General features: G+C 54.3%; 54 protein-coding genes and 1 tRNA gene (1 of these 55 only partly in view). 2 read left to right on the top strand and 53 right to left on the bottom strand.

Annotated elements, in window-relative coordinates; translation table 11 throughout:
• Window positions 1–255: 255 nt before the first annotated feature.
• From JNK54_02430 to JNK54_02365, 14 genes are read right to left on the bottom strand one after another with little or no spacing between them, the layout of a single operon-like run.
• Window positions 256–2,505, bottom strand: a complete 2,250-nt coding sequence (locus JNK54_02430; protein MBL8023125.1) for a Mov34/MPN/PAD-1 family protein — start codon at window positions 2,503–2,505, stop codon at window positions 256–258.
• The gene (locus JNK54_02425; protein ID MBL8023124.1) at window positions 2,502–3,467 is read right to left on the bottom strand and encodes a cysteine synthase family protein; all 966 of its coding nucleotides are present in this window, start codon (window positions 3,465–3,467) and stop codon (window positions 2,502–2,504) included. Before JNK54_02425 ends, JNK54_02430 begins: the two co-directional genes overlap by 4 nt.
• Before the next feature lie 59 nt (window positions 3,468–3,526).
• Complete coding sequence (moeB, locus tag JNK54_02420) at window positions 3,527–4,681, bottom strand: molybdopterin-synthase adenylyltransferase MoeB (protein MBL8023123.1); 1,155 nt, start codon at window positions 4,679–4,681, stop codon at window positions 3,527–3,529.
• Window positions 4,678–5,319 (bottom strand): phosphoglycolate phosphatase, encoded by a 642-nt coding sequence (gph, locus tag JNK54_02415; GenBank protein ID MBL8023122.1) that lies wholly within the window; start codon window positions 5,317–5,319, stop codon window positions 4,678–4,680. Before gph ends, moeB begins: the two co-directional genes overlap by 4 nt.
• Before the next feature lie 4 nt (window positions 5,320–5,323).
• On the bottom strand, window positions 5,324–5,923 hold the full coding sequence (gene folE, locus JNK54_02410; protein ID MBL8023121.1) for a GTP cyclohydrolase I FolE: 600 nt from the start codon (window positions 5,921–5,923) through the stop codon (window positions 5,324–5,326).
• Window positions 5,924–5,941: 18 nt separating this feature from the next.
• Window positions 5,942–6,352, bottom strand: coding sequence for a DUF2203 domain-containing protein (locus tag JNK54_02405; GenBank protein ID MBL8023120.1), 411 nt, complete (start codon window positions 6,350–6,352; stop codon window positions 5,942–5,944).
• A gap of 31 nt (window positions 6,353–6,383) precedes the next feature.
• Window positions 6,384–6,836, bottom strand: a complete 453-nt coding sequence (bcp, locus tag JNK54_02400; protein MBL8023119.1) for a thioredoxin-dependent thiol peroxidase — start codon at window positions 6,834–6,836, stop codon at window positions 6,384–6,386.
• Between the two features lie 3 nt (window positions 6,837–6,839).
• The gene (locus JNK54_02395; GenBank protein MBL8023118.1) at window positions 6,840–7,922 is read right to left on the bottom strand and encodes a hypothetical protein; all 1,083 of its coding nucleotides are present in this window, start codon (window positions 7,920–7,922) and stop codon (window positions 6,840–6,842) included.
• Window positions 7,919–8,332: an EVE domain-containing protein gene (locus tag JNK54_02390; GenBank protein MBL8023117.1), complete on the bottom strand. Its 414-nt coding sequence runs from the start codon at window positions 8,330–8,332 to the stop codon at window positions 7,919–7,921. The genes JNK54_02395 and JNK54_02390 overlap by 4 nt, the downstream gene beginning before the upstream one ends.
• Window positions 8,329–8,799, bottom strand: coding sequence for a molybdenum cofactor biosynthesis protein MoaE (locus tag JNK54_02385; protein MBL8023116.1), 471 nt, complete (start codon window positions 8,797–8,799; stop codon window positions 8,329–8,331). Before JNK54_02385 ends, JNK54_02390 begins: the two co-directional genes overlap by 4 nt.
• Window positions 8,799–9,026, bottom strand: a complete 228-nt coding sequence (locus JNK54_02380) for a MoaD/ThiS family protein (protein ID MBL8023115.1) — start codon at window positions 9,024–9,026, stop codon at window positions 8,799–8,801. Before JNK54_02380 ends, JNK54_02385 begins: the two co-directional genes overlap by 1 nt.
• Window positions 9,023–9,946, bottom strand: a complete 924-nt coding sequence (gene nadA / locus JNK54_02375) for a quinolinate synthase NadA (GenBank protein ID MBL8023114.1) — start codon at window positions 9,944–9,946, stop codon at window positions 9,023–9,025. The genes JNK54_02380 and nadA overlap by 4 nt, the downstream gene beginning before the upstream one ends.
• A gap of 15 nt (window positions 9,947–9,961) precedes the next feature.
• Complete coding sequence (locus JNK54_02370) at window positions 9,962–10,348, bottom strand: hypothetical protein (GenBank protein ID MBL8023113.1); 387 nt, start codon at window positions 10,346–10,348, stop codon at window positions 9,962–9,964.
• 15 nt (window positions 10,349–10,363) lie between these two features.
• Window positions 10,364–10,687, bottom strand: coding sequence for a hypothetical protein (locus JNK54_02365; protein ID MBL8023112.1), 324 nt, complete (start codon window positions 10,685–10,687; stop codon window positions 10,364–10,366).
• Between the two features lie 311 nt (window positions 10,688–10,998).
• Here JNK54_02365 and JNK54_02360 point away from each other — a divergent pair, with 311 nt between their 5' ends.
• Window positions 10,999–11,148 carry a hypothetical protein gene (locus JNK54_02360; protein ID MBL8023111.1) on the top strand — a complete coding sequence of 50 codons (150 nt, stop codon included), beginning with the start codon at window positions 10,999–11,001 and terminating at the stop codon, window positions 11,146–11,148.
• 13 nt (window positions 11,149–11,161) lie between these two features.
• Here the strand turns inward: JNK54_02360 and JNK54_02355 are convergent, their stop codons facing one another.
• From JNK54_02355 to murJ, 26 genes are all read right to left on the bottom strand, one after another.
• A complete protein-coding gene (locus JNK54_02355; protein ID MBL8023110.1) occupies window positions 11,162–11,440 on the bottom strand; it encodes a hypothetical protein in 279 nt (92 codons plus the stop codon).
• Window positions 11,441–13,021, bottom strand: coding sequence for a citramalate synthase (locus JNK54_02350; protein ID MBL8023109.1), 1,581 nt, complete (start codon window positions 13,019–13,021; stop codon window positions 11,441–11,443).
• A gap of 31 nt (window positions 13,022–13,052) precedes the next feature.
• Window positions 13,053–14,288: an aspartate kinase gene (locus JNK54_02345; protein MBL8023108.1), complete on the bottom strand. Its 1,236-nt coding sequence runs from the start codon at window positions 14,286–14,288 to the stop codon at window positions 13,053–13,055.
• Window positions 14,289–14,347: 59 nt separating this feature from the next.
• Window positions 14,348–14,620 carry a DUF2442 domain-containing protein gene (locus JNK54_02340; protein ID MBL8023107.1) on the bottom strand — a complete coding sequence of 91 codons (273 nt, stop codon included), beginning with the start codon at window positions 14,618–14,620 and terminating at the stop codon, window positions 14,348–14,350.
• The gene (locus tag JNK54_02335; GenBank protein ID MBL8023106.1) at window positions 14,601–14,837 is read right to left on the bottom strand and encodes a DUF4160 domain-containing protein; all 237 of its coding nucleotides are present in this window, start codon (window positions 14,835–14,837) and stop codon (window positions 14,601–14,603) included. The genes JNK54_02340 and JNK54_02335 overlap by 20 nt, the downstream gene beginning before the upstream one ends.
• Before the next feature lie 19 nt (window positions 14,838–14,856).
• Complete coding sequence (locus tag JNK54_02330) at window positions 14,857–15,801, bottom strand: homoserine kinase (GenBank protein MBL8023105.1); 945 nt, start codon at window positions 15,799–15,801, stop codon at window positions 14,857–14,859.
• A gap of 16 nt (window positions 15,802–15,817) precedes the next feature.
• Entirely contained in the window at window positions 15,818–17,206 is a 1,389-nt protein-coding gene (gene thiC / locus JNK54_02325) for a phosphomethylpyrimidine synthase ThiC (GenBank protein MBL8023104.1), read from the bottom strand.
• The gene (gene thiE / locus JNK54_02320) at window positions 17,203–17,886 is read right to left on the bottom strand and encodes a thiamine phosphate synthase (GenBank protein MBL8023103.1); all 684 of its coding nucleotides are present in this window, start codon (window positions 17,884–17,886) and stop codon (window positions 17,203–17,205) included. The genes thiC and thiE overlap by 4 nt, the downstream gene beginning before the upstream one ends.
• Window positions 17,886–18,335, bottom strand: a complete 450-nt coding sequence (locus JNK54_02315) for a thiamine-phosphate pyrophosphorylase (GenBank protein ID MBL8023102.1) — start codon at window positions 18,333–18,335, stop codon at window positions 17,886–17,888. The genes thiE and JNK54_02315 overlap by 1 nt, the downstream gene beginning before the upstream one ends.
• Entirely contained in the window at window positions 18,292–18,780 is a 489-nt protein-coding gene (locus tag JNK54_02310) for an adenylyltransferase/cytidyltransferase family protein (GenBank protein MBL8023101.1), read from the bottom strand. The genes JNK54_02315 and JNK54_02310 overlap by 44 nt, the downstream gene beginning before the upstream one ends.
• Before the next feature lie 36 nt (window positions 18,781–18,816).
• Window positions 18,817–19,431 (bottom strand): SIS domain-containing protein, encoded by a 615-nt coding sequence (locus JNK54_02305; GenBank protein MBL8023100.1) that lies wholly within the window; start codon window positions 19,429–19,431, stop codon window positions 18,817–18,819.
• Between the two features lie 4 nt (window positions 19,432–19,435).
• Complete coding sequence (gene accC / locus JNK54_02300; GenBank protein MBL8023099.1) at window positions 19,436–20,812, bottom strand: acetyl-CoA carboxylase biotin carboxylase subunit; 1,377 nt, start codon at window positions 20,810–20,812, stop codon at window positions 19,436–19,438.
• Window positions 20,812–21,252 carry an acetyl-CoA carboxylase biotin carboxyl carrier protein gene (locus JNK54_02295; protein ID MBL8023098.1) on the bottom strand — a complete coding sequence of 147 codons (441 nt, stop codon included), beginning with the start codon at window positions 21,250–21,252 and terminating at the stop codon, window positions 20,812–20,814. The genes accC and JNK54_02295 overlap by 1 nt, the downstream gene beginning before the upstream one ends.
• Window positions 21,249–21,806, bottom strand: a complete 558-nt coding sequence (efp, locus tag JNK54_02290) for an elongation factor P (GenBank protein MBL8023097.1) — start codon at window positions 21,804–21,806, stop codon at window positions 21,249–21,251. Before efp ends, JNK54_02295 begins: the two co-directional genes overlap by 4 nt.
• A gap of 27 nt (window positions 21,807–21,833) precedes the next feature.
• Window positions 21,834–22,901 carry an aminopeptidase P family protein gene (locus JNK54_02285; protein ID MBL8023096.1) on the bottom strand — a complete coding sequence of 356 codons (1,068 nt, stop codon included), beginning with the start codon at window positions 22,899–22,901 and terminating at the stop codon, window positions 21,834–21,836.
• A complete protein-coding gene (aroB, locus tag JNK54_02280; protein ID MBL8023095.1) occupies window positions 22,898–23,989 on the bottom strand; it encodes a 3-dehydroquinate synthase in 1,092 nt (363 codons plus the stop codon). The genes JNK54_02285 and aroB overlap by 4 nt, the downstream gene beginning before the upstream one ends.
• Window positions 23,986–24,477: a shikimate kinase gene (locus JNK54_02275; protein MBL8023094.1), complete on the bottom strand. Its 492-nt coding sequence runs from the start codon at window positions 24,475–24,477 to the stop codon at window positions 23,986–23,988. Before JNK54_02275 ends, aroB begins: the two co-directional genes overlap by 4 nt.
• A gap of 130 nt (window positions 24,478–24,607) precedes the next feature.
• Window positions 24,608–25,771: a chorismate synthase gene (gene aroC, locus JNK54_02270; GenBank protein ID MBL8023093.1), complete on the bottom strand. Its 1,164-nt coding sequence runs from the start codon at window positions 25,769–25,771 to the stop codon at window positions 24,608–24,610.
• Complete coding sequence (aroE, locus tag JNK54_02265; GenBank protein MBL8023092.1) at window positions 25,768–26,679, bottom strand: shikimate dehydrogenase; 912 nt, start codon at window positions 26,677–26,679, stop codon at window positions 25,768–25,770. The genes aroC and aroE overlap by 4 nt, the downstream gene beginning before the upstream one ends.
• Window positions 26,669–28,030 (bottom strand): TldD/PmbA family protein, encoded by a 1,362-nt coding sequence (locus JNK54_02260; GenBank protein MBL8023091.1) that lies wholly within the window; start codon window positions 28,028–28,030, stop codon window positions 26,669–26,671. The genes aroE and JNK54_02260 overlap by 11 nt, the downstream gene beginning before the upstream one ends.
• 5 nt (window positions 28,031–28,035) lie before the next feature.
• A complete protein-coding gene (locus JNK54_02255; GenBank protein MBL8023090.1) occupies window positions 28,036–28,431 on the bottom strand; it encodes a hypothetical protein in 396 nt (131 codons plus the stop codon).
• A 25-nt stretch (window positions 28,432–28,456) separates the two neighbouring features.
• A tRNA-Arg gene (locus JNK54_02250) sits at window positions 28,457–28,530 on the bottom strand.
• 81 nt (window positions 28,531–28,611) lie between these two features.
• On the bottom strand, window positions 28,612–29,496 hold the full coding sequence (gene rfbA / locus JNK54_02245; GenBank protein ID MBL8023089.1) for a glucose-1-phosphate thymidylyltransferase RfbA: 885 nt from the start codon (window positions 29,494–29,496) through the stop codon (window positions 28,612–28,614).
• Window positions 29,493–29,792: an MGMT family protein gene (locus tag JNK54_02240; protein MBL8023088.1), complete on the bottom strand. Its 300-nt coding sequence runs from the start codon at window positions 29,790–29,792 to the stop codon at window positions 29,493–29,495. The genes rfbA and JNK54_02240 overlap by 4 nt, the downstream gene beginning before the upstream one ends.
• Window positions 29,779–31,050: an excinuclease ABC subunit UvrC gene (locus JNK54_02235; GenBank protein MBL8023087.1), complete on the bottom strand. Its 1,272-nt coding sequence runs from the start codon at window positions 31,048–31,050 to the stop codon at window positions 29,779–29,781. Before JNK54_02235 ends, JNK54_02240 begins: the two co-directional genes overlap by 14 nt.
• Before the next feature lie 43 nt (window positions 31,051–31,093).
• The gene (gene murJ, locus JNK54_02230; GenBank protein MBL8023086.1) at window positions 31,094–32,653 is read right to left on the bottom strand and encodes a murein biosynthesis integral membrane protein MurJ; all 1,560 of its coding nucleotides are present in this window, start codon (window positions 32,651–32,653) and stop codon (window positions 31,094–31,096) included.
• A 44-nt stretch (window positions 32,654–32,697) separates the two neighbouring features.
• Between murJ and JNK54_02225 the strand changes: the two genes are divergently transcribed.
• Window positions 32,698–32,985, top strand: a complete 288-nt coding sequence (locus JNK54_02225) for a 30S ribosomal protein S20 (protein MBL8023085.1) — start codon at window positions 32,698–32,700, stop codon at window positions 32,983–32,985.
• On the opposite strand, the gene holA is transcribed toward JNK54_02225, so the two are convergent.
• The 13 genes from holA to JNK54_02160 form a co-directional block, all read right to left on the bottom strand.
• Complete coding sequence (gene holA, locus JNK54_02220; protein ID MBL8023084.1) at window positions 32,972–34,015, bottom strand: DNA polymerase III subunit delta; 1,044 nt, start codon at window positions 34,013–34,015, stop codon at window positions 32,972–32,974. The two genes, JNK54_02225 and holA, sit on opposite strands and share 14 nt — an antisense overlap.
• A 1-nt stretch (window position 34,016) precedes the next feature.
• Window positions 34,017–34,655, bottom strand: a complete 639-nt coding sequence (locus tag JNK54_02215) for an LptE family protein (GenBank protein ID MBL8023083.1) — start codon at window positions 34,653–34,655, stop codon at window positions 34,017–34,019.
• On the bottom strand, window positions 34,652–37,216 hold the full coding sequence (locus JNK54_02210; GenBank protein ID MBL8023082.1) for a leucine--tRNA ligase: 2,565 nt from the start codon (window positions 37,214–37,216) through the stop codon (window positions 34,652–34,654). Before JNK54_02210 ends, JNK54_02215 begins: the two co-directional genes overlap by 4 nt.
• Before the next feature lie 3 nt (window positions 37,217–37,219).
• Entirely contained in the window at window positions 37,220–37,975 is a 756-nt protein-coding gene (locus JNK54_02205) for a TlyA family RNA methyltransferase (GenBank protein MBL8023081.1), read from the bottom strand.
• Between the two features lie 35 nt (window positions 37,976–38,010).
• The gene (locus tag JNK54_02200; protein MBL8023080.1) at window positions 38,011–39,888 is read right to left on the bottom strand and encodes a 1-deoxy-D-xylulose-5-phosphate synthase; all 1,878 of its coding nucleotides are present in this window, start codon (window positions 39,886–39,888) and stop codon (window positions 38,011–38,013) included.
• Between the two features lie 12 nt (window positions 39,889–39,900).
• A complete protein-coding gene (locus JNK54_02195; GenBank protein ID MBL8023079.1) occupies window positions 39,901–40,782 on the bottom strand; it encodes a polyprenyl synthetase family protein in 882 nt (293 codons plus the stop codon).
• Between the two features lie 39 nt (window positions 40,783–40,821).
• Window positions 40,822–41,598 carry a TIGR00282 family metallophosphoesterase gene (locus JNK54_02190; protein MBL8023078.1) on the bottom strand — a complete coding sequence of 259 codons (777 nt, stop codon included), beginning with the start codon at window positions 41,596–41,598 and terminating at the stop codon, window positions 40,822–40,824.
• Between the two features lie 179 nt (window positions 41,599–41,777).
• Window positions 41,778–42,149 (bottom strand): fluoride efflux transporter CrcB, encoded by a 372-nt coding sequence (crcB, locus tag JNK54_02185; GenBank protein MBL8023077.1) that lies wholly within the window; start codon window positions 42,147–42,149, stop codon window positions 41,778–41,780.
• Window positions 42,142–42,852 carry a 5-formyltetrahydrofolate cyclo-ligase gene (locus tag JNK54_02180; GenBank protein MBL8023076.1) on the bottom strand — a complete coding sequence of 237 codons (711 nt, stop codon included), beginning with the start codon at window positions 42,850–42,852 and terminating at the stop codon, window positions 42,142–42,144. Before JNK54_02180 ends, crcB begins: the two co-directional genes overlap by 8 nt.
• A 1-nt stretch (window position 42,853) precedes the next feature.
• Window positions 42,854–44,194: a replication-associated recombination protein A gene (locus tag JNK54_02175; protein ID MBL8023075.1), complete on the bottom strand. Its 1,341-nt coding sequence runs from the start codon at window positions 44,192–44,194 to the stop codon at window positions 42,854–42,856.
• A 157-nt stretch (window positions 44,195–44,351) separates the two neighbouring features.
• Window positions 44,352–44,651 carry a cell division protein ZapA gene (gene zapA / locus JNK54_02170; protein ID MBL8023074.1) on the bottom strand — a complete coding sequence of 100 codons (300 nt, stop codon included), beginning with the start codon at window positions 44,649–44,651 and terminating at the stop codon, window positions 44,352–44,354.
• The gene (zapB, locus tag JNK54_02165) at window positions 44,648–44,884 is read right to left on the bottom strand and encodes a cell division protein ZapB (protein MBL8023073.1); all 237 of its coding nucleotides are present in this window, start codon (window positions 44,882–44,884) and stop codon (window positions 44,648–44,650) included. The genes zapA and zapB overlap by 4 nt, the downstream gene beginning before the upstream one ends.
• Before the next feature lie 81 nt (window positions 44,885–44,965).
• Window positions 44,966–54,838 carry the 3' portion of an AAA family ATPase gene (locus JNK54_02160; GenBank protein MBL8023072.1) on the bottom strand. The gene runs 4,347 nt beyond the window's last position, so only the last 9,873 of its 14,220 coding nucleotides appear in the window; its start codon lies off the right edge, out of view; its stop codon occupies window positions 44,966–44,968.

Below are 54,838 nucleotides of genomic sequence, written 5' to 3'. Positions count from 1 at the left end.
CGTCGATAAAATGGATTGTTCGCACAATCATTTTACCACGAACGGGGGATTCCCTTATTTTTCCCCGGACAGGTGTGTTTTAGCGCGGTTTTTAGGGGCAGGGAGATGGGGCAACACGTATTGGAAAGGTTTTATCAATGACGGAGAACCACGGACCCCGTGGCGTTACAGGGGGTGGGTATTTAAAAAAATCACCTCACCAAACGTGCCCCGTATTCCCGAGATACACGCCCGGCGAATAGAGAGAAAAAGCTGTTAGGCGGCACACTCTCCCACGCCGATGTCGGGTTTGAAATCGGCGTTTTCCCCCCAATCGAAATAGAGGGTAGGATTCTGGTCGTAGGGGGGCAAGGTGGTGAATTCCTGAACCAACTCTTTGATTCGGCCTTTCCCCACCCGCTCCAACCAGGCGTCAAATTTCTCTTCGCCCTGACGATCGGCTTTAAAAGTCCCGATCACTTTTTTAACAGCGTCGGGAACGCGCCGTGCGGGGAGAGCGGCCACCACCTGACCAAACCGGGCTTCCCCCTCTTTCGTGGACCCGCCCGCCAGCATCATGTAATAGGGAACGGGACGATCACCCACCTTTCGATAAGTGCCGTAGAACCCCAAAGTCCCAATATGGTGCTGACCACAACTGTTGGTGCACCCGGAAATCTTGATGTGGATGCCTTCCATGTCGATGTCATCCGAAAGCCCGTTTGTAAAAAGCCCCCCCAATGCCTTGGAGAGTTCGCGGGATTTGGTCACGGCGATCTGGCAGGTGTCCGCGCCGGGACAACGGGTAATATCGGAGAATCGTCCCCCACCCGCGGTGCCGAGCCCCGCCTTTACCAACGCGTTGAACAGCGCCGGAAGGTCCTCATTTCGAACCCAGCACAGCACAAAGTTTTGCTCAATGGTGGTCCGCAAACGGCCCCCATTAAGACGTCGAGAAATGTTGGCCAAAGAGCGCATCTGCTCCACCGTGATGTCCCCTAAAGGGAGAACCACCGTGGCCCAGCTGTAGCCCGCCTGACGCTGGGCAGACACGTTCGTGGCCTTCCACCGGTCAAACCCGGCCACCGGGGTTTCCGTTGAGACGGGTTCCGGGAGGACAGGAGCGACCTCTTCTGTTAAAGGAATCGACCAATCCACGGTTCCGGCTGAAGTGGAAATGACCGCCCGCCGTTCCGCTTCAAACCGTTTCCGAAACTCATCGGGTCCCCATTTTTTTACTAAAAACTTAATGCGCGCGTGAAGTTTATCGGTGCGATCACCAAACCGATCGAAAAGGTGGATCACCGCTTCGATCGTCGGGAGGAGCAGGTCCGCCGGAGTAAAATCTTCCAAACGAATGGCCACCTGGGGTGTGGCGCCCAACCCACCGCCCACATAGGTCCGAAACCCGCGCACCCCATCCCGAATTTCAGCCACAAACCCGATGTCGTGGATGGGCGTCAACGCGTAATCGATCGGTGTGCTTTCAAAAGCAATCTTGAATTTACGGGGAAGGTTTTGACTGAGAGGATTTCTGAGAAAAAACTTAAACGCCGCGTCCGCGTAAGGCGCCACATCGAAAACCTCTTGGGGATGAACACCGGTGTAAGGATTGGCGGTAATATTCCGAACGGTGTTGCCACACCCTTCCCGGGGGGTGAGACCCGCTTCCGCCAACCGTCGCATAATCTTCGGGGTATCTTCCAGGGGAACCATGTGAATTTGGAGATTTTGCCGGGTCGTAAAATGGCCCACCCGGGAGGGGGCGTAGGTCTCCGTCACATCGGCCATGGCCTCCAACTGTTCCGGCGTCATTTTCCCAAACGGGACTTTGATGCGAACCATCTGCTTGTCCACCTGGTTACGAATGCCGTAAATCCCATTGTTCAGGCGGAACCGCCGAAAATCGTCCATGTCCATTTTCCCGGCCTTGAGGGCACGAATATTTTCTTCCGCCTGGCGAATTTCTTTCTCCACATAATCCGGAAGAGGAACAGCGTGATTCTTTTGAGTGGGGGACATCGTTGACTCCTTAAGAATGACAATGGTCTCTTCCGTAAAAGGGACGGTTTCTTCATCCCGGACCCACGAACGGGCCTCAACAAATTTTCCTTTATTCACGGAGAGAATAACGTTGGACCAGCCGGCCAACAACGGTTGAGACGAGTCGGTGGCGCTCGGGCGAGCGGGATGATCGGGGTGCGTGTGCAACACCCCCACCACATCCAACCCCTCCTTCTCGGCATCCAAAACCACCCGGTTAAACGCCGCCGGGTCCATCACAAATTCAAACTCGCCCTGGGTTTCCGCCCGATGGCCCAGCGTGTCCCGAGCCGTTTCCAAGACGTCCGACCAGGCGCTGCCCTTTTCCCGGAGAAGATTGGTCAACGGGACAAACCGTTCCACCCGTCGAACATCTCCCGTATAAAAATTGCCGATCAACACCCCGCACCCCTCGTAGGGGTAACACGCTTCCGCCCAAACCCGCAGAGCCTCGGGGACGTTGACTTTCCACGCCAGGGTCACAGGTCGTGATCCTTCATGTAGTCTTCGAAATTGTCCAAGAGATCACCCCAATAGCGTGTGTGCAAGTAACGTTCCCCCGAATCCGGGAGGACCGTCACCACCACCCCCTCCGTCAGGCCACTGGCCACTTCAAAAACACCATGCAGAGCCGCCCCACAGGAATAGCCCACCAAAATGCCCTCTTCCCGGGCCATGCGGCAACACATTTCGTAGGCGTCCTCTGTAAAAACAGATATCTTTCGATCGTGAACGCGGGGATCGTATATTCCAGGGACAATGGAGGTCTCCATATGCTTCAACCCTTCCAAACCGTGTAGCGGTGTCGCGGGTTCCACCGCAATGATTTCAACACACGGGTTCAATTCTTTCAAGCGGCGCCCTGTCCCCATTAACGTTCCGCTGGTGCCGATACCTCCCACGAAATGAGTCACCCGCCCCTCCGTTTGTTTCCAGATTTCTTCAGCGGTGGTTTTGTAATGGGCTCGCCAATTGTTGGGATTGTTGTATTGATCGGGCATATAGTAACGGTCCGGCGACTCTTTGTACAACCGATGGGATTCCATTTGGGCCCCATCCGTCCCTTCCATAGGATCTGTAAAAGTGACTTTAGCCCCGAACGCTTCAATCAATCGACTTTTTTCCGAAGCGTTCTCAGGCATCACCAACTGAACCCGGATTCCCAGGGACGCCCCGATCATGGCGTAAGCAATCCCCGTATTCCCCGAAGTTGAATCCAAAAGGATTTTATCTTTGGTCAGTTCCCCAGAAGCCAGAGCTTCCATCATCATGTTCTTGGCCGCCCGATCTTTCACCGATCCGCCCGGGTTCAAAAACTCCGCTTTAGCGTAAATTTCCACACCATCGGGAACCCATCGGGACAACCGTTCCAGTTTTAAGAGGGGTGTGTTCCCAATCCGCTCCAAAAGTCCCACACCATGACGAGGGGTCATCGCAACGCTCATAGGTCATTATCTCGAATTATGACTTTTTCGTCAACATTCGAACCCACCCAAACCGAAAATCAATATTTGGGAACCGTGGGATCGATTTCGTCAGACCAGGCAAGAATCCCGCCTTTCACGTTGGTCAGCTTTTTGAAGCCCAACTGCGTTAAGACCTGTATGGCCTTGGCGCTCCGGACGCCGGACCGACAGTGAACCACGATATCCTCCGCTGTATCCAACTCGTTGGCGCGAACAGCCACATCCGCCAAAGGAATGAGGCGGGCCCCGGGAATTTGAGCGATCTCGTATTCGCTGGGTTCCCGAACATCCACAAGCGTAAACTTTTCTTTCCGATCCATACGGCCTTTGAGTTCTTTCACGGTCATTTCCACTGTGCCACCCCTTTTGAGGCCGTCCTCGGTCCCTCTTCCCAACCCACAAAATTGGTCGTAATCCACCAATTCCGTAATGGTCGGATGATCGCCGCACACGGGGCAAGCCGGGTTGCGTCGAATTTTGAGTTCATCGAAAGACATCTCGAGGGCATTAAAAAGCAAAAGCCGACCCACAAGGGACCGCCCTTTCCCGATGATGAGCTTAATGGTCTCCGTCGCCTGAATCAAACCCACCAACCCCGGCAGGATTCCCAACACTCCCCCCTCCGCGCATGACGGCACTTCCCCCGGCGGCGGGGGCTCGGGATAGAGACATCGGTAACAAGGGCTTTCGGGATCCCCTGGCTTGAACACCGTGGCCTGCCCATCAAAACGAAAGATGGAAGCATACACGTTGGGCTTCTTGAGAAACACACAGGCATCGTTGGTCAAATAGCGGGTTTGGAAATTATCCGTCCCGTCCACCACGATGTCATAGTTTTTCATGATATCCAAAGCCACTTCTCGTCGAAAAGGAAGGTTGTAGGTCTTTACGGTCACGTTCGGATTGATGTCACGAATGGTCTCCCGCGCGCTCTCGACTTTTAATTTCCCCACATCGTTGGTCCCGTGAACGACCTGACGGTGCAGGTTCGTGTGATCGACCACATCAAAATCAACCAACCCCAGTGTCCCCACGCCCGCCGCCGAAAGATAGAGCGCGTTGGGCGATCCCAAACCGCCCGATCCAATGAGAAGAACCTTCGCGTCCATCAATTTCTCTTGGCCTTCCACCCCGACTTCGGGCATGATCAAATGGCGTGAATAACGCAACACCTGTTCTTGGTTCAGTTTCATTTTAGGACCTCCCGCAATTGGGTAAAATCACTGATCAGAAAATCCGGGGACAGAGACTGAAGCTCTTCCTCGGTCCGAAATCCATAGCTAACGGCCACCACTCGCACCCCCGCTGAACGCGCCGCCTGAATGTCCATGGGACTGTCCCCCACCATCACGGCGTCTCCCGGGAAGACATCCAAACGTCGTAACGCTTCCCACAAAGGTTCGGGATCAGGCTTACGGCGAGCCAAAGAATCTCCCCCTAAAACCACAGGAAAGTATGTGTTCAATCCCAAGGTTGCAAGCGTTTTTTCGGTATGCACCATGGGTTTATTGGTCACAAGGGCTAACCCCATCCCCGCAAAAAACCGAAGCGTCTCAATAACCCCAGGGTAAAGTCGCGTCGTGTCCGTACAATGGTCCCGGTAATAGGGAAGAAAAATTTCCAACGCGCGCTTCTGGGTCGGCTCATCCATGGGGCCTATCGCCCGCGACAAAAGTTGCCGCACCCCATCCCCCACCATTCGCTCCACCCGTTCAACGGACAAGGGGGCGTGACCCAACTCCGCCAAAGTGAAATTAACGCAATTTGCGATATCGCGCCGGCTGTCAATCAACGTTCCATCCAAATCAAACAGGATCCCTTTCACCGCCATGGGTTTATTTGGGGTGAATCAAAGCTAAAAATTCGTCCCGCGTGCGGCCATCGGTTCGAAAAAGTCCCACCATCGAACTCGTCACGGTAGGGCTGTTCAGACTTTCAGCTCCCCGCATTTCCATACACATATGCCGAGCCTCCATAATTACCCCCACCCCCAGAGGAGCGACCTTGCGCATAAAAATATCGGCGATCTCGTTGGTCAACCGTTCTTGAACCTGTAAACGCCGGGAAAACGCCTTCACGAGCTTAGGGATTTTAGAGAGACCAATAATCTTTCCATTAGGGACATACGCCACGTGACAAACGCCAAAGAACGGAAGCATGTGATGTTCGCACAAGGAATAAAATTTAATGTCACGCACCACCACCATCTCGCTGTACTCTTCATCAAAAAGAGCCCGATTAATCAGTTGATCCACATCCACCCGGTACCCCTCCGTCAGATCTTCCCAAGCCTTGGCCACGCGTTCGGGGGTTCGAATAAGCCCCTGGCGCTGGGGATCTTCCCCCAGCAACACCAACATTTCCTTTGCTAACGTAGCCAGAGAACGGGAAGTGCGGTGAGAAGATGTTGGGGAAATTTCAGGAGAAGAGGTCATGGAAAAATAAATCTGGTCTTAAGAAAACTTTCGGAGAGAAAAAAGGGCAGCGTTCACAGGTTTCCGGCCATCAAATCCTTCAGAAAGGGCGTGCCAAAAAGAAACACGCTCCTCACCAAGCTTCCAACACAAATAAACTTTTCCATCCCCGGGGATCCAGGCCGGAAAGTCAAGAAGTCCCTGGTCAATGTCTTTCACCAAACACCCGAACTCGCGGATTAAATCCAATCGGCGTCCCACCTCGGCCAACAGGAACTCCACCTCCCCGCGCGCTAAGGCCATATCAACGGGCCCTTCCGGAACCCGATCCCGCCAGAGAGCAATTTTAACATCCGAACGACGCTTTAACTCACGCGCTTCCCCCAACCATTCCGTCAATTGGGGCAACGCGGCTTGGGCTTCGTCTAAAGTAAAATATCCATTCGGCATAGGGATATATTACTTAAAAAGGTGCCTTTAGTCAAAGAACAGCCAAAACCTCATCCGGATGAAGGGCCGGTTTGACTTTAGGAAAAACCGCCACAATTTTACCGGTGGGCCCGATCACGTAGGTTACGCGCAAGATGCCCATATATTTCTTTCCGTACATTGATTTTTCCCCCCAGGCGCCATAGGCTTTCAGGATATCCCCATTTTCATCCGCAAGAAGAGGGAAAGGCAGATCATGTTTCTGAGCGAATTTCGTGTGCGACAAAACGGAGTCTTTGCTGACGCCCAAAACCACCGCTCCCTTCTTTTTAAAACCCCCATACCCGTCGCGAAACCCACAGGCCTCCACCGTACACCCCGGGGTCATATCTTTGGGATAAAAAAAGAGAACGACAAAAGATCCTTTGTAATCAGAAAGACGCTGCTTCTTTCCATTTTGGTCCGCCACCGAAAAAGCGGGGGCCCGATCGCCCACTTTTAACATGATTTACTCCTTTAATTTAGTCGAACCAATCGCTCTGTTAACGACCCGAGCGGCTTCATGGGCTTCCAATAAATCGATGAACCCGTCAAAGACAGCGACAGGGCGCTGGGTGCCGCGATCCACGTGAACCCCAAAAGACGGTGCCGGTCCCGAAAAAGAAACCCGAATTCCCGTGACGGAGGATCGACGGAACCGACGAGGATACCCCAAAGGCCCCACGGCCCGCCGACAAACGATTTCCGCTGGGGACAGGATCAATTCTTCCCGGCCAAACCACAGGATAGAAAAACAAACCGCCGCTAATCCGTTCAAGATTCCCCACGTTCCGAGAACCCACACCGGGATCGTTACCCGTGTTGAAATAAAGAGGATCCCCACAATGGATAGAACCCAAATAACGATGGGGTTCGGGCCCGGGAAAACGAACCGCGATTTTAAGCGAAGAATCGTGCGTCCATCCGCCTCAGACACAGAAACCATTCGGCGGGGACCGCTCCCGAATCGAAGTGAAGGAGGCGGCACGGGCAACACATGGGAAGCTGGCCCTTCCACTTTCAATACAGGAATATCAAAAGAAGCCCAATAATCAGAACGAGACGCCCCCTGAACCCTTAATTGCCACAGAACCGTTCCGCTCGGGGACCATCCCGATGGAGGCCCCTCCGTTGGAATTGAAAAATGAAAGGGCCACGTGTCCGGTGCTGAGGGAGCTGGGGATCGGACCTCCGCTGTCCACAGTCTCCATTGCCCCCAAACCGTGGTTTCCAAGCAATCCAAATGAATAACAATTCCCTTAGGATCTCCCCCTGGAATCCCCGTGTGAAGAACACCCACGAGAACTTCTCCTGGACGGGCCGAAGACCAAATATTTATTTTGGCCCGACCGGGGTACCCCATCCGGTGGGAAGCTTTTAGAGCCAAGAAAACCAATACCCCCCCCACGCCCACGAAGAAACCGCTCGTCCCCCAGAAAAACGCCCCTCCGATCATCCCCTCTCGGCTCGCGCGCATCACCGCCACAAAAGCAACGGTCATCCACACCCCAGTAAGAATCAGCGGCCCCCACTTGCCGAAAAAATTCTTCACGAGAACTTTTCCATCCCCGCCAACCCCATTAAAAGCCGATGCTGAACTTCGGTCACAGGGGCCACGGAAAGACGGGGAATTCGCAAAAAATCCATGGAGGACAACACCGGATGGGCCTTTAACAAAGACAAAGGGATATTTTGTTTTAACCAGCGTTCAAAAATCACATCCACGGCCAACCATTCCGGGTCCGCGGGGTCCGGGTAGGCGGGCCCCTGACTCCGCGCCCAACAAACCAAAGATTTTTCAGGAGAGGAATGGTATCCCCAAATAAGATCTCCCGAAGAGATCGACCGCAATCCCTTCCTTGCCAAAGGCCCACGAACCCCATCCCAACGGGAGAGCCCTTCCGCTTCAACACGGGACCAGGGGAACGCGGCCGGTTCGGTGGAAAAGATCCAGAAGTTCACGAAGGGGGATAGGTCAGGACACTATCGGAAATCAGCATGGTCTCCCGATGATGATCGGACCAGCGAGAAACCCCATCAGAAAAGACATCTTTTTTCCATAAGGGCACACGGGATTTCATTTGGTCCAAAACGTAATGACAGGCCGAGAAAGCGTCGGGAATTTCTGGGGAACTGACAACAAGAAACAGGCTGGTTTCTCCCACCGGAACCCGCCCCAAACGGTGTTGCAACAACAAGCGTGTACCGGGCCATTTCTCTTTCACTTCACCCAGGATGCGGCCCACTTCCTTTTCGCCTAAAGCCTCGTAAGATTCAAACTCCAGCGCCGTCACATTTCCTTCTTGGGTTCGGTCCGCGCGCACCACACCCTGAAACGAGACCACGGCCCCCGCCTCCGAAAGACGCGCCCGCTCCTCAATTCCATCCACCGCAATGGGGTCAACCGAAAAAAATGGAACTTCCTCCATTAATGGATCCTCGGGGGAGGCATAAACGCCACCTCGTCCCCATCCGCGAGAGACGTATCCCATTGAGCCCATTCGCGATTGACCGCAACTCGGGCCACGCGATCGTTAAGGAAACTTAAAATTGTGTCCCCCTCCACGACGGATTGGGGCGTCGCGGAGAGAGGAACTTCCATCCGGCGCGCTTTTATACGATCCGCCACCCCCGCAAAAAAAAGAAGCGTGATCATAAACGAATCATTCGCTCGATCGCTCCCCGCGCTTTGGCGGCAATCTCTTCTGGAACCGTGATCCGATGCCTCTTCTTTTGGAGGGACCAAAGAACCTTTTCAAGGGTGATCATTTTCATAAATTCACATTGGGCGGCCCGCGCCACTGGAATAAATACTTTTTCTGGATTATGTTTTTTAAGGGTGTGCAGGATTCCGGTCTCTGTGGCCACGAGAAAAGTGGACCGAGGGGATTCTTTAGCGTGGGTCACCATCCCGCTTGTGGAGGCAATGACATCCGCGTGTTTCAAAGCCGATGATAAACAACCGCATTCGGGATGAACCAAAAGTTCAACCCCCGGATGCGCCTGTTTTTGAGCCTCGATATCTTCCCCGGTAATAGCGTAATGAACATGGCAGGATCCGGGCCACAGGTGGATGGGCCGACCCGTTTTTTCCCGAACGTATTGTCCCAAGAACATATCGGGCAGGAGCAAAATTTCTTTATCCGCGGGGATCGATTCTACGACACGAACCGCGTTAGAAGAGGTACAACAATAATCCGCCTCGGCTTTGACCTCGGCGGTGGTGTTCACATAAGCGACAACAATGGCCCCCGGATGATGCGCTTTCCATCCCCGCACCTGAGCGGCATCAGCCGTGGCCGCTAAGGAACACCCCGCTTCCAGGTCCGGCAACAGAACTGTTTTCGTTGGGGCAAGGACGGCGGCTGTTTCCGCCATAAAATGCACCCCACAAAAAACGATCACATCCGCTTTGGTTCGGGCCGCTTCCTGAGAAAGAGCCAAGGAGTCCCCCACAAAATCGGCGACGTCTTGGACTTCGCCTCTTTGATACGTGTGTGCAAGAATCACCGCGTTGTGAAGACGTGCAAGCCGTTTGATTTCAGCGACAAGATCCGTGGGAGGCGCGGTGGACATGGTTGAAAGGTTTCCTTAAAAGGTAAGAATGGGACCGCCCTGAGCCTGGGCCAGGAACGCGTTTAATCCGATGACGGCATCCACCCGTTCCGCAACGAGCTTCGGACCTAACTTCAATAGACGTACCCACGCGGAACAAGCGTAAACCCGAACCCCCCCCTGTTCACGGAGATCCCTTAAAAAATCAGCGGGAGTTGAATGTTGAAATTGAAAAGAATCTTCGGACAGAACAGCGGGAGGGGTTCCCCAACGGCCATCGACAAACGCTTTCAGAGCCGGGCCCCTCAAAAAAAGAATACACCGATCCCTTCGTGCGCACGCGGACGCCAAAAAAGAGACCCCCTCATACAGACGATCCACGCCTCCCCCATAGAGAACAACCGAAAAGACCCCCATGGTCACCCGTTACACTATGCTCTAACGACGGACAGGACGGGAGGGTTCAGGTTTCTTTTGCGTGGGAGTTGACGGCTCTGGGGCGGGTTTTTCTTTCATCCGGGCTTTCAGAGCGTCCAAACTCTCCCGATTCTGCGCTTGAATTTTGGCGATGCGCCGCGCGGTCCACCATTGGCGCAGACTTGTGTCCGCGACATAAAAGATCCCCAACGCCACCAGGAGACCGGAGAGGCTAATCCCAATAAGGAACCGGCGCCGGTTCGCGATCAAGAGTGAAACGATGACCCCCAAAATCCCAAGGCTCAGAATAGCCAGGCCAAACATGTTGCTCGTTAATATGAACACGTGTCCCTCCCTAATCGAAATGGAACCTCAAATGCACCCAGCGGTCTACTCAATCATAACACATCGTCAATCCAAATAGTCTCATGCCTCGGAACAATGAACTAATCTTAACAGACAAACAATGCGGCGACAAGGTAAAATTTTTCGGACATAAACTCTCGTGAAAATAGTCGCCTAACCCGAAATCTTCAGTTGGATCGCGGGATTCGACGAAAAATCCGGACCTTTTTCCTTCCCAAAAAGTTTGTCCGTAGTCCCCGCGACCGCGCCAGCGGAAGTGTGACGGCGCTAGCCAGGAATGCCAAGGGGGAATGGCCCGCGTGGGAGCGGCCTACGACCTGCACTTTTTTGTTCGTAAAAAAGCCCGTCTTTTCCGTCTCGCATCAACGGCTCTGCCGCCTCAGGTGCCAGGCTCTCTGAGCCTGGCCGGTCCTCGCGTTCAAATGGGGATTCCGGGTTAAGACAGAAAACGAACTACCCAAGGATTTTTTCCCCAAGGAACAAGCCTCGGGTTAAAATTTCGATGATGAACCGTAGGATCGTGAGCAGGATCACTCCCGCCGCCACCCCTCGAATAACGCCTGGACGAATGACGGTTCCCAGTTGAAGAGGCAAATGGCGATGCACCCCTCCGCTGAATTCGAGGAGCAAGAGAGAAACCAACAACCCGCCCGCCAAAACAAAACGGCCCTCTCCCTGGAAGAAAACAAAAACCAGGAAGAGGGCTATCCCCACCGTGAGACGAGAAACCATTTACGCGCGGCGCACCTTCACCCGCTGGCTGTCTTTAAGCAATTTGTATTCGACGGCGTCCCGCAGGGCTTGCCAGGAAGCTTCGATGATGTTCCCCGAAACTCCCACCGTTCCCCATTCTTCCGCTTGGTCACGGGAGTTGGCGAACACCCGAACCTTCGCGGCGGTCCCCGCCGTGGCATCGATGACGCGAACTTTGAAATCCATCAATCGCATGGTCTTCAGCGTGGGATAGAATTTCTCTAAAGCCCTCCGAAGCGCCTGGTCCAAAGCATCGATGGGACCCGACCCTTCCGCCACACGATGCTCCGTTTTGCCATCGACGACCACCTTCAAAGTCGCCTCGGCCACCAGGCCGCCCGCGTCTTTGTCTTCCTCCACGATCACGCGAAATCCCTTTAATTCAAAAAAGGATTTATACGGATGGACCAACCGCATCACAAGCAAATAGAAAGACGCTTCGGCCCCTTCAAAATGATACCCCTGATTCTCGAGAGCTTTCACGCGATGGATAATTTTATCGACGGCCTCCGGATGTTTCTCTAAATCCACTTTAAATTCCCGGGCCTTCAAGATCATATTCGAACGGCCCGCCAATTCAGAGACCAAAACGCGCCGTTTGTTCCCCACGATAGCGGGACTCATGTGTTCATAGGTCCCGGCGTGGCGCGCCATGGCGGCCACGTGAACGCCTCCTTTGTGGGCAAAAGCCGAGTTCCCCACGTAAGGCTGGCTGTCGTGGGGCACCTGATTGGCAATCTCCGTCACATAACGTGAGGTTTCGGTCAGAGTGGACAATTGTTCTTCCGTCAAACACGGGAGATTCAATTTTTTCATCACCCCCGGAATGATGGAGATCAGATTGGCGTTCCCACACCGTTCCCCCATCCCGTTGATCGTCCCTTGCACCAAAATCACCCCCTGACGAACGGCTTCCAGGGAGTTGGCCACAGCCGCATCCGAATCGTTGTGGCAATGGATTCCCAGCTGGGCTTTCGGCATGTGACGCCGAACGTCCAAGACAATCTCAGCGATGTGATGGGGTAGAGCCCCCCCATTCGTGTCACACAGAGTCAGATTGTCGGCGCCCGCCTCCAGCGCCGCTTTCAGGCTGGCGAGGGCATACTCTGCATTGGAATGATATCCATCAAAAAAATGTTCAGCGTCGTAGATGACTTCTTTCCCCTTAGACTTCAAGAAACGAACCGATTCACTGATCATCTTCAAGTTTTCTTGAGGCGTCGCCCGGAGAGCGTGGGTCACATGGAGGTCCCAGGACTTCCCAAAAATGCATGCCACCGGGGTCTTGACTCGAACGATGGCCAACAAGTTGGGATCCGCGTGAGCCGTGCTGTCTTTACGCCGCGTGGATCCAAACGCCGAAAGCCGGGCGTTCTTAAACCGCAAAGAACGGGCGCGGGCAAAAAACTCTTCATCTTTAGGGTTGGACCCCGGCCACCCCCCTTCGATGTAACGGACCCCCAGCCGATCCAAAGACTGGGCGACCTTTACTTTGTCGTCCACCGATAGAGAAACACCTTCCCCCTGCGTTCCATCACGCAGAGTGGTGTCGTAGAGTATAACCCGTCCCGATTCTTTCGGTTTGGCCACGCTAGTTGGCCTTCAGGTGCGGTTTGTCCAAACCAAAAGACTTGTGCGCGATGCGCACCGCTTTGGGCCCATCGTTTTCCCTGACCATGCACGCCACCTTAATCTCCGAAGTTGAAATCATGTCAATGTTCACACCCCCATCCGCCAACGCGCGAAACAAAGTCGCCGCCACACCCGGGTGACTTCTCATTCCCACGCCCACAATGGAGACCTTGGCCATTTTATCGTCCAACACCACTTCTTCCGCCTTAAGCAACCCGGCCACTTCGTTCATGATTTTCATGGCTTTTTTAGTGTCCCCGCGGCCCACAGTGAAAGAGATGTCGTTCCGGTTCGACTCCGGTGCCGATTGGATGATCATGTCCACGTTCACGCCTTCTTCCGCCAAGGGACCAAACACCCGGGCCGCCACACCCGGACGATCCGGGATGTTCCGTAAAGTGATCTTCGCTTGCTTGGGATCGTAAGCGACCCCGGACACCACTACGTTTTCCATGCGCGGCACCTCCGCCGTAATCAACGTTCCTTCTTCCTCAATAAAAGACGATCGAACGTGAATGTCCACGTTGTATTTTTTTCCCACTTCAATGGATCGGGGTTGCATCACCTGGGCCCCCGCCCCGGCCAATTCCAACATTTCCTCAAACGAGATCCTGTCAATTTTCTGTGCCTCAGGAACGATCCGAGGGTCTGTCGTAAAAACACCCTGAACGTCCGTATAGATTTCACAGAGGTCGGCTTTGAGGGCGGCCGCTAAAGCCACCGCCGTTAGATCCGACCCCCCCCGTCCCAACGTGGTGATATCCGCATTCGAGTTCAACCCTTGAAATCCCGCGACAATAACCACACTCTTCTTTTTCAACTCGCTCAAAACCTTTTTGGGTTGAATGCGCGTGATGCGCGCCCGGGAGTGGGTGTCATCCGCAAAAATACCCGCTTGGGGACCAGTCAGGGAAACAGCCCGCACCCCTTTTTCGTTAATGGCCATCGACAGGAGGGCAATGGACACCTGCTCACCTGTTGACAAAAGCATGTCCATTTCCCGACCCGATGGATTCTCTGAAATTTTGTCGGCCATCGCGATTAAATCATCGGTCATATCTCCTGGGGCGGACACCACCACCACGATACGATTTCCCCCTTTCTTCCGGGCGACGATCCGACTGGCCACCACTTTCATGCGGTCGGCGTCCGCCACAGAACTCCCCCCGAATTTCATCACAACCAACTGGCTCATGTGCAAACTCCCATTCTATCGATAACGATTATACGAACTAAATCACCCGAAACGATATGTCAGGCGGCTTTGTGAACACGATTTGCAGGGGCATATAAAAACCCAAAAACGCTCAAATCTTCGTCCAGAGAAGGCCAATGAATTCCATACCCTGAAACTGAAATTTTGCAATCACGAAGTTCCTTCTTGGAAGCCCGACTTAAAGAAGGAAACCACGCCAAAGGGACCTCAACGACGCGCCCATCACTCAAGGAAACACGCAAGGTATCTTTGGGGAATGACACAGACAGAATGGCCGGCCATTCCGACGAATTAAATGTTGAAGTGTTCATTCCATTTCTCCTGTATGAGAGATTTTTTAGCCCCCAATATTTTCATGAGAACTCTCAAATCATGGGAATTTAGCCCTTGACTCCACACCAACTGACACGATGGAATCCAAAATTTCGCTTCCCCACCATGTCCAGAAATATGAATATGGCACGGTTCGAAACTTTCGTTGCTGTAAAAATGAAATCGAAATCCTTTTTCTCGAAAAACGGTCGGCATAAAAACTCCATATTTCTTTCTAAAACAATCGCGCCCCTTGCAATTCTAAACTTAGAACCCGAGAAAGAGAGGGAGAGCCCTTCTCGCGAAAAACCCGTTCCATGGCCCGAGCGACATTCGACGCTTTTTCTTTTGAAGTTAAGGCCAACACCGTCGGACCGGCGCCCGAAAGAGCGGCCCCGTAAGCGCCCCCGGCTCGGGCCCCCGCGATCACGTCCATGAGACCAGGGACCAAAGCGGCCCGATAGGGCTGGTGCAACCGGTCTCCCATGGCTTCGCCCAATAGATCGTAGCGCTTTTCCTTGAGGGCACTCAAGAAGAGCGCCACATGGGCCGCGTTATAAACCGCGTCTTTCCGATCCACCCGCGCGGGAAGAACCCGACGCGCCCGTTCCGTGGGCACTTTCAAATTCGGGGTGCACACCACCGCACGGAGGTCACGGGTGAGGTAGGCGTCTTTCCACGCCACATACTTCACCCCATTGGGAGTGACGATTCCCGCGCACAATCCGCCCACCAAAGCCGGTAAGACGTTGTCCGGATGGCCCTCCAACGCTGTCGCCATCTCAATTAAATCGTCCATTGAAAAAAAACCTTTCATCGCGGTGTTGGCGGCGATCAGGCCTCCCACAATGGCGGCTGATGAGGATCCCAATCCGCCGGCCACGGGGAGCCGAACCGTCAAATGGATTTCCACCGAGGGCATTGATTTTCCCGCCGCCTGAAACAACCGCCCCATGGCGCGGTAGGCCAAGTTGGTCGCGTCCGTGGGAATGTCACTGCCCCCCATTCCCTCCGCCGTAACACGAAGGGGCGAGCGCTGATCGGGGGAACCAAAACGCACCCGAATCTCGTCGTAAAGGCCGACGGCCAAACCCAAGGCATCAAAACCCGGCCCGAGATTGGCGGAAGTCGCGGGAACACGAACCCGCACCGACAGCGGAACCGAGGAGCTCTTTTTCACTCAATACACGAGCCGCTTAGGCCCGAAGGATCTCCGGAACGTCCACGGGCTTTTCCAGCTTCGCCGCCACCACACCGGCCTCCAAATGGGCCGCGTGCTCTTGTACCAACCGATGGACATCCTGCGTGATCCGCATGGAACAAAACTTCGGTCCACACATGGAACAGAATCGGGCGTCTTTAAAACCTTCCTCAGGCAACGTGGAATCGTGCTTCGCCTGAGCGGCCTCCGGATCCAAGGAAAGACGGAACTGATCTTTCCATCGAAATTCAAATCGCGCTTTGGACAGCTCGTCGTCCCGGTCCCGGGCGCCGGGACGCCCCCGAGCGATATCCGAGGCGTGGGCCGCAATTTTGTACGCGATGCAACCCTGGCGAACGTCTTCCGCGTTCGGAAGTGATAAATGCTCCGCCGGGGTCACGTAACAAAGCAAAGACGCCCCTGCCCACCCCATCACCGCCGCCCCAATGGCGGAAGTGATATGGTCGTAGCCCGGCGCGATATCCGTGACGAGAGGCCCAAGTGTGTAGAAAGGCGCCTCGTGACACCATTTCTGTTGAATCTCCGCGTTCATCTTGATCAAATGGAGAGGAACGTGCCCAGGGCCTTCGATCATCACTTGAACGTCATGGGTCCACGCTTTCAGTGTCAGTTCACCCAAAACTTTCAGTTCACCAAACTGGGCCTCATCATTGGCGTCGTGCAAACACCCGGGACGCAACCCATCTCCCAATGAGAACGAGACATCGTATTGCTTGAAAATTTCACACAGTTCCCCAAAATGGGTGTAAAGAAAATTTTCTTTCCCATGGGAGATCATCCACTGGGCCAAAAGCGACCCACCCCGGGACACTATCCCCGTGATGCGGTTTTTGGTTAAAGGGATATGGTCGCGCAACAGCCCAGCGTGAATGGTCATGTAATCCACCCCTTGACGGGCCTGCTTCTCCACCTCATCCAAGAACAATTGAGGAGTAATTTCTTCCACTTTTCCCACCCGGGCCAAAACACCGTAAATCGGCACGGTTCCCACCGGGACTTTGGAATGGGAGATCACCGCTTCGCGGGTGGCGTCCAAGTCTTTCCCCGTGGACAAATCCATCACAGTGTCCGCGTGATACTTAATGGCCATATCCACCTTGTTCAATTCACATTGGATATCGGAAGTCGTCGCTGAATTCCCCAAATTCGCATTAATTTTACAGTTGAAGTTAATGCCAATTCCCATGGGTTCCAAACGGTGTTTCAAGTGGTTCACGTTCGCGGGGATAATGGCCCGCCCGCGCGCCACTTCTTGCCGAACGAATTCGGGTTCCAGCTTTTCTTTTCCAGCGACAAAAATCATTTCAGGGGTGATCTCCCCCGCTTTCGCCCGGTGCATTTGGGATAGGTTTTTTGTGCTCATGAGTTGGGCCTCCTGGACGCCATTGTTTCCTGCCGTTCCTTCTTCGTTTTAAGTATGAGATCTTTAAAATCTTTCGCGGCTCGTTTCACATCGGGAGCTCCGGCGATGGCGCGAACCACCGCCACCCGGTCCGCCCCAGCAGAAATCGCTTGTGTCACATTGGAGAGATTGAGCCCTCCAATGGCCACAAAAGGGATTCGAACCAATTGACGGTATTCCTTGACCAATTCAAGCCCCACGGCAGAATAATCCGGTTTGGTCGGCGTGGCGAACAAGGGTCCGCAACTGATGTAATCCGCTCCATCCCCCACCGCGGCCAAGGCCTGGGCCGTGGAATGAGTGGAACACCCAATGAGTTTCTTGTGTCCCATCATGCCCCGCACCATCCGCACGGGCAAATCCTCCTGCCCCACATGGACCCCATCCACGTCGGCCGCCAGCGCCACGTCCACCCGATCGTTCAAGATAAAAAACGTCCCCGTTCGATCGCAAATGGCCTGGAGATCCTTCGCCAATCGAAACAGCTCCCGAGACGAAAGGGTTTTGTCCCTCAGCTGAACCGCGTCGGCGCCTCCCGCACAAGCCGCCTCGACCATCGCGGCATAACTCTGCCCCGCCCGAGGCGACGAAGTGATGACGTAAAGGTGAACATCGGAAAAATCAAACAATCGTTTTTGCATTAGATCTCCAAATGAGACAACGCCGTTTTTTCATTGACATACATCTGAAACCTGACTTTTTTAAACCGCGCCGAGGCCCCCGGGCTAAAAACCTTTCCGTACTCTTCCAACACACGAACCGCCTCTTGCACGCGCCGGAAATTGGCGGCAACCAAACCGGGCCAGTCCCGGGATTTGCCTTCGGCCATTCGGCGTCCCAAATCCGTGACGCTCTCCCGGCCCCCCACCAGTTGGGGGTAAGCGGTCCGGGTCAAGGTGTCCAAATCGTGTCGTGCTCCGCGCAGGGATCCGAACAACACCCGGTCCTTCCAAACGAACCGTGCGGTGTCCTCCAAAACGCGTAGGCCTTCCCGGGCACGATTCAGGTTGGCGTCCAGAACGCGAAAACGCTCAACCGTCGCCGCCCTATTCTTTCTTGCGGGCAGACGATGAACCATAGCGTTGGACAATCGTTTGGATGATACCCGTTGTGGAACACCCCTTCATGAGGGGAACCCGCACGACCTTCTGAACAAACTCACGCCCCACGATGGACCCGGAAGCCCAATCCCCGCCTTTCACCAAGATGTCGGGACGGAGAAGTCGAATCAGTTGAAGAGGGGTGTCCTCTAAAAACCAGGTCACAAAATCCACGGGGCGGAGAGCGGCCATCAGCGCGGCTCGATCTTTCAGGGGAAGGATGGGCCGAAGGGGCCCCTTTATACGCCGCACAGAAACATCCGCGTTCAACCCCACCACCAACAAATCCCCCTGCCGCTTGGCCCAATCGAGCACCTTTAAGTGCCCCGCGTGAACCAAATCAAAACAACCATTGGTAAAGACAACCGTTTTCCCTCGACGAATGGGCGCCAGGCGTGTCGCTAACGATTTTCCCGAAACGACAGTCCCGTTCATGTGTGAACCTCGGGATAAAAGAGGGGAACAGCGCGATTAATAACCGGTCGCCTTCCCCACGGAGGGATACAGTTCCTCTTCAATGATTCCGCAGAGCGTGTGGAGAAGAGCCAGGTGTCCCTCTTGGATCCGCGAGGTGCGCCGTGAGGGAACGGTTAAACAAACATCCGCCACCGCTTTTAGTTTTCCCCCGCCCTGTCCGGTCCAAGCGATCACCACGGCGCCCGCTTGTTGGGCCACGCGTACGCCTTCCAAAACGTTTTCCGAGTTCCCCGAAGTGGAGATGGCCACCACCACATCCCCCCGATGGATAAAATTCTCCAACTGGCGTGAAAAAACTTCTTTGTACGAATAGTCGTTGGCGATGGCCGTCAAGGTCGAACTGTTGGTGGTGAGAGCCACCGCGGGGAGCCCGGGGCGATTTTTCTCAAACCGACCAGAAAGTTCCGCTGTTAAATGCTGGGCGTCGGCCGCCGATCCCCCATTGCCAAAAGCCACCACCTTCTTCTTTTGGCGAAGAGCCGCCACCAAGACCCGAGCGGCTTTCTCAATCGAAGGAGCTTCGTCCGATAGAAGACGAAGGTTATCGGACGACTCTTTGAGCTGAGCCCGAATTCTGTCCTGAAAGCTTTCCTTCTTAGTCGGAGACACAGGATCAGTGGGCCGGCTGCAGCGCCAAATGTTTTTCGATGAAATCCGTTGTCACATCGCCCTTCATGAAAGCCTCGTGGGCCATCACGTCCCGATGAAACGGGATGGTGGTTTTGACACCATCCACGGTAAATTCGTTGAGGGCCCGAGCCATGCGGCGAATCGTGTGTTCTCGCCCTCCCCCAGGCCCGTAACGCGTCGCCACAATAAGCTTCGCCATCAAACTATCGTAATAGGTGGGGATGGTATACCCCTGAAAGACATGGGTGTCCACACGCACACCGGGCCCCCCCGGAAGAATCAACTGGGTGATTTTCCCTGGAGAGGGCATGAAATTCCGGTCAGGATCTTCCGCGTTGATCCGGCACTCCATGGCGTGGTGTCGGATTTGGATATCGTCCGAGGAAAACGGAATTTTTTCACCCGCCGCGGTTCGGATTTGCTCTTTGATCAAATCGATCCCCGTGACCATTTCCGTGACCGGATGCTCCACCTGAATCCGCGTGTTCATTTCAATAAAAAAGAAGTCATTGGCCTTTTTATCATACAGGAATTCGACTGTCGCCACGGTTTGATACTTCACGGCCTTGGCCGCCAAGCGAGCGGCCTTCCCCATTTTTTTTCGAATACTCTCCGATATGGAGGAGGACGGGGATTCCTCAATGAGCTTTTGATGACGCCGTTGAACCGAACAATCCCGTTCGGGAAAACTCACCACGTTGCCGAAGGCATCTCCCAGAATTTGAACTTCAATGTGCCGGGGCGCGGTCAAATAGCGCTCCAAGTAAACCTCTCCGTTACCGAAAGCGGCCTTGGCCTCGTTCGCCGCGGCGTTGATGGCGTCTTTTAAGAAACTCGCTTCCTGAACCACGCGCATGCCTTTTCCCCCGCCTCCGGCCTTGGCTTTCACTAAAATCGGGTAACCGATTTTTTTGGCGATTTTATGCAAATCCTTATCGTTGACATCAATACATCCCTTCGTTCCTGGGATAATGGGAACACCGTAATCGCCCATGATTTTCCGGGCCTCGGCCTTGTCTCCCATTTTACGAAGGGCATCTTTGGAAGGTCCGATGAAGGTGATGTGACAGCTTTCGCACACTTCAGCGAAATGAGTGTTTTCCGACAAAAAGCCATACCCGGGGTGAATGGCGTCAGCGCCCGTTATTTCGGCGGCCGATATAATAGCGGGGATATTTAAATAACTTTCCCCAGCGGGCCCAGGCCCGATGCAAACGGACTCGTCGGCAAATCGAACATGAAGGGATTCCCGATCGATGTCGGAATGGACAGCCACCGTACGAATCCCCAGCTCCCGGCACGCGCGAACCACACGCACCGCGATCTCCCCTCGATTGGCGATCAAAATTTTCTTAAACATCAGGCCCCCTCGGATTTTTCGATCTCAAAAAGTGGTTGACCGTATTCCACCGAATGCGCGTTTTCCACCAAAACACGAACGATTCGGCCCTTCACGTCGGCCACGACATCTTTCGGGACCTGCATGGCTTCCACCATCCCCAGCCGTTGACCCGGCGACACCTCATCGCCTTCCACCACAAGGGGAGGCCGGCCTTTCGGTGCACGGAAAAAAGTCCCCACCATGGGGGATTTGACGGGATGGACCAACGGCTCCAGAGGGGCAGATTTCTCCAAAGACAAATCGGTCGGTGCGGGAACCACCGGCGCCAACGTCCTCTTAAACGCCAGACGCCGCCCCTCCTTTTCCCATATCACTTCAGACAACCCCGACTCAGCGGCAAATGCGAGCAATTCCTCTAACGTCGGAGGCGCTTCTTCTCCGTTCACGCGGTTTTTCATACGCGGCTCAAATATTCGCTGGTTCGGGTGTCCACCAGGATGGACTCCCCTTCTTTAATAAAAAGAGGGACCATCACTTCCATCTTGTTTTCCAGAGTGGCCGGCTTCACCATGTTGGACACGGAATCACCTTTCACCCCTGGGACAGTGCTTTCCACCTTTAAAGCCACGCTGGTGGGAAGATCCACACCTAAAAATTCTTCTTCAAGGTAAAGAGCCTGCACGTCCATGTTTTCCGTAAGGAATCGATGGGAGTCACCCAATTTTTCTTTCGGCACGGGAACCTGATCGAAGGTTTTGGGATCCATAAATGTAAAATTGTCCCCTTCCGCGTAAAGGTACTGCATGGGTTTCCGTGAGAGGGAGAGTTCCTTAAACCGCTCACCCGACTTAAAGGTGCGCTCAATCGTGGCACCCGTTCGGACGTTCCGAATTTTCACCCGGAGCATAGCACCTCCCTTCCCGGGTTTGTGGTGCTGAAACCAAACGATCTGATAGACGACACCCTCATGTTCAAAAACAGTGCCGTTCCCCATATCCGATGTACTGATCATAGACCGCTCCCCTAGAGAAAGATAGTGTTAAACTTGTGTCAGTATTTCGTGTCCGGTGGGAGAAACACGAAGCGTGTCTTCAATCCGAACCCCAAACCGGCCCGGCAAATAGATCCCCGGTTCAACGGTCAAGAGCATATTGGCCGCAAGAACGTCTGGGCTTTTGGGCCGAATCCAAGGGGGTTCATGAATATCGATACCCACCCCATGGCCCGTGCTGTGAACAAAGGTCCGCCCGTAACCTGCCTTGGAAATAACGCCCCGGGTGGCGGCGTCCACTTCACCTCCGGTGGCCCCCGGCCGCACTTTCGAAATACCTGCGGCCTGAGCCGCCAAAACAACGTCAAAGATCCGTCGGTAACTCGAAGGAATTTTACCGTAAAAGAACGAGCGGGTCAAGTCGGACCGATAGGCCCCCACGCGGCATCCCACGTCGAACAGAACCGGGGTGTTGGCCTTCAAGATCGCGTCTCCCGGGATGTGATGGGGGAGAGACGTATGAACCCCCACCGCGGCAATCAGATCAAACCCGAGCCCGTGAGCGCCCCGCTTAACAAATTGCTGTTCGATGGCCCAGGCCATTTCTTTCTCGGTCATCCCGGGGCGAAGACGGGGTTTGATAAAAGCAACGGACTGAGCGGTAATCTGACAGGCCTTCCGAAGGAGGTTTAGCTCTTCTTCCCCCTTAATGGCCCGGAGTTCTTCTAAGGGATTGGGACAAGGGGCCAAACCTTTCTTCTTCAACACATCCCCCAAACGAAAATTCAGTTGATCCGCGTCAAACCCCAGGGTTTTAAGGCGGTATTTTTTAGCAAGATCCGCCACAGCGAACGAAAGGCGTTTGCCGATCACCAACCGACACCCCGGAGCGTTTTCACGAACTTGCCCCGCCAAAAGGGCGGAGGCGAAAAGCCAAGTGCCCTTCCCCGTCACCAACCCGTAAAATCCCTCCGAATGAAACCCCGTCAGGTAATACAGGTCCGCCACGCTAGAGAAAAAATAGGCGTCAATTTTTTTTCGATCAAAAACTTCCAGCAACCTTTCCCGCCGTTCACGAAACACCGCCGCGGGAAGCGTGCCTTTGGGAATTCTCATAACCCGACCTCCGTTAACGTCTGAAACACATCGTCCCGGGGAACCTGGGCCACCACTTTGGCCCGGCCCATTCCAACAGGGACCACAAAGCGAAATCCACCATCCACGGTTTTCTTGTCTCGTGCCATGGCGGCCAAAATTTTCGACCGGGGCAAACGCCGATGAACGCGGGTCGGAAGGCCCCACCGCGCCACGAGAGATTCCACCCTTGGAATAGCGTTTAAGGGAAACGTGCCCAGACGCTCCCCCAACCGCGCCGCGGCACACAAACCAATGGCCACCGCTTCTCCATGGGTATAGGCCCGGTATCCGGAAACGGACTCAATCGCGTGGCCAAACGTATGTCCCAAGTTTAACGTCGCCCGAACACCGCTCAGTTCCTTCTCATCTTTGGATACCACATCCGCCTTAATGGCCGCCGAACGGGCCACCAAGGATTCCAAAACGCGCATGTTCTTTTTTAAAACAGGGAGATCAATTTTTTCCAAAATCTCAAGGATTTCAGGGTCCGCGATGATCCCGTATTTAATAATTTCGGCGAGACCGGTACGCCACTGCCGGTCGGGCAACGTCGTCAATGTGGTGAGATCCATCCAAACACCTATCGGTTGCCAAAAGGCCCCCACGAGGTTTTTCCCTTGGGGAAGGTCCACCCCCGTTTTCCCACCGATCGAAGCGTCCACCATCGCCAACAGAGTGGTGGGGCACTGAACAAAGGGAATCCCCCGCATATAGGTGGCCGCCACAAACCCAGCCACATCCCCAACCACTCCACCGCCCAGTGCCATCAACACCGATCCCCGATCCAAACGAGCCGCCAGAGCCCTTTGGTAAAGCCGTTGGACCACAGCCAATGTTTTGTGGGATTCGCCATCTGGAATCAGGGCGAGCGTGGGGGTAAAACCGTCCTTACGAAGTCCTCCCAACAGGCGCTCCCCATAAAGTCGCGCGATGGGAGCCGAGCTAACAACCAGGGCGCGCCGTCCGGAAATAAGAGGAGCCAACGCGCGGCCCATATTTTCCAATCGAGCCCCCACCACAATTGCAGGACTCCGGCCCCCGCTCAATGACATTCGAATTCGTTTCACAAGAGCCCCACCTTTAAAGCTCGATCCGCAATTTTGTCCGCAACCTGTTGGTCTGTTAAAAAGTCGGTCTCAATGGTTTCTTGACACCGGGAATAGGAAGCCCGGCGTTCGTTCAAAAGTTCCCGCACACGATCAAGGGGAGTCGCCCCCATCAGAAGGGGACGAGGGACGGAGGCCAAATCCAGTCGACGAACAAGAGTTTCGGGAGACGCCGTCAAAAGGAAAACCCGCCCATTCCTCTCCAGTTCATCCATATTGGATTTTCGAAGAGGCACGCCGCCCCCCGTGGCAATCACCGCCTTGTCCATGAGGGAAACCAAGGAAACCGTTTGGGCCTCCAAATCACGGAAGGCGGGTTCCCCCCCCTTCGCGAAAAGATCGGCAATCGAATGACCCGTTTGTTTTTCAATCAGATCGTCTGTATCAAAAAAAGCCCAGCCCAACCGATGGGCCAGCAACTGGCCCACCACGGATTTGCCTGTTGCCATAAATCCGGTCAAAACAATATTCACGAAAGAGGGCGAACGAATGAAGGGAAAGCAAGAGGAAACACATCCCTCTCCCGCCCGCGGGAGAGGGGGACTCGTCTGAGAAATTGAATTAGCACCCGAGCTTGCATTAGAACCGAAGGACGTGTTCCTTGTACCGGGTGAGGTGATCTTGCATTTCCCGAAGGGAGTCCGACCCGAATTTTTCTTTCATGGCCTGGGCCAAGGCAATAGCCGTTACGGCCTCGCCAATCACAGCGGCGCTGGCCACGGGACAGACATCCGAACGAACAATTTCCGCCGTCATCTCGGCCTTCGTCATGATGTTAACGGAACGAAGGGGTTTGCGGAGAGACGCCAAAGGTTTGACCGCCGCACGAATCACGATGGGTTCCCCGTTCGTCATGCCGCCTTCAATGCCACCGGCGTTGTTGCCTTCACGATAAAAACCGCGGCCTTCCTTGTAAAAGATTTCGTCATGGAGCTCGGACCCTTTGCGACGAGCCATGTCAAAACCACGACCCATTTCAACGCCCTTGTGCGCCTGAATAGAAAGGATGGCCTGGGCCAACCTCCCGTCCAATTTCAGGTCCCATTGGGTGTGATTGCCAAGCCCCACCGGGCATCCGGTAGCCATAACCGTGTAAACGCCCCCCAACGTGTCCCCGTTGGCTTTTGCGTCCTTGATGGCGTCCACCATTTTCTCTTCGGCTTTCTTATCCGGACACCGCACCGACGACTTTTCCGCCCGGGAAAAAGCTTCCTCTGGGGAAAGGTCGGCCGTGTGTGCCACAATTCCACCAATTTCCTCAACCCAAGAATAGACCCGGACACCCAATTCTTCCAAAAGTTTTCGGCACACGGCACTGACAGCGGTTCGCGCCGCGGTTTCCCGGGCGGACGCGCGTTCCAATATGTCCCGAGTGTCCTTTCGGTCAAATTTCAAGCATCCCACCAAATCGGCGTGGCCCGGACGGGGACGGGTGAGGCGAAATTTCTCTTGTTTGTCTTCCGCTTCCACCGACATGATCTTTTCCCAATTCTCCCAATCTTTATTTTCGATCTGAAAGGTAATGGGCGATCCCAGGGTTTCTCCCCATCGAACCCCGGAAAGAAATCGCGACTTGTCCTTCTCAATATATTGGAGGCGTTCCCCACGCCCAAAACTGTACTGCCGACGGGAAAGTTCTTGATTGACATAGGACTCCGTCACCGGAACTCCGGCGGGAATTCCTTCCAAAATGGCCGTCAAGCTGGGGCCGTGTGATTCTCCTGCGGTGGCGTAACGGATCACGGTATCTTCCTTTCGTTTAAGGCGGCGCGCACGGCGGCACCCATAATTTCTCTCAACTGCCGAGAGTCATAGTTTACCTTTTTCAGATCTTCACGAAACCATTGTTCAAAAGCCAAGGCCCCTTGATTGATCAGCATCCCCAACCCGTCCGACGCCAAAGCGCCAACGGAACGGGCCGCCTTTAGGAGGGCCGTCTCCCGATGATAGACCATGTCGTAAACGGAAAGCCCCCCCCGCAGGTCTTCTGGGGGAACAGCACAGGGATCCCCCTCCTTCAATCCCACTGAAGTGGCGTTAATCAGCAAGACCGCTCGCTCAGCCGCCTCGTGAACATCCTGCTGAACCCGGACCTCCACCTTTCTTCCCGAAGTCGATTGAAATTCTCGCGCCAATACCTCCGCCCGATCCAGGGAACGATTGACCAGAATGATCTCCCGTGGAGGCCGAGGAGAGTTCCCAAGCGAAAAGAGCGCCGCCCGAGCGGCTCCCCCGGCCCCCAGGAGGACAACGGACTCCCCTTCCCATCCCATCGATTGCTCCCGCAAATCTTCCAACAAACCTTCCCCATCGGTGTTATAGGCTTCCCATCCCTGGGTCCCTCGGAGCAGCGTATTGGCCGCTCGACAGGCGGCGACATTTCCTTTCAACTCCCGGGCCAAACCCAAAACCCGCTCTTTATGCGGGATCGTCACATTAAACCCTTCCAATCGCCCCCGCTCCAATCCCCGCAGGAAGTTCTCCCAGTCCTCCGGGGAAACCCGGAGAGCTCGGTACGCCGCAGGAATAGTGAAGTGAGTCAGCGCCGCGTTGTGCATCACCGGTGAGAGGGAATAGTCCAGAGGCCAACCCACAACACCGAACCGGCGCGCCGCCTGGGGAGCATCGGAAAAAATCAGGTCAAGATCCACCAACGGACAACCCCTTCACTCGAAATGTGGGCGCGCCGTAGGTCCCTTGCCAGGAAAGATCATCGGCCACGGCGTCCACTCCGGACAAGAGGTCCAACATGTTTCCAGAGAGGGTGACCCCCCGGACCGCCCGGATCCCCATTCCTTTTTCCCAGAGGATCCCCGATGCCCCCACAGAAAAATCCCCGCTCACAGGATCCGCTGTGTGCATGCCGATCACATCCCGCACCACAAAAGCTCGCGGCGTGGACCGATAGAGTTCATCTACGGAACAAGCCCCTGGAGCCAAACAAAAATTGGTCACACCCGGCGAGGGCGGCGTTTCCCGTCCGGAGCGGGAGGCGTTTCCCGTACTCGCCACCTGAGCTCGAACCGCCGTCACTGTATCGTGCAAATACGTCCGGAGAAAGCCACGTTCCAATACCACGGTTCTCTGTTTCGGAACCCCCTCATCGTCCCACACCCCAGCGGCGACGCCACCCCGCAACCGCCCATCATCAATAAAGGTCGTCAGAGGAGACCCCACCCTCTTCCCCAACCGCTTCGTCAGAAAGGATCTCCCCTTCTGGACCGCATCCCCCAAAACCGCCTGGGAAAAAAGTTCAACCACATCCACCCCCACCCGAGGGGTCACGATCACCGGCCACAATCCGGAAGGAATCGGACGAGCCCCAAAAGAAGTCAAAAGTCGTGCGCGGACGTCTTCCACCACACCCCGCGGGTCAAGATCCGCCCACTGTCTTTTTTCGGTTGATCCCCAGGCGGTTTCCGTTTCTTTTCCTGCCGCCCCCAAAACTTCCGCGCTAAAAGAAACAGTACTCCAGGGTTCGGCCACGGAAATCCCTCGGGAATTGACAATGGCATGAATACCCGACGCCTCGTGAAAAGTCAAGCTGAGCGCTTTTTTCAACCGCCGGTCCCCTTTCAAGGCCATGCGTTCCAAGCGCTTCAGAAGGCCGAGCAGATCCTTCTCCCCATAAGGAAAATCAAGAACAGGTTTTTGATCCCGCCCCATGGAAAGAGGAGTTCCCTTTCGAGAAACCGAAGGCAACCTCCGTGTCTTATCGGGAAAGGTGAAGCGAGCCGATTCGCAAGCGAGGTCGAAAAGACTGTGAACACCCAAAGCCGATGTATTGGTCCCACTGGCAAACCCTTGACGACCATTCTTCACCACTCGGACCGAAACCCCCGATCCCACACCCGAAGAAACAGTTTTAGGCCGCCCTTCTGACCAGGACACTTCACGTTCTTTCTCGTGCTCAAAAAACAATTCAGTGGCCCACCCATCCAAGGGAAGCCGCTGAAGGGAACGAAGGGCGTCGCGAAGGAGGGAACGGCGGGAAAAAGACAAAGGAGTTAGGGACGCTTTTTTTGTAAAGAACGAGACTGCCGCAGAAGGAACATGCCGTGGGGATCCTGGGGATTTCCTTTAAGGAACATAAGGGCGATTGCCGCGGCGTCCTCGAAACGGCTTTCGTTGAAAGCCTGATACCCGACCAACAAGGGATCGGGAGCGGGGACAAAACGTCGGCGCGACGCAGACAAGTTGAGGAACCCCGAATAAAGGAAGAGGACAGATCCCAGTAAAGCTAAAAGCCCCCATTTGCGACGATAATGCAACAAATGGGAATCATTGAAAAGGAACATCCTCGCCCACGCGTTGACACGCAAAACTAAAGTTGGACGGTAGAGATAGGCCAAACTAATTCCCAGAAGAAATAGCCCAATAAAGATTTTGCCAACGGATTCCATAAGACGATTCCCTCCCTAAGATATTCGGGCCCGGGCGGACTCGAACCGCCGACCCTCTGCTTAGAAGGCAGATGCTCTATCCACCTGAGCTACGGGCCCACCCGTGGGTGATACAGTTCGTGGATTATATCACTTGGAAAATAAAGTTGTGGCCGTATCGGGCCAAAGCGGCAAAAATCTTTACCCCCGGCCGAGAGAATCGTCCTCCAAAAGCCGCAGGAGATATTGCCCATACTCATTTTTTTTCATGGGTTCGATAAGGAAACGAAGCTGATCGGAAGATATGTACCCCTGGGTATAGGCAATTTCTTCTAGGCAAGCCACCCGCAACCCTTGCCGGTCTTGAATGGTCTCGATAAAATTAGACGCCTGCAACAAGGACTCGTGGGTTCCGGTATCCAACCAGGCAATGCCCCGCCCCAGCTTGACCACATTCAATTCCCCCCATTCCAAATAGGTCCGGTTAATATCGGTAATCTCCAGTTCCCCCCGTGCGGAAGGAACCAGTTTCGACGCCACATCAAGAACACGGTTGTCATAGAAATACAGCCCCGTCACTGCAAAATTCGATTTGGGCGTTTTGGGTTTTTCTTCGATAGTGACGGCTCGACCGTTCGTGTCAAAAGAGATCACTCCATACTCTCCCGGTTTTCGCACTTGGTAGGCAAATACCGTGGCCCCGGTTTTATGCCCAGCGGCCCGGCGGAGATCCGCCACCAACCCATGTCCATAGAAAATATTGTCCCCCAAGACGAGAGCCACACCCTCTTTACCAATGAAGTCCCGGCCAATCGTAAACGCTTGGGCCAATCCCCCCGGGGTAGGTTGCACCGCGTAGGAAAGATGAAGACCAAAGGGTGAACCATCCCCCAGCAGCCGAACAAATCCCTCCTGTTCGTGGGGGGTTGTGATCAAAAGGATATCCCGGATCCCAGCCAACATCAGAACCGAAAGGGGGTAATAGATCATGGGTTTATCGTAAACAGGAACCAATTGTTTGCTGACCCCTCGCGTGAGAGGGTAAAGCCGTGTACCCGATCCACCAGCCAAGATAATCCCTTTCATAAGGCCTTCTCCTTCTGGAGCAATTTTTTTTTCGATTTAATACCGCCAGAACCTGAATACCCCCCCAACGTTCCATCCGAACGAACCACCCGATGGCAGGGGACGGCAGGGGCAAAGGGGTTGGCTCCCAAAGCGCGTCCCACCGCCCGGGCCGCCCCCGGTTTTCCAATACGATCCGCGATCCACCCATACGAACGAGTTTGCCCTGCAGGAATTTCAGCGCAGGCACGCCAGACCGATTGAAAAAAGGGGGGGTACCGTGACAACTGATCTAAAATACGTTTAGGAAGACGCACTGGGAACTCCTTTAGAAAACACCGCTTTTTCTCGACGTGAACGATGAAACATAATGGCAAACCTATGGGCCTCATCCCGTAGACGCTGAAGCAACTGCAACGCCGGAGCGTCTTTGGGAAGACGCACGGGATCTTTTCGCCCAGGTTGAAACACTTCTTCATCCCGCTTGGCCAGGGATGCCATAGGGACCCGCCTGTCCGTCACAGCCGTGAGAGCCCGCCCGGCCGCGGACAGTTGCCCGGGCCCCCCATCAATCAATATCAAATCTGGCCAAGGGAGTCCTTCCTCTTTCACACGGCGATAGCGACGCCCCACCACCTCGGCCATGGAAGCGAAATCATCCACCCCAGGAACAGTTTTAATGATAAACCTTCGGTAGGCTTTTTTGTTGGGCCGGCCCCGATCGAAAACGACGAGGGAGGCCACGGTCTCCGCCCCTTGGATGTGGGAAATATCGAAACACTCCATCCGGAGGGGAGGGCGCGGCAAAGATAACGCCGCCTGCAACTCTTGCAACGCCCGAGTGGACTCGAGACGGCCTTTGACCTCCTCTTCTCTCACCGATCGGAAGGTCACGGGTTCGCGAATGTGATTTAAAGCCTCCAAACTATCCCGCAGTTGGGCGGCACGTTCGAAGGCCAAATTCTCGGCGGCCTCTTTCATTTCATCCCGCCAGACCGATAAAAGCTCGCTGTTCTTTCCTTCAAAAAAAAGGCGGGCCCGTTCCACCGTTCTCCCGTAGTCTTCTTTAGACACGCGCCCCAAACAAGGGGCTGGACACTCCCCCGTGTGCAGATAGAGACAGGATTTGACCTTCTCGTAAGTGTAAACGCTTCCCTCCTTAATTTCAATGTCGCAGGGACGCAGGAGGAAAAGGCGATTTCGCCAAACCCAATCCAGCAGATGCCGTACCGCCCGAACATTGGGGTAGGGCCCAAAATAATCCGCGCCGTCCCTCAGCCGAGAACGGGTCAACCGCAAGCGCGGAAAATCCTCGTTCAAACTTAATTTGACAAACGGATAACTTTTCCCGTCTTTCCACATGACATTGTACAGTGGCAGATGTCGTTTGATAAGCCGCTGTTCCAGAACAAGAGCGTCTCGCTCACCCGCGGCGTTAATATAATCGATGTGCCGCACATCGGCCATCAGCGCACGGATTTTCGGTTCAACATCAAGCCGAAAATAGTTGGCCACCCGCTTCCGAAGATCGATGGCCTTCCCGATATAGAGAATCCCCCCCGAGGAATCCCGCATCAGATAGACCCCGGGCCCATGGGGAATGGTGTCCAGGAGGGTGTTACTCAGGGGAGGGCCTCCCTAAATTGGGACGGCGGATCATCTCGCGCAAATGACCAAACTCCTCCATCCGAAACAACCATGTTAAAAGAAGATAGAATCCCGTCCCCACCAGAACCGCGCCCAAAGCCCGAAAGGGAACAGGCCCCGGCCCCCAGCGCAACAAAGCCCACGCCCCGACGGCCATAACACCGGACGCCACCCCACTGGCCAAAGCGGTTTTCAAAATTCGACGTCCCCCCAAAAGCCCCATGTCACGACGAAGAAGAAACAACAACACCCCCCCATTAACGAAAGAGGCCAACGCCGTCGCAAAGGCCAACCCGGCGGGCCCCCACCGTCGCATCAGTATCAGATTTCCAACCATATTCACTGCTAAACAAATCGAAGCCACTTTAACCGGGGTTTTGGTATTTCTCCGAGCGTAAAAAGCCGTCACCAACACTTTCACAAGCGCGTAGAAGGGCAACCCCAGGGTGTACGCCACGAGAGCGGCCGCGGTCAAATCGGTTTGGCGCGCGGTAAAAAGTCCGTGTTGAAAAAGTGTATAAACCAATGGCTGGGCCAAAACGATTAACCCCACCATGGCCGGGATAACCAAGAAAAGTGTCATGCGGAGAGAAAAATTAAGATTTTCTTTAAAGGCACCCCATTCCGCGCGAGCGGCGCTCATGGACAAATGAGGAAGCGTGGCCGTCGAGATGGAAATTCCAAAAAGTGCCAAGGCGAATTGCATGAGCCGGTTCGAATTGTAAAGAGCCGTCACAGACCCTTCCATTAAAAACGACGCGCAGATGGTATCGACATAAGCGTTCACCTGATCGATCGAGAGACCCCACAAAGCGGGAAGAACCAACAACCCCACCCGCTTCAAATCCGGATGTCCTAAATTCCATCGCCACCGCGGGGCGAGTCCTTCGCTTCGAAGGGCAGGCCACATCAGAGCCAAGTGAAGAAGTCCTCCCACCGAGGTACTGATCGCGAGTCCTTGAATGGGGTTCAAGGCCCATTGTTTGAGACACAACACGTAAACGATGGTTGTGACCGACAGCATGGCTGGCGCGAGAGCGGGGATAAAAAAGTGCCCCAACGCGTTCAAAGCCGCTGACGAGAGAGCCGCCAAACAAACGAAGAATAAGAAAGGAAACATCAGACGGGTTAACGTCACTGTCCGTTCGAAGGTGCCCGGTTCGGCGGACTTAAATCCTCCAGCCGCCAAAGACACGATCCATGGGGACCCCACCATCCCCACCCCCACAATCACCAGCAGCAAAAGACCGAGAGTGGTGAAAAGGGTGTGAAAAAAATCGCGTGCCTCGCGGGGTTCGTGCTTTGCCAAATGCTCAGAAAACACAGGAACAAAAGCGGTCGCCAGTGGGCCCTCCCCCAACATCCGACGGAAAAGGTTGGAAAGGCGGAACGCGGCGTAAAAAGCATCGGTCACATGACCGCCGCCAAAAGCGCTCGCCACCAACGCGTCCCGCACGTAGCCAAGTAACCGCGAAAAAAAAGTGGCCACAGAAACCAGCCCCGCGTGCCGAACGAATTTTGTGGACTTCATTTCGTTATTGACGCGGAAAGCGGAAAAATGTATTTTACCGCACTATGGCAAAGCTTAAGACCGGACGTCACACGTCCTCCCTTAAAGAAGTTCGTAAGGCAAAACGCCGTCGTTGGGCCAACGTCGCCGCCAAAACAGGCGCGCGCGGTTTGTCCAAAGAATTTCGAGCCGCTCTCCAGGCGAAAGATGCCGCCAAGGTGAAGGAACTTCTTCCCAAGGTCATGTCCTCCTGGAAAAAGTTGGGAAACCGCAACACGGTTCACCCAGCCAATGCGTCCCGAAAAATCGCACGCTTTTCGCGCGCGGCGCACAAAGCCCTTAAATCCGCTTAACCGCGGCAACTTCATCCTCCGTTAGGGTCCACACCAAACGCGTTAAATCGGCGTCAGGGGAACCACGTCCCGTTTTCATCGAGACGTCGGCCTCCACCAGCCGGTCCAATGCGTTGAGCAGGTGGCCCCATGTCCAGCGAGCAACAGCTCGTTCCAAATCCGCTTGAGCGTCCAATAAACCCACGCGAAGACGATCGAACACCTGTTTCTTGCCAACACGGTTTTCCGTTAAAAGAGCTTTTCCCAAACAAAGTTTTTGTATGGCCCGAATAAGCTGGGGCAGAAGCTTCTCCGCCGGATCCCCGTTGTTCCGCATGAGCTCAAGGAGGGACAGCGCTTTGACCCTGTCTTTCCGCCACAACACCCGTTCCCATTCCATAAAACGTAACGTCGAGCGGGTACCCCCACAAACGTCAACATCTTCCATCGTAATAGAGGGCCGGTCTTTCACATAAAGTTTTAGTTTTTCAAGCTCCTGAACCAAATCAGGCAAACGGGGCCCCACCGCGTCCAACAACGCCTGGGCCGCCGCGCGATCCATCTGTTTTCCGGCGGTTTCCGCTCGGCGAATGACCCACGCGGGCATTTGATTTTCAAACGGTGGCCATAAAACCGTTAACGCTCCAGCGGATTTTACAGCTTGGACCAAAACAGAACGTTGGTCGACTTTCTCATCCCACAGGAGGACCAAACAGTTGCTCGGCGGGATCGTGGGAATTCCGTCCGCCAAACGGTTGGTTTCCGCCGTAGCCAGTTCCGCGGCCCGTCGAACAACGAGGAGTCGCCTCCCCCCAAAAAAAGGCAGAGTGTTCAAAGCGGTCAGTATCGAGCCCGCGCTTGAATCATTCCCATCAAAGACGTCCAACCCCATACCGGAGGGATCGTCGGTCAAATAGTGTTTTTTGAGAAGTTCAACCGCCTCTTCTTTCGTGAGGGTGTCGGGCCCCCCCAAGAGGTAAACCCGGTGAAAAACACCCTGGGACCACCCTTTAATAAGGTTGGAGAGCGGGAATTCCGCAGCGGAAGGCAAGTCAGTAGGGGGACGGCGGCGCCACCCGCGGGTCGATGGGCGGCAGGGGGGGCCCGGCGTCCGCGGGCGGGAGCGTTTTTTCAGGGACCTTCCGGGCACTGGCTCCCGTCACCGAACCAAACCCTTCAATGGTCCGTTTCACGATGTCCCGGGAAAAGAAATCCCACACCCGTTCCCGAGCTTCTTCCTCGGTCATTCCCCCCAGTTGGGTTTCAACGAAGTACCGATAGGATTGCTCCAATCGGGGCTCTTCCCATAAAACCTTGTTTTCCCGACGGTCGAAGAACCGGACGTCAATGATCACCCACAATCTGTATTCCACAGCCTGATTGTTGGAGTCGTACGTCACGACCTGCCGGATGTAATTGACGATCTCGCCTTCCAACACCCCGTCGGCTTTATCAACAGTCCCTTCGAAGGGCAATCGTCCATCCCGAATCAATTCCTGTTCCAAAAAATAACGGAAGCGATCCTCCAACCCGAAATATTGTGTTTGATTCTTAAAGGTCCGGAGACCGATTTTTTGAATGGAAGGAGGCAGAATGACATTCGCCGGCTGCCTGAATTCATCCAACCCCGCACACCCCATCAGCCCGGCCAGGCACGCCAAGATCACCCCGCTTTTTCGACCTCTCATCATGGTTTTCCCCCCTTCAACCCAATAACAAAATTGACCATGCGCCCCGGCACATGGATTTCCTTTAATAGGTTTTGACCTTCTAGTGACTCAACCACCTTGGGCAATAATTTCGCCGCAGCCAAAACCCCCGCGGCGGGAGTGCCCACCGGAACCGATAGCCGATCTTTCAATCGTCCGTTCACCTGCACGGGATATTCCACGAAATCCTCCACCAACAAAGCGGGGTTGGCCCGCGGCCAAGTGTGCACGCACACCAACCCCTTCCCCCCACGTTGCTCCCACAACTCTTCCGCCAAATGGGGCGCCAAAGGGGAGAGAAGCAGCGAAAGGGTTTCCAAATCCTCATCCGCCACCCCGCCCGTCAACCCGTTCGCGTATTCCATCAGGGACGCAATGGCCGTATTGAATTTAAAATTTTCGATCCGGTCGGTCACCGCGTGAATAGCCCGGTGACGAGCCCTTTCGGTTTTGTCTCCGGGAACCCGAGGGGCATCCAACAGCCGCCAAACCTTAAACAGAAACCGGGTCACTCCTTCCACCGTCCGCATGTCCCAGGGCTTTTCCGCTTCGAAATCCCCCATAAACATTTCGTACAACCGCATGGCGTCAGCCCCGTGCCGATCGATAACATCGTCCGGGCTAATCACGTTTTTCTTGGATTTGGACATCTTCTCTTTAAGTTCCCGCAACACCTCTCCCGTAGCCTTCAGGGTAGGTGGGACCTTGGAAAAATCGATCTCATCGTAGGGATGATACGCCCCCAAACTGTCCTGGTAACTGTAAGAGAGAATCATGCCCTGGTGACGCAGTTTGTGGAAGGGCTCTTTGGATGACACCAACCCCAAATCAAAAAGGACCTTGTGCCAAAACCGAGCGTAGAGGAGATGAAGAACCGCGTGTTCCGCCCCCCCCACGTAAAGGTCCACACCGTTGGGGCCCATCCAGGCTTTCTCGGTTTCCGGACTCCAGGCCGCCGTAGTGTTCACCGGATCGATGTAGCGAAGATAATACCAACAAGACCCCGCCCATTGGGGCATGGTGTTGGTCTCGCGACGAGCCGGCCCCCCGCAACGGGGACACGTCGTTCGAACCCATTCCTCGACAGCCGCCAAGGGAGATTCTCCCGTCCCCGTAGGTTCGTATTTAGCCACATCCGGGAGAAGAACCGGCAGTTGATCTTCAGGAACAGGCACCGGCCCCCCGCATGGAGCACAATGGACAATGGGAATCGGTTCTCCCCAATACCGTTGGCGAGAGAACACCCAGTCCCTCAATCGATAGTTCACCGCCCCTTTTCCCGCTTTCTTTTCTTCCAACCATTTAGTGATTAAGCGTTTAAACTCCGCGGTGGGCAATTCATCAAAAGGACCACTGTTCACCGCCACGCCTTCCTCTTCAAAAGCACTTTCTAGGTTCTCTTCAGGATGGAAAGGTTCCGAGAGGGGCCCCTTCGCAACCGGCGCCACCACACGGCGGATGGGAAGACTAAACTTTCGGGCGAATTGAAAATCTCGGGAATCGTGGGCGGGCACGGCCATGATAGCGCCTGTACCGTAACTGATCAGAACATAATCCGCCACCCAAACAGGGATCTTTTCTCCGTTGACCGGGTTCACAGCGAACCCTCCTGTGAAGACCCCGGTCTTATCCTTAGCCAAATCGGTTCGTTCCAAATCAGACTTCGCCCGGGCCTGTTCTTGATAGGCGGCCACCGCCACCCGCTGGGCCTCCGTTGTAAAAGCGTTCACAAGGGGGTGTTCCGGGGATAAGACCATATACGTGGCACCAAAAAGAGTGTCCGGCCGGGTGGTGAATATTTTCAAGGTTTTCCCCGCCGCGGATTCTGGCGAATCCCCCGCAAAAAGGACTTCCGCCCCTTCCGACCGCCCGATCCAATTCCGTTGCATAGCCAAAGTGGATCCGGGCCAGTCCAGTCCATCCAAATCGGCCAAAAGTCGATCCGCGTACGCGGTGATTTTCAAAAGCCATTGGCGCATGTCCCGCCGTTCCACGGCGGTGCCGCATCGTTCACAACCGCCCTGATGAACTTCTTCGTTAGCCAACCCCGTTCGACAACTGGGGCAAAAGTTAATGGGGCTCACCCCTTCATAGGCCAAGCCTTTCTTGTACAGCTGAAGAAAAATCCATTGGGTCCATTTGTAATAGGCGGGATCGGTGGTGTCCACCTCCCGATCCCAATCGTAGGAGAACCCCAACGATTTAATTTGACGTTTAAAATTAGCGACGTTTTTTTTCGTCACCTCCCGGGGATGTTGGCCCGTGGCGATGGCGTGGTTTTCAGCGGGCAACCCAAAAGCGTCCCACCCCATGGGATGAAGAACGTTATACCCCTGCATCCGCTTGAACCGGGAAAGGATATCCGTGGCCGTGTAGCCTTCCGGGTGCCCCACATGGAGCCCCGCCCCCGACGGATAAGGAAACATGTCCAGGATGTAAAATTTTTTCTGGCCCGGATCTGCCCCCGCGCGAAACACACCGGCTTTCTCCCACCGCTCCTGCCACTTGGGTTCAATTATTTTAGCGTCGTAGTGTTCGGACATAAATCAGGCTCTCCTCAACCAAAGAAGAAATTCTTGGTTACCCTCCGGCCCGGTGATGGGGGACACGCGTTTTCCTAAGGACACAAATCCACCCGTAACAGCGAACTGTTCAATATGTTCCAAAACCCTCTGGTGAACAGAGGGGTCCCGCACCACACCTTTCGGCGCCTCTTTGGGTCCCACCTCAAATTGTGGTTTCACTAAAATCACTAATTCCGTCCCCTTTGGTAAAATCTCCGAAAGATGGGGAAATACTTTTTCCAAGGAAATAAAGGAAACGTCCACCGAGACAAACCCCGGACGATCGGGGCCACTACCGTCGCTCGACAAGAACGCGGAAACCTCTTCCCGCGTCACTTTCAAGATGTGCGTTTTTTCCCGGTTCACCACACGGGGGTCGTTCCTCAATTTCCAATCCAACTGACCATGCCCCACGTCCACCGCCAAAACCCGGGCGGCTCCCGCCTGAAGAAGACAATCGGTAAATCCCCCCGTGGAGGCGCCCACGTCCACACAGGCCCGTCCCGCCACATCGATCCCAAATTCGCTCAAAGCCGCCTGCAATTTCAGGCCACCCCGGGAGACAAATGGCAAACTCTCAACCCGTTCCAAGACCTGATCCGGCGAAACCAATTCCCCCGCCTTCACCATTCCCAATCCCGGCGCCCGAATCCGCCCACTGAGAAGGATCGCCTGGGCCTCTTTTAAATCTTTCGCCAACCCCCGCTTCACCACCAACGCATCCAATCGAACCTTCATTCAATTCCTATGCGGGGCATTGATAAACGGGCGACTTAGGATTTCAATCCTGCCGTTAACCGTTCCTGATGGAGCTCCAACACCCGGTCCGCTATTTTCGCGGCGGAAAGGCCCACCTTATCCCGCAGTTTATCCTGTGTTCCATGCTCAACAAAACTGTCCGGAAGCGCTATGCTCCGAACCTCCACGGAAGCCCCTTCCAAGGTTTCACGCACCGCGCCGTTAAAACCACCCACCCCCGTATTTTCTTCAACGGTAACCAAAAGCGGCGCCTTTCGCGCAACGTCCAAAAGGAAATCCCGGTCCAGGGGCTTAACAAATCGCGCGTTCACCACGCCCACCCGCACACCCTTCTCAGCCAAAATATTGGAAGCCTCCAAACACGTCTGAACCGGGTGCCCAATGGCCAACAACGTTGCGTCGGTTCCCCCCCGAAGAATCTCCCCTTTTCCGATGGGAAGCAACTTGAATTGACTGTCCATAGGAACACCTAACCCCGCGCCCCGTGGATACCGGATCACCGAAGGGCCCGGCAGATTGAGCGCTGTCTTCAACATGTGTTGAAGCTCGTTCTCATCTTTCGGCGCCATAACAGTGAGGTGCGGCATCATCCGCGTGAAAGAAAGGTCAAACGTCCCATGGTGCGTGGGCCCATCATCCCCCACCAACCCCCCGCGGTCCAAACAAAAGACCACCGGAAGTTTCTGAATACAAACATCATGAATCATCTGGTCAAACCCCCGTTGCATGAACGAGGAATAAATAGCCACCACCGGTTTCAAACCGCCACACGCCAACCCCGCGGCAAAGGTGGCGGCGTGTTGTTCCCCCAACCCCACATCGTAGAATCGTTTCGGAATTTCCTTGCGAAAAAGATCAAGGCCTGTCCCCTCCGGCATGGCGGCGGTGATGGCAACAATTTTGGGATCTTCTTGGGCCAACTGCACCAAGGTTCGTCCGAAAACTTGGGTGTAAGAGGGAGGGCCGCCCGCTCCCTTGACCATCTCGCCCGTCTCAGGATTAAACCGGGTCACCCCATGATATTTAATGGGGTCCGCCTCGGCCGGTTCGTAACCTCGCCCTTTCTTGGTCACAATGTGAAGGACGTGTGGCCCCTTCAACTTTTTAGCGGCTTTTAAGATTTCGATCATTTGGGGCAAATCGTGTCCGTCGATGGGGCCGATGTAGCCAAACCCCATTTCCTCAAAAAGAACGCCGGGAAACAAGAGTACTTTAACCCGCCGGGCCACCCGCAACAAATAAGGACCGTAAAAACTTATTCGGGTGAGAAATCGCTCCACCCGCTTTTCCATGCGACGGAAAGCCCCCGCCGTCGTAAGTTTCGCCAAAAACGCGCCAAAGGCCCCCACCCGGTGCGAAATAAACATTTGGTTGTCGTTCAAAACGACCAACAAGTCCGTCCCGATGTGCCCCGCGTTCTGAAGCGCTTCAAAGGACATGCCTCCGGTCAAGGACCCGTCGTTCACGCAGGCGACCACGTGATGATCTTGCTTCAAAACGTCCCGCGCCGCGGCAAACCCGACCGCCGCGGAAATGGCCGTCGAGGCGTGACCCGCCCCAAACACGTCGTGTTCAGATTCGGTCCGCGTCAAAAACCCCGAGATGCCCCCAAACTGACGCAACGTATGAAACCGATCCCGGCGTCCCGTCAATAGTTTGTGGGGATAAGCCTGGTGCCCCGTGTCCCAAATAATTTTGTCCGTGGGGGAATCGTAAACCCGGTGGAGGGCGATGGCCAACTCCACAGTTCCCAGCCCCGCGCCCAAATGGCCACCGACTTTCGATGTCACTTCCAGAATTTTTTCCCGGATATTTTTTGCCAAGACAGGCAAAAGATCCTCTCGGACTTTCTTCAGATCTTCTGGGCTGTTCACTTCATCTAAGATATTCATTGTCGATCCTTTTTAGTGATCTCGTTCGATCATGTAGTCGGCCAAGGCAGAAAGAATAACCGCGCGAGCCCCGAAAATCCGAAGAGCTTTTTTAGCGTCCGTCACCGCGCGATAGGCACGCCGTCGTGATTCCTCAAGTCCGTACACTTGAGGGAAGGTCAATTTTTCGTTGTCCTTATCGGAACCGCGCTTTCCCAACAATTTCTTGTCTCCCACGATATCCAAAACATCGTCAGCGATTTGAAACGCCAACCCAATATTCTCCCCGTACCGGGACAAGGCCCGGCGTTGGGCCGTGGTGGCACCGGCCAACACGGCTCCCGCGTCCAAACTGGCTTGAATGAGCGCCCCCGTTTTGTGCCGGTGAATGTAATCAAGGACCTGGGCCCGATTCCCGTTCAGGGCCGCGTTTCCTTCACTCACCAAATCCACCGCCTGGCCCCCCACCATGCCGAGAGATCCCGCCGCCCGCGCCACAACTCGAACCGATTCCACCACCCATTCGGGTCGAATCCCTTTGATCTCCGCGTTCCGGGAAATAAGCTCAAAGGCGAAGGTCAACAACCCATCCCCGGCCAAAATGGCCAACCCTTCCCCAAACACTTTGTGGTTCGTTGGCCGTCCCCGCCGCAAATCATCGTCGTCCATGGCCGGCAAATCGTCATGGACCAAAGAATAGGTGTGCAACACTTCCAACGCACACGCCGTGGGAAGCGCGTTCTTAGAATCGCCTCCGCAAATTTCCGCCGCCGCTAAACACAGAATCGGACGAAGCCGTTTTCCTCCCGCAAAAACCGAGTAACGCATGGCCTTGTGAACCACTTCCGGGGGACGAGCCTCCCGAACCAAGAACCGGTTTAACGCCTTGTCCACCACCGTTCCCTGGCGTTTCATGAACGACAACAATTTTGCCTGTGTGGCCTGGGTCACCCATTAGTTCCTTTCGAATGTTTTATTGATCCGCTCAATGGACCGGGCCTTACCCGTTCCTTCATCCACATCAACAATCACCGCGCAAAATTGCGCGTGACCTTCCGCCACCGAGAGCCGCACGCGCACCCCGGTTAAAAACCGTTCCAGAGCTGAGGCCCGATCGCCCCCAATCACCCCGTCCCGGGGTCCCGCCATGCCCACGTCGCCAATAAAAGCAGTTCCCCCCGGCAAAAGACGTTCGTCTGCCGTTTGCACATGGGTGTGGGTACCCAAAACCGCCGACACACGACCGTCCAAATACCATCCCATAGCTTGTTTCTCACTGGAAGCGTCGGCGTGCATATCCACAAGTGTCACATCCGCCGATAAACCGTTGAGCAGCCCATCCGCCGTGCGAAACGGACAATCGATGCTGTCCATGTGGTGCCGCCCCATCACTTGAAGTACCGCCACGTTTTTCCCCTGAACCGGATAAACGCCCAACCCTCGTCCCGCCAAGGAAGGCGGGTAATTCGCCGGCCGAAGGATCCGTGGATCTTTCAAGAGCGGCAAGGTCTCTTTCCGATCCCAAGTGTGGTTGCCCAGGGTAAACACATCGAGCCCCGCGGCAAAGAGTTCCTTCGCCACCGATTCGGTCAACCCCCGGCCCCCCGCCGCATTCTCCACATTCCCCACAGCAAAATCGATGGCCGATTCCCGTCGAATCAACGGGACAAAATGACGAACAGCCTCACGCCCCGGCCGCCCATAAATATCACCCACAAAAAGAATACGCACGGCCGGGTCTCCCGTCAAAAAATAGAAGGATTATGTAACTGCTCAGGTCCAGACGTTTCTCCCTCTCCCGCTCGCGGGAGAGGGTCAGGGAGAGGGTGGGGTTTCCAATGGTGAACCGATCGGAGACCTGAAGAATTCCAAGATTATATCAAAAGAGACCCGGTTTCGGAGAAAACGGGTTACCGCCCCACCACAGATCCGACCCAAAAAAGGGCCAATCCCAACACCGCACTCCCCACCGCGTAAAGCAGGGCACCGGAAGTAAACCCCGCCTTAACCAATTGGGCCGTGTCCAAGGCAAACGTCGAAAATGTGGTAAATCCTCCACAAAACCCCGCCATAAGAAACAACCGTGCCCCAGGGCTCAAACGGAAACGAATTTCAGCCCAACTGAAAAAGATGCCGATCAAAAAACAGCCGGCCAAATTGGCCGCCAAGGTCCCCCAATGAAACGCCGTCCCCCAACGTCGAACGAGGATATCGGAAAGGCCCACCCGCGCGACCCCGCCCAGCGCACTTCCTAACGCCACACACAAATAGAGCTTAAACACCGCGCACCCGAAACAAGCGCGATGGGGATACCACCTGATCCACTTTCCGGTCATGGGCAGCCCGGGGCAAGCGCACCGCCATTTGTTCATCAAAACAAACACCGATGGTTCGGAGCGAAGGTCGCCGGACCAGAAACCGGTCGTAGTACCCAGCGCCCGCCCCCAGCCGGTCCCCCCGGGAAGTAAACGCCGCCCCAGGAACCACCAGGAGGTCCAAACCCTCCACCCATTGGGGAGAAACCGGCTCCAAAATCCCATAAACATTTTGTTGCAACTCTTGAGCAAACTGAAGGGGTTTCCCTCTCCCGCTAGCGGGAGAGGGGTAGGGAGAGGGGATTTTTTTCCCTCCGCGATTGACTTCAGAACGATTAAAAGAAACTTTTTGTTTAAGAGACGGTCTTCCATCAGCCAAAACAGCAAACCGCATTCCCCCCCGTCCAGGAAACACCACCGGGACAGCCACCGTTTTCCCTGCAGCATGGGCCAACGCAATAAGCGGAGCCGTATCGATCTCATAAGGCAGAGAGAGAAAAAGCCCGACCTTCTTTGCTCGTCGAAATTCAGGAAGCGCCGCCACCCGCCGGGCCACAGCCCGCCCCGCCAACCGCCGTTCTGCCAGCGACAACGAACGGACCTCTTCGCGGAAATGCAACCGAAGAAAATGCTTGTTCCGTGCCATCGGATCGGGGGCTGATTTTTTCATGTCAGGATTTTTTATCCGATGGAACGACGCGACGCTGGGGCCAAAGTAGCTCGTAACGGTCTTTCAACCGCTTTTCATCCCCTTGATCCCCGGGTTCCCAAAAACGGGTCCATTGGGGCATATACTCTTGCGGGGTGAAATGCCCCGGAAAATCATGGGGATATTTGTAGCCCTTTCCATGCCCCAAAGTTTCCTGGTCACGACTGGAATCTTTCAAATGGTTCGGCACTTCGCGGCGTCGCCCCCGATCCACTTCCGCCAGGGCCCGGTTGATCCCCACATAAGAGGAATTGGATTTAGGAGCCACGGCGATATAAACTGCCGCCTGGGCTAAGGGGATGCGGGCTTCCGGCATCCCCACTTTTTCCACGGTCTCGAAAACCGCGTTAGCGATCATAATGGCCCGGGGGTCCGCGTTTCCCACATCTTCGGACGCACAAATCAAAAGCCGCCGCGCCACGAACCGAGGGTCTTCCCCCGCCGCCAACATCTTCGCCATCCAATAAAGAGCCGCATCCGGGTCCGACCCCCGCAAAGATTTTATGAAGGCGGAAATGGTGTCGTAGTGTTCGTCCCCCGCCTTATCGTAGCGAAGCGCCCGCCGTTGGGTGGACGCCTCCGCCACAGACAACGGAATGTGGATGACCCCCTCTTTTTCTTCCGTGGTCAGCACCGCCAATTCCAGCGCGTTCAAAACCCGCCGGGCGTCCCCGTCGGACATCCGGAGGATATGGGTTTCTGCGTCCGGATCCAACCGCACATTCTTTTTTCCAAATCCGAGGTCGAGATCCGTCAACGCTCGACGCACCAACCCCAACAAATCCGTGGGCCCCAAGGGTTTAAACTCGTAGACGGTGGAACGGGAAATGAGCGCCGCGTTGACATAAAAGAAGGGGTTTTCTGTGGTCAGCCCAATCAGGGTAATCAACCCCCGTTCCACATCGGGAAGGAGGGCGTCCTGTTGGGTCCGGTTGAAATGGTGAATTTCGTCTAAAATCAGGAGAGTGCGTAAGCCGCGCGCCCGCTTGCGTTCCCCCGCGGCCGCCAAGATTTTTCGAATATCGGGAATACCGATGGTCACCGCATTGGTTTGTTCCACATGAGCATGGGTTTTCGCCGCCACCAACCGCGCCAAAGCCGTCTTGCCGCAACCGGGAGGTCCAAAGAAAATAGCGGACCGCAACCGATCCGCGTCCACCGCCCGCCGAAGCAAGCTCCCTTCGGCCACCAGATCCCCCTGCCCCACAAACTCCCCCCAATCCCGCGGCGCCATCCGCGCGGCCAGGGGAACATCAATTTCCCCGCGCTGAAGTTCAGTCCCAAAGAGATCCGCTCCCGTCATTTCATGCCCCAAAAACTCCCAGAAAGAAAGGAATTCAAATGGTTTAACCAAAGTTTTTCACCCTCTCCCGCCCGCGGGAGAGGGTGGGCCTCGGGAACGCTTCTCACCGAGGCCCGGGAGAGGGTGGGGGTTAAGCAGTAGGAGCTCCCCGTCAAACTCACCCCAGCGCCTTCTCTAACGATTCAAGAAGCCCCTTGATTTTCGCTTCATCTTGAGGCGGCATTTCCCCCGCCGAATTCTTATTCTTCGACCCCAATTCAAACGCAATATTGAGCGCCGCCAAAACCGCAATTTTCTGCGTGTCCACCAACCCCAACTTCTCCGAAATCTCCTTCATCTTCGCGTCCACGTAGGTGGCCAACTGGTTGGCCTCCAGGGGCGTCAGGTTCCCCGGATCCAGCTCATAGAGCTTGCCAAAAATATCCACACGTAGTTTGTCTTTAACCAGGGGGTTCATGTCACCTTCAAGCCATCCAACTTCGCCAAAATTTTCTCCAACCGCCCCCGGGTCTTATCCCGTTCCGCCACCAATTCACTGTGCTCCCGCAACAATCGGCGGGCCCGCCGACTTTCTTCTTCCATGAGGGCCACCTCCGCTAATAAACGTTCCCGTTCTTTACGAAGATTGTGAATTTCCGCGGTGGCCAGACGGACCTTGTCCGCCAATTTATTAAGGAGAGGTGAAGGCATTTCAGTGTAAGACTAGCAGAAAACATCCCCGCCGACAAGCCAACCCATCGACGGAAAAGGAGGAAGGTTTTATCCGGGGAATTATGCCGAAGTAACCACGGCCCGGGCGACAGTCAAAATGTTCTTTATATCCCCGCGGGAGATCTCGATCAATCCATTTAAGGTGACCAAGATGAGCTCCGCGATCTGACGGGGCGAAAGACCCACAAACCGGTCAATATTGTCCGTAACGAAGTTCAATTGAATATCTTCGGGGCTTTCCTCAATTGAAAACAGATCACGGGATTGTCTAAAAATCGTATGGGTCAGGACAACCCCATCAATAAGGCCACCCGTAGCGATGGCCCGCGGATCGATGAAAATGACTTTAGGCGTCACAGGCAATTCATTTTCTTCCCAAACCCGTTCGATGTCACTTAACGATCCTTGATTGGCGGTAATAAAGACAACCTGTTCTTTTTGCTGTCCCAAAAGTCGCAATCGATCAATCATTTTGGTTTTGAGAAGTGGGTTCGCTGACGAATCCAATAGAAGGGAGATATCCCCCACGATGGGGTGCGTTGTGTCCTGGTTTTTGTTAGCGGGGAACTGACTTGGATTTTGTTTCGCAGTCAAAACCAATTCCCGGAAGAGAAGTCCTAAAACAGCTTCCGTGGGAACGCCCTTCAACCCCAGAGCATTTCTCAAGGCCATAACCGGCGCGAGGGCCCGGCCCCAGACACCCGCAGAGTCTGGAGAAGTTTCCGCAACAGCCCAATCGGCCGACTGCACCGCCAACGCCCCCTCATACTGTTCGTAAATACCCCGCCTGCCTCGCTCCCCAACCCCACTCATCCTGTGCCCAATCAATTCCAACCCCGCCTTCTCCCCCGAAGGGAGAGAAGCGGCGGAGTCCCGCCCCAATAACACGTTCAAGACCGACGATCCGAAGCGGGAGTCCTTCGCACTAAAAGTCACAACCTGTGGAGTAAATTTTTGGCGAACAGCGAATAATTCGTCCTGAACAGCGGGCATGGTGAGTGTGACGCCCGGAAGGTCCTCGAGATCCTCCAGGGAATCTTTCAATAGTCGATCCCGATCCGCAAAACGGGGAGCGTCATACAACACATGTCGAATCAGGGTGAAAAGGACCATTCCCAACCCAAAAAGATAAGCGTCTCCCACCGCGAAAGAAAAGACCGCCAAGGCATACCCCATCTTCCACGTAAAGGGGAACCAGCCTAAGTCTTGCCCCCCCTGGGCATGGTCCCGGTGAAAACTCCCCGCGTTAAGCAGTCCCAAAACCACAAGCAACCCAGCCACGGGCATCGGCAAAGAGAATAACCCCACCACCGCGGAAAGGAGCAAAGGCACACCCCAGTATTTCCCCATTTCCCGCAAAGCCGTATAATCCGCTTCGTTTAATACCAACGGGAACCACCCTGGCAAGGCCCCAAACAGGGATTCCACCCCACGCACCAAAGCGTTCCACCCAACCCGAGTCGCCATGGTTTGCGCCGCAGGAGAGAGGCCCGCGTTCCCTTGATTGGGGAGAGCCTCGGTGGATTTACCTTTATCGGCAGGCGAATCCACGTTATTCACCGCAGCCAAAATTCGTTCCACGAACTCATTGATTTGAGCCAAGACCGTTCCCCCCACCCCCGAGCGCCCTTCGATCTCCTCCCCATTTTGAGATAATTCCTCAAGGAGTTGACTATAAACATCAGAAGGGATTGTGCCTTCCAATCTATGCACAGTCGCAATGTCATAAGTATCGCACCGATTTAGTTTAGAATTATATACTGACACCTCTTTTCGGCCATTTCCATTCTTGAAAAGTAAGATTCTCGATCCCAGAAATGGGTAATATTTCAACGGAACTCTTCCATCTATCTGCATACTAATATCACTAAATAGACGTTCTTGATAATCTCCTTTTCTTAAATCTAAATGTGTATTCATTTCAATAATATTGGGATTTAGATCCCAGTCATCTGTTTTGACGGTCATAACAGAAATGAGCACTGGGCCTAAATCTTCATCGTCTTGAATTACAACAGGACCAAGATTCGTATAGTCATTCCCATCAAGTGACACCTCAGGAAAGACAACCCCTTTCACCGAATCAGCCTCCATGGTTTTCAAATCAAAAACAACATGCCGGGTTGAGCCGTCTTTCTGATGGAGAACACAAGCCGCAAGATTCCTCATATCGGTCCTTGAAATAGAAATCTGTCCCACGTCCCCCCAGACAAAATCGCCATGCTCTCCGTCAAGTTCAACTTTCCCCTTTCGGATAAGAATTCTCAACATTTCCTCTTGAACATGCTCCATCATAACCGCCAACTCTGCCCGGAGAGATTCTTTATTTGTATATAATTCAGTCTCCGCTACACTCCCCGTCTGAAGATTCTTAGGTTCAGCCCAAGCGAGAAAGCCATCCAAATCATTAAGTGGCCTGTGCGGAGAAAAAGTTCCAACGGTATAGGATTTGACAGGAACGCTGGCGGATGGAGAAAAATTTTCATTAATAATTTCCATATAGTATTCATTGGGCGTTTCGGATCCACGATGGAATTCCAAAGTTCTCATGCCTAGCTCTTTCGCCGCCTCTTTCTTCGCTTCAATGAATTGTCTTACCTCTTCCCAGAGGGACTCCCGCGTGACAGTCCCCGGTTTGGTGCTTTTTTCGGGAGCAACCGCTGGTTTTTGGACTTGCGCGGAAACAGCGTCCAGTAAAGTCTGAAGCAGGCCAGATGAGTCGTGATCGGAGGGAGACGTTGGGGAAAGGGCCTGACGAATCGCCTGCAAATCGATAAGGGGTTGAAGACCTTTTTCCAAAATAGAAATAACGGAATCCACTGAATTCGTAACGGGAGGGGCCTGAGCCGCCGGCGTATTGACAGCGCCCATTCCCCCGCGGTCATTGATTGACAACGATTCTTCAATCATATCCCCACCGTTTGTAGGGGAAATCCCTTGAACGGCGTTTAGAACCCTTTCATGTTGGGGAATGAGAATGTTCAACAAGGCCTTCCCCATGGTCTGAACAATTCCTGAGACGCCATTCACCAATTCCCCTCCTTCAGGGGAAGGGACGCCGGCGGGCAAGGGGTTCTCTGTAACATCAGAATCAAGTTGACGGAATGATTCAACTTTCACGGAGGGATTTGGGTCATCATATGAAAACTGTTCATAGATCACTTCATAGAGAGCAGATTCCCCACCCAAATCCCGGTCGATTATTTGGGAAACACGACCGTCCGAGGTTAGCCCAGTAGACATGACCGTGGCATGTGGATCAATTCCCGCACCAAGGAGATCTAAAGGATTTAAAGACTTAGTAACAAGAACCTTAAATCCATCGGAAGACGATTTTTTAAACACCCTCAATATGTTTTCTTTTACCCCATTTTTATTAACAAATTGAATTGACACAACTATATTCCCTTCTTTATCCACCCAAAAGTTATTCGAATAAAATCTTGAATCCTTTGGGTTACCGGAATTCGCCAGGTTAATAAAATGGTTAACAAATAACCTATGATTTTCTTTATAAAAGGCCACTAGAAATGGGGCCGATTTCCCGTATTCATTTTTTGCTTCAACTAAGGCAAATATGTCCCCGTTGTCCCCAATGGCTTTATCCCTGAAGGCATTTGAACTGTAAGCATCCTTATTCTTACCCAAAATTAAAAAACCAGGCATTAAAAAAGATATCTCTCTTTTCTTCCCATTATCTATCGTAAATATAATTAGGTATGGCGTTTTTGAATCTGGAAAATCCCCATCTATGTAGACATCCTGGATAAATTCGCCGTTTGCCCCTGCAAAGGCAGGCCCCGCTGCGGTCACAAATCCCGAATTATGATCTGAAAATGATGAAAGAGAAATCCAATCGCCTTTCTTATACCCATGATTTTCTTCCGGAACCTGATTCGAAGATACGTCCGAGACCTGAACAGGTTTCTCTGGGGTATTTCCAATACCTTTCGCCGCATTCACGGCGCGCCCCAAGGCGCTGGCGATCTCATAACCCAACGCTCGAACCGAATCAATTCGGTCTGAAGGGTTTTCAACTGATTGAGGCGTAGAAGCAACTTTTAATTTAGCCAACCGATCGGCCAAGTCGTCGATAAGGCTGGTCCGATTTCGTCGCTCCTCAATGGCGGACCGAATATCCCGTTGAAGTTGGGCCACTGTATCCGCGAGGTCTGGAACGGCATCGGGGGCCACACGGAGGGATTTTTCCAGTGACTCCAGGGGTTCCAGATATACTTCCGCCAATTCGGGAAGATCCTTAAGATCTCCTTTATTAACGGCATTTAGAATAATGCGTGTTCCCGCTTGGGCGGCTTCCATGAGAATTGAGGAGGCCTGTTCAATCCACTGGGAAGCCTTGGTTGGGTCGCCTGGAAACACCTGGGTTTTGCCCAGGAGGTCATCCAAAACAAAATTCCCCGGCGTGCCCAAGGAATGACGTTGGAGCCATGCCTCCCGTTTCACGGTGGGGTCCAGGGAATTACTGGGCCAATCAACTGATTCGGAAAAAAGGAAAGCGCGGATCCCCGCCTGGAGACGCTCCATCTCTATTACGACCCCTGGGAGATGTTGCCCACGACGAGAATCAACAACCTTACCGAGTGTCGTGTGAATTTCTCTCAACACATGGACCTCCGCCATCCGTTCCGGGAAGGGAAGGGAAGCCCAGCGGGATTGAAGGGACTGAAGATGATCGGACAGGCGAGCCATTTCTCCATCCACCCGAGTTCCTCGGGTTCGCCGTTGAAGAAAAAGAAGCCCTTCCAGAATAGGTTTGGGGGCCAAATCGCCTAAATCTGGCGTATAGAGAAGGGGATAATCTTTGATAAAAAGGCCTTCTCCGTTGAGAAAGAGAAGGAGGCCATCCTGGGATGGATCGGATTCGGCCAAATCGTTCCACAACCCCGCATCGGCCATGGCTTTTTGAAGGGCCTCGTCCCATTTGGCCATTTGGTCGGGGCTCCCCTCCGGCCAGCGGCATCCCGCACGAATGATTTCAAAGAGCTTCCGTTGGGGGAGAACTCTTGGTTGTTGACCCGCCGAGATCTGACGTAACAATGATTCCAAGTCTCCCGCCTCATTGCGGGCCAGTCCAAGGACCAATCGGCTAAACTCGCGAAAGTAGAAAAGGCGAGGGAAATCCCCAGAATGATGGCGAATATAATCCATGACACCCACCAAACCGAGGAAATGGGGTCTGCCTTCTTTTAGGACAGGTTGACCTTGTTCATTAAGTTCCAATTCTGCAATCAACCGGTCATTGAATGTTTCCCCCCGTATTTCGATTACTGGGATTTGTTCTTTCACCTTTTCCGGAGGGAGAGGCAAAAACCGCTGGGAGTCCATCCGTTCCTCAAACGCCGCGTTCAAGGCGGCGTAGTCTTCATCCGGTTCGTTCATGGCAAAGATTAAGTAGGGCATTCGATAGAGCTTCCCATCCAGGTTATAAAAACCTGAGGAGAGGGCATTATTGAACGCGCCCTGCATGGTCTGGGAAAGGAAATGGGCTTCATCAATAATACAAGAACCGCCCGTGAGCCCTGCCTCAAGGATCGGGCGGGGTTTCATGACCGTGACGAAGGCTGGGTCTCCAACGGGTCCAATGACTTTTTCGTAAAACAGATTGTGCGGCATTGTCTCTTTGTTTGCAGAGATCTGGTGGCGTCCTCCCCCGACAAGATTCTGAAGCAGTCCAGCCAGATGCGATTTTCCGGAACTGGGCTCCCCGATAAATAAGAGAGGTAAACCCAAGGACCACCCCTGAAGAGCCTTATAAATCCGAAGACTATTTTCTGGCGTTTTAATCCAGCGTTCCATGTCCCGATCAAAGGCCCCAGTCAATAGCCAGGATCCCTCATATATTTCCAGTTCCACGGGATCCCAGCGGGGATCCGGATCGCCCGCGGGAAGTCGCGGAACGAGCCTCAGAAAATGCCGATCACCCCGCGAATCATATTCGAAAGACGTTCGGGCCAGGAGAGGCGCTTCCTCCGGTTGCTCATCCTTAAATCCTATCCGTTCAAACTGAACCTTTACCTGGGTTTCATATTCACCGGGCGGGGCGTCATCCGCATCGAAATTAAAGTAGCGACGGACCACCGACCACTTGCGGTGAGCGTAGTCCATGGGGAACGCGGCAAAATGGTGGGCCATGTGTTCTACCACGCGAGGAGAGGGGGCACGGGATAGACGTTCGGAAGCCGTGAGAGAAGGAACCATGCGAGCTCCCCCTTCCCCCAATAAAGTCTGGCGCCAATGAATAGAGACACCGTCCTCCTGCTGGGTAATAATAGGGGCCTGTGCTTGGGGATGAAACCCCCAGACCTTCAACCGCATCAGGGTGGCGACATTGACCAGATCCCCGATGGTCTTTTGAAGGGCCACGGGCAAAGATTTGCGGAACCTGTTTTTGGCTTTTGCCTGTTGCCATACCGCCTCTTGCTCAGGGCGGGCAGGTGCGATAGCCAGAAGGTCCTGGCGACTGAGCCACGCCTTGGCTTTTTCTCCCGTTGTCGCCGTTCCAATATTTTCTTGATCAAAGTTTGCTGTGGTCATGAAACGACCCCAGGGGTTTTGATAAACAGGTTGAGTCCTCCGGTCTAAAACGACCGTTCCATTGGCGATGATCGGCAAGAGAGCGTCTTTGGGAGGGGAACGCATCATTTTCTCCTCATCCAAAACAGCTATGCCGCCATGGTAGAGGGCGCGGGAAATGACGCTGGGCTTCTCCGTTTGCCGACCGGCCTCCGGACGACCGATATGGGTCTCATAGAGCAATTCGTCCGCTTGCATTTTGTCATGACCCGAGATGATATCCACTGGCAAATTCATGAGGTGGCCAAACGCCATTGAGAATTTTTCTTTCCCCACGCCCGTTGGTCCGATAAGGCCGACAAAGTTTTCTCGACGTTCAATAAAGTCTAATAGGAATTTTTCTTCCACCCGCCAACCGTCTGCGTGTCGAACCAGTCGAAAAAGTGACGGTTTCAGCTCGTCGGCGCTAAAAGCAAGAATCACATCGTCACTGATTCTCTTGAGCTCCAGGGTCCGGGGGGTTTCGCCGGACCAGCCGGTGACGGGCTGGTCTGTCCCGCCGTTTTCCTGAATGCGCAGGGTTTCCGGCTGTTCCGAGATCCAGCTCCAGGCCAACGAAGAGTCCCCATTTCTGAATTGATTTCGACCATCGTCCCCCCGGCGGACCAACGTGGGCGTTTTGTCCCGAGAGAAGGTTTCTTTTTGCCTCCATTCGTCCTTTTCGTCCTGTTCCCAATATTCCATTTCAGAACCGGATCCCGGTCGGAACCAACGGCGCCCGTCTTCGCTTTTCATCATATAAATGGCGCCATTGATGAAATTTCTCTTGATGATTTCCTTCAATGTTTCTTCGTTGTCAGGAATGCTTTCGATGGGTTTCTGGGGAACGGTAACACCCGGTCGGGTCGGATCCGGGGCCCGTTGCCATTCCAATTCCTCCGTATCGTTCTTGTAAACCAAATAATCGAGACCGCCCTTTTTTCGAATATAAAAATTCTTATAGTCCCCAAAGGGGACATCTCCGTTCGCGCCCGCCATGCCCAGATAACCGGGAGTGAGAAGATTGTAAACCGAATGGAGAAGGACAGCGATCCCGGCTTGGGTGAAAGGAAGAAATTCAGAGGACGTCAAGATGGGCCAAAGGAAAGGGCCCACCCATTGGAGGATAAGGTCCACACCCCAGACATGGAACGCGGCACCCAAAAATCCATACAACAGGATCAAGGGCCATCGGTTAAGCGTGAGGGGCGTTGTTTCTGGGGAGAGGATTTTTTCTCCCCTGGCATCGCGGGCCCATTTCGTCAGGGGTTTCCCCAGGTGAATGAGGATGAAATAAATGGAATGGGAAATCCACCCAAACCCCAAGAGATTCCCCAAGGCCACGGCCGGGCCACTTTCCAATAGGCCAGCCACCAGCGCCGCTGATTTGTGCCAGCCCCTTTGAATGAGCGGGTTATAAACGGAACGGAGCCATCCCGACATGGCCCGGGGAAGAAGTCGCCGTTGTAAAGCGTCCAACCCAATCCGTTGAATCGCTTCGGGGCTCACGGCCACATCCGGGTTTAACCCCGCCGCGAAAACGGTGAGGATGTTTCGATAGAGATCTCCGTAGGGTTTCGCGTCCAAGACAATGGCCCTATTCCCAACGGACTGTTTCAGTTGATTCGAATATTCATTTTCCCCTGTGGGGACCAGGATCGTCAACACCTTTTGGCTGGAATCCTTTTCAAGGACGTTGCCTTCCAATGTTTTAGTCATGGAATTGAACTGGTTCTGCCCCACTTCCATATCGGAGGTCACGATCAGGATTTTACGGGCGGGAGAATCCCCTTGGCGCCTCCGGAGTTTATGTTGGGAAAGATCGGCGTGATATTTTTTAAGATTGTTCGCCAAATCGGTTCCCGACTGGGCCTCGGCGGACTTAAGCAATTTATAAATGACGCTCTCTTTGGAGATCCCTTCGCTTCGAAGTTGACCACTTGTTTTGTGGGTTATCAACCGCGTCTCTTCGGTGTCAAAAAAACCAATGGTGAATTGGAAAGTGTCCCGAAACTCCGGCCCCCGGGGAACACTTTTTTGGAGGGCAAAAGCCACCTCCGCCATGAGAAGGAGCAAAAACTGAACGGCTTCTTGTTTTTGTTTATCATCCATACTTCCACTTCGATCCACCAAAACGGTGAAGTTCAGGGCCCGGGGCTTGGAGGGTTCAACAAGGGAACGGCCTGCGCCCGTGGTAAGTGCCCCAACGATATCGGTTAATAAACCGTGGTATTTCTCACCCCGTATTTCCGCTCCTTCTTTCCAATGGAGCAACTGGGGAACGATGGAAGCCACTTCATCGATGAGGGCCTGGTGGGGGGCCCGGAATTGCCGGTATTCTTCCGATTCCTCCGCGGTTAACCCAGGAAAAACGGTTTTAATATCAACATAATCTTCTGGCCTAAACCCTTGGAACGGGGTTGCCCCGGTCTTTGGTTTAACAGAACCGGAGGGGGTCTCGGGGGATTTTTCCCATAGGGACGAACTGTTTGGCGGTGCATCCAATTCAAAGGGTTTCAAATTCCCATCGCCGGTTCGCTCTCCGCCAGAGGCTTGGGGAGTTCCCGGAGCATCGCCCCCCGGTTCCTCCTGGCTACCGGAAGGCTGTTGACGGGACGCCCCTTTAGAAGGCGTTGCGGACGGCTTGGTACCCGAGGGCTTGGAATTGATTAATTTTTCGATATTTTGAACGGCCTGCTGGGCATTTTGTAGGGCTTTTTCCAATTCGTGGGCGGGACCCTTCCGCCCCACCTCGTTTAAGGATTTTTCCAGATTTTGGGCCGCCTTTTGTAAGGCCGCGGCTTGGTCGCCGGGAAGCGTGGCATCATCCGACCCGAGGGTTTCAGACAGTCGATGGGTGAGCCGGGCGAGATCGTTGGCCTTCTGTTGAATTTCCTGTAGTTTTCCTAAAAGTTCGTCGGATTGTTCCCTCGCGTCGGCCAAGGCATCGCCAACGGGTTTCGCGGTTCCAGGCACAGGAAGGCCGGCGGCGTCCTGGGCGGCTTTTTCTTGGGCTTCCTCAACTCCCTGGGCCAATTTGCGTCCCTCCTGTTGGAGACCATGAACACCCTCTTGAATGGCTTTCCCATCTGCTTTCAGGGATTCCCCCTGATCGGTGATCGTGGGTGACGCGGCCGACTTCCCGACCCCCTGAGCTTCCTCACCAAGCCCTTGAGCCTTTTGACCCAAATCTGAAAGCTGTTTTTCTAAAGTCGCAAGGTTTTGGGCGAGTTTCTGGATCGATTCTTTAAGGGAGGCTGGTGACGTAGAGGAGGACGAACTCAGCCCACGGGTTTCTGTCCCTCGAGGAGATCCTTGCCCATCCGATGGGCTCGCCGGCCTTTCACCGCCCTGTCCCTC

Source organism: Elusimicrobiota bacterium (assembly GCA_016788905.1).
Taxonomy (GTDB): Bacteria; Elusimicrobiota; Elusimicrobia; order FEN-1173; family FEN-1173; genus JADKHR01.
The sequence above is the reverse complement of the archived record's forward strand: the minus strand, read 5'-3'. Positions and strand labels throughout refer to the sequence as shown.

Coding starts and splice junctions, on each gene's coding strand:
- JNK54_02235 (MBL8023087.1), bottom strand. CDS start 31,050: ATGCGGGATTCCTCGGGGGGGATTCTCTATATCGGGAAGGCCATCGAT.
- JNK54_02195 (MBL8023079.1), bottom strand. CDS start 40,782: ATGAAACGCCAGGGAACGGTGGTGGACAAGGCGTTAAACCGGTTCTTG.
- JNK54_02345 (MBL8023108.1), bottom strand. CDS start 14,288: ATGAGCCAGTTGGTTGTGATGAAATTCGGGGGGAGTTCTGTGGCGGAC.
- JNK54_02295 (MBL8023098.1), bottom strand. CDS start 21,252: ATGAAAAACCGCGTGAACGGAGAAGAAGCGCCTCCGACGTTAGAGGAA.
- JNK54_02285 (MBL8023096.1), bottom strand. CDS start 22,901: ATGAGAATTCCCAAAGGCACGCTTCCCGCGGCGGTGTTTCGTGAACGG.
- JNK54_02210 (MBL8023082.1), bottom strand. CDS start 37,216: ATGTCCGAACACTACGACGCTAAAATAATTGAACCCAAGTGGCAGGAG.
- zapA (MBL8023074.1), bottom strand. CDS start 44,651: ATGAACCCCCTGGTTAAAGACAAACTACGTGTGGATATTTTTGGCAAG.
- JNK54_02215 (MBL8023083.1), bottom strand. CDS start 34,655: ATGATGAGAGGTCGAAAAAGCGGGGTGATCTTGGCGTGCCTGGCCGGG.
- JNK54_02255 (MBL8023090.1), bottom strand. CDS start 28,431: ATGGAATCCGTTGGCAAAATCTTTATTGGGCTATTTCTTCTGGGAATT.
- JNK54_02205 (MBL8023081.1), bottom strand. CDS start 37,975: ATGAAGGTTCGATTGGATGCGTTGGTGGTGAAGCGGGGGTTGGCGAAA.
- murJ (MBL8023086.1), bottom strand. CDS start 32,653: ATGAAGTCCACAAAATTCGTTCGGCACGCGGGGCTGGTTTCTGTGGCC.
- efp (MBL8023097.1), bottom strand. CDS start 21,806: ATGATCAGTACATCGGATATGGGGAACGGCACTGTTTTTGAACATGAG.
- JNK54_02360 (MBL8023111.1), top strand. CDS start 10,999: ATGGCCCGCGTGGGAGCGGCCTACGACCTGCACTTTTTTGTTCGTAAA.
- JNK54_02425 (MBL8023124.1), bottom strand. CDS start 3,467: ATGAGCGTTGCGATGACCCCTCGTCATGGTGTGGGACTTTTGGAGCGG.
- bcp (MBL8023119.1), bottom strand. CDS start 6,836: ATGTTAAAAGTGGGCGATCGGGCCCCCGCTTTTTCGGTGGCGGACCAA.
- JNK54_02225 (MBL8023085.1), top strand. CDS start 32,698: ATGGCAAAGCTTAAGACCGGACGTCACACGTCCTCCCTTAAAGAAGTT.
- nadA (MBL8023114.1), bottom strand. CDS start 9,946: ATGTCCACCGCGCCTCCCACGGATCTTGTCGCTGAAATCAAACGGCTT.
- JNK54_02335 (MBL8023106.1), bottom strand. CDS start 14,837: ATGCCGACCGTTTTTCGAGAAAAAGGATTTCGATTTCATTTTTACAGC.
- thiC (MBL8023104.1), bottom strand. CDS start 17,206: ATGAGCACAAAAAACCTATCCCAAATGCACCGGGCGAAAGCGGGGGAG.
- JNK54_02340 (MBL8023107.1), bottom strand. CDS start 14,620: ATGAACACTTCAACATTTAATTCGTCGGAATGGCCGGCCATTCTGTCT.
- JNK54_02405 (MBL8023120.1), bottom strand. CDS start 6,352: ATGCCGAATGGATATTTTACTTTAGACGAAGCCCAAGCCGCGTTGCCC.
- JNK54_02310 (MBL8023101.1), bottom strand. CDS start 18,780: ATGAACGGGACTGTCGTTTCGGGAAAATCGTTAGCGACACGCCTGGCG.
- rfbA (MBL8023089.1), bottom strand. CDS start 29,496: ATGAAAGGGATTATCTTGGCTGGTGGATCGGGTACACGGCTTTACCCT.
- JNK54_02180 (MBL8023076.1), bottom strand. CDS start 42,852: ATGAAAAAATCAGCCCCCGATCCGATGGCACGGAACAAGCATTTTCTT.
- JNK54_02355 (MBL8023110.1), bottom strand. CDS start 11,440: ATGGTTTCTCGTCTCACGGTGGGGATAGCCCTCTTCCTGGTTTTTGTT.
- gph (MBL8023122.1), bottom strand. CDS start 5,319: ATGGCGGTGAAAGGGATCCTGTTTGATTTGGATGGAACGTTGATTGAC.
- moeB (MBL8023123.1), bottom strand. CDS start 4,681: ATGAAACTGAACCAAGAACAGGTGTTGCGTTATTCACGCCATTTGATC.
- JNK54_02385 (MBL8023116.1), bottom strand. CDS start 8,799: ATGGAGGAAGTTCCATTTTTTTCGGTTGACCCCATTGCGGTGGATGGA.
- JNK54_02200 (MBL8023080.1), bottom strand. CDS start 39,888: ATGAATATCTTAGATGAAGTGAACAGCCCAGAAGATCTGAAGAAAGTC.
- accC (MBL8023099.1), bottom strand. CDS start 20,812: ATGTTTAAGAAAATTTTGATCGCCAATCGAGGGGAGATCGCGGTGCGT.
- folE (MBL8023121.1), bottom strand. CDS start 5,923: ATGACCTCTTCTCCTGAAATTTCCCCAACATCTTCTCACCGCACTTCC.
- zapB (MBL8023073.1), bottom strand. CDS start 44,884: ATGCCTTCACCTCTCCTTAATAAATTGGCGGACAAGGTCCGTCTGGCC.
- JNK54_02275 (MBL8023094.1), bottom strand. CDS start 24,477: ATGGCAACAGGCAAATCCGTGGTGGGCCAGTTGCTGGCCCATCGGTTG.
- thiE (MBL8023103.1), bottom strand. CDS start 17,886: ATGCAAAAACGATTGTTTGATTTTTCCGATGTTCACCTTTACGTCATC.
- JNK54_02175 (MBL8023075.1), bottom strand. CDS start 44,194: ATGACGGGAGCGGATCTCTTTGGGACTGAACTTCAGCGCGGGGAAATT.
- JNK54_02380 (MBL8023115.1), bottom strand. CDS start 9,026: ATGATCACGCTTCTTTTTTTTGCGGGGGTGGCGGATCGTATAAAAGCG.